Origin of the sequence: Bacteroides reticulotermitis JCM 10512 (assembly GCF_000517545.1) — a bacterium.
In the GTDB taxonomy this organism is placed as follows: domain Bacteria; phylum Bacteroidota; class Bacteroidia; order Bacteroidales; family Bacteroidaceae; genus Bacteroides; species Bacteroides reticulotermitis.
This window is the reverse complement of sequence record NZ_BAIV01000010.1, coordinates 115,343-159,745: the sequence shown is the minus strand read 5'-3', so window position 1 is coordinate 159,745 and position 44,403 is coordinate 115,343. Positions and strand designations below refer to the sequence as shown.

Annotated in this window: 27 protein-coding genes and 4 pseudogenes (1 of these 31 running past the window's edge); 13 read left to right on the top strand and 18 right to left on the bottom strand. The window is 43.0% G+C overall.

Annotated features, from left to right (window positions below; translation table 11 throughout):
* The 9 genes and pseudogenes from bioA to trxA all read left to right on the top strand — a co-directional run.
* The coding region (bioA, locus tag JCM10512_RS08225; RefSeq protein ID WP_044162104.1) for an adenosylmethionine--8-amino-7-oxononanoate transaminase at nucleotides 1-1,972 on the top strand (1,972 nt) is incomplete at its 5' end.
* Nucleotides 1,969-3,123, top strand: a complete 1,155-nt coding sequence (locus tag JCM10512_RS08220; RefSeq protein WP_044162054.1) for an 8-amino-7-oxononanoate synthase — start codon at nucleotides 1,969-1,971, stop codon at nucleotides 3,121-3,123. The genes bioA and JCM10512_RS08220, both read left to right, overlap by 4 nt.
* A gap of 32 nt (nucleotides 3,124-3,155) precedes the next feature.
* On the top strand, nucleotides 3,156-3,857 hold the full coding sequence (locus JCM10512_RS08215) for a DUF452 family protein (RefSeq protein WP_044162052.1): 702 nt from the start codon (nucleotides 3,156-3,158) through the stop codon (nucleotides 3,855-3,857).
* 4 nt (nucleotides 3,858-3,861) lie between these two features.
* Entirely contained in the window at nucleotides 3,862-4,638 is a 777-nt protein-coding gene (gene bioC / locus JCM10512_RS08210) for a malonyl-ACP O-methyltransferase BioC (protein WP_044162102.1), read from the top strand.
* Nucleotides 4,635-5,275: pseudogene (gene bioD, locus JCM10512_RS08205) on the top strand (dethiobiotin synthase). The gene bioC and the pseudogene bioD overlap by 4 nt, the downstream one beginning before the upstream one ends.
* Before the next feature lie 543 nt (nucleotides 5,276-5,818).
* Nucleotides 5,819-7,269: pseudogene (locus JCM10512_RS08195) on the top strand (DUF3868 domain-containing protein).
* Between the two features lie 92 nt (nucleotides 7,270-7,361).
* The gene (locus tag JCM10512_RS08190; protein WP_044162048.1) at nucleotides 7,362-8,861 is read left to right on the top strand and encodes an L-lactate permease; all 1,500 of its coding nucleotides are present in this window, start codon (nucleotides 7,362-7,364) and stop codon (nucleotides 8,859-8,861) included.
* Between the two features lie 41 nt (nucleotides 8,862-8,902).
* Entirely contained in the window at nucleotides 8,903-9,421 is a 519-nt protein-coding gene (locus JCM10512_RS08185) for a GNAT family N-acetyltransferase (RefSeq protein WP_044162046.1), read from the top strand.
* A gap of 91 nt (nucleotides 9,422-9,512) precedes the next feature.
* On the top strand, nucleotides 9,513-9,998 hold the full coding sequence (gene trxA / locus JCM10512_RS08180; RefSeq protein ID WP_044162044.1) for a thioredoxin: 486 nt from the start codon (nucleotides 9,513-9,515) through the stop codon (nucleotides 9,996-9,998).
* Between the two features lie 342 nt (nucleotides 9,999-10,340).
* On the opposite strand, the gene JCM10512_RS08175 is transcribed toward trxA, so the two are convergent.
* The 5 genes from JCM10512_RS08175 to JCM10512_RS08155 form a co-directional block, all read right to left on the bottom strand.
* Entirely contained in the window at nucleotides 10,341-11,060 is a 720-nt protein-coding gene (locus JCM10512_RS08175) for a LytR/AlgR family response regulator transcription factor (RefSeq protein WP_044162042.1), read from the bottom strand.
* Entirely contained in the window at nucleotides 11,057-12,178 is a 1,122-nt protein-coding gene (locus JCM10512_RS08170; RefSeq protein ID WP_081741258.1) for a sensor histidine kinase, read from the bottom strand. The genes JCM10512_RS08175 and JCM10512_RS08170 overlap by 4 nt, the downstream gene beginning before the upstream one ends.
* The gene (locus JCM10512_RS08165) at nucleotides 12,175-13,248 is read right to left on the bottom strand and encodes a sensor histidine kinase (RefSeq protein WP_044162040.1); all 1,074 of its coding nucleotides are present in this window, start codon (nucleotides 13,246-13,248) and stop codon (nucleotides 12,175-12,177) included. Before JCM10512_RS08165 ends, JCM10512_RS08170 begins: the two co-directional genes overlap by 4 nt.
* A gap of 77 nt (nucleotides 13,249-13,325) precedes the next feature.
* A complete protein-coding gene (locus JCM10512_RS08160; protein ID WP_052517148.1) occupies nucleotides 13,326-15,806 on the bottom strand; it encodes a TonB-dependent receptor in 2,481 nt (826 codons plus the stop codon).
* Between the two features lie 101 nt (nucleotides 15,807-15,907).
* Nucleotides 15,908-16,435: a hypothetical protein gene (locus tag JCM10512_RS08155; RefSeq protein WP_044162096.1), complete on the bottom strand. Its 528-nt coding sequence runs from the start codon at nucleotides 16,433-16,435 to the stop codon at nucleotides 15,908-15,910.
* 87 nt (nucleotides 16,436-16,522) lie between these two features.
* Here JCM10512_RS08155 and JCM10512_RS08150 point away from each other — a divergent pair, with 87 nt between their 5' ends.
* A complete protein-coding gene (locus JCM10512_RS08150; protein ID WP_044162038.1) occupies nucleotides 16,523-17,548 on the top strand; it encodes an AI-2E family transporter in 1,026 nt (341 codons plus the stop codon).
* A 56-nt stretch (nucleotides 17,549-17,604) separates the two neighbouring features.
* Complete coding sequence (locus tag JCM10512_RS08145) at nucleotides 17,605-18,777, top strand: glycosyltransferase (protein ID WP_044162036.1); 1,173 nt, start codon at nucleotides 17,605-17,607, stop codon at nucleotides 18,775-18,777.
* 15 nt (nucleotides 18,778-18,792) lie between these two features.
* On the opposite strand, the gene JCM10512_RS08140 is transcribed toward JCM10512_RS08145, so the two are convergent.
* The gene (locus JCM10512_RS08140) at nucleotides 18,793-20,037 is read right to left on the bottom strand and encodes an ABC transporter permease (RefSeq protein WP_044162094.1); all 1,245 of its coding nucleotides are present in this window, start codon (nucleotides 20,035-20,037) and stop codon (nucleotides 18,793-18,795) included.
* 157 nt (nucleotides 20,038-20,194) lie between these two features.
* Nucleotides 20,195-21,394, bottom strand: a complete 1,200-nt coding sequence (locus JCM10512_RS08135; RefSeq protein ID WP_044162034.1) for a pyridoxal phosphate-dependent aminotransferase — start codon at nucleotides 21,392-21,394, stop codon at nucleotides 20,195-20,197.
* A gap of 181 nt (nucleotides 21,395-21,575) precedes the next feature.
* Here JCM10512_RS08135 and JCM10512_RS08130 point away from each other — a divergent pair.
* Nucleotides 21,576-22,810 (top strand): annotated as a pseudogene (locus tag JCM10512_RS08130) (fucose isomerase).
* A gap of 888 nt (nucleotides 22,811-23,698) precedes the next feature.
* Here JCM10512_RS08130 and JCM10512_RS23605 read toward each other — a convergent pair.
* From JCM10512_RS23605 to JCM10512_RS08100, 7 genes and pseudogenes are all read right to left on the bottom strand, one after another.
* Nucleotides 23,699-23,911, bottom strand: coding sequence for a polysaccharide lyase beta-sandwich domain-containing protein (locus JCM10512_RS23605; protein WP_244437017.1), 213 nt, complete (start codon nucleotides 23,909-23,911; stop codon nucleotides 23,699-23,701).
* A 29-nt stretch (nucleotides 23,912-23,940) separates the two neighbouring features.
* The gene (locus tag JCM10512_RS08125) at nucleotides 23,941-26,100 is read right to left on the bottom strand and encodes a polysaccharide lyase family 8 super-sandwich domain-containing protein (RefSeq protein ID WP_244437014.1); all 2,160 of its coding nucleotides are present in this window, start codon (nucleotides 26,098-26,100) and stop codon (nucleotides 23,941-23,943) included.
* Between the two features lie 147 nt (nucleotides 26,101-26,247).
* The gene (locus JCM10512_RS08120; protein ID WP_044162032.1) at nucleotides 26,248-27,918 is read right to left on the bottom strand and encodes a RagB/SusD family nutrient uptake outer membrane protein; all 1,671 of its coding nucleotides are present in this window, start codon (nucleotides 27,916-27,918) and stop codon (nucleotides 26,248-26,250) included.
* 13 nt (nucleotides 27,919-27,931) lie between these two features.
* The gene (locus JCM10512_RS08115; protein WP_044162029.1) at nucleotides 27,932-30,931 is read right to left on the bottom strand and encodes a SusC/RagA family TonB-linked outer membrane protein; all 3,000 of its coding nucleotides are present in this window, start codon (nucleotides 30,929-30,931) and stop codon (nucleotides 27,932-27,934) included.
* A gap of 32 nt (nucleotides 30,932-30,963) precedes the next feature.
* Nucleotides 30,964-32,779: pseudogene (locus JCM10512_RS08110) on the bottom strand (RagB/SusD family nutrient uptake outer membrane protein).
* A 10-nt stretch (nucleotides 32,780-32,789) separates the two neighbouring features.
* The gene (locus JCM10512_RS08105) at nucleotides 32,790-35,936 is read right to left on the bottom strand and encodes a SusC/RagA family TonB-linked outer membrane protein (RefSeq protein WP_044162028.1); all 3,147 of its coding nucleotides are present in this window, start codon (nucleotides 35,934-35,936) and stop codon (nucleotides 32,790-32,792) included.
* A gap of 189 nt (nucleotides 35,937-36,125) precedes the next feature.
* Nucleotides 36,126-36,500 (bottom strand): hypothetical protein, encoded by a 375-nt coding sequence (locus JCM10512_RS08100; protein WP_044162092.1) that lies wholly within the window; start codon nucleotides 36,498-36,500, stop codon nucleotides 36,126-36,128.
* Between the two features lie 283 nt (nucleotides 36,501-36,783).
* Between JCM10512_RS08100 and JCM10512_RS08095 the strand changes: the two genes are divergently transcribed.
* The gene (locus tag JCM10512_RS08095; RefSeq protein ID WP_044162026.1) at nucleotides 36,784-38,355 is read left to right on the top strand and encodes a sulfatase family protein; all 1,572 of its coding nucleotides are present in this window, start codon (nucleotides 36,784-36,786) and stop codon (nucleotides 38,353-38,355) included.
* A 459-nt stretch (nucleotides 38,356-38,814) separates the two neighbouring features.
* On the opposite strand, the gene JCM10512_RS08090 is transcribed toward JCM10512_RS08095, so the two are convergent.
* The 4 genes in view from JCM10512_RS08090 to JCM10512_RS08075 are tightly spaced (at most 30 nt apart) and all read right to left on the bottom strand, a layout consistent with a single transcriptional unit that may run on beyond the window.
* Complete coding sequence (locus JCM10512_RS08090; RefSeq protein ID WP_158332193.1) at nucleotides 38,815-39,621, bottom strand: fimbrillin family protein; 807 nt, start codon at nucleotides 39,619-39,621, stop codon at nucleotides 38,815-38,817.
* 30 nt (nucleotides 39,622-39,651) lie between these two features.
* On the bottom strand, nucleotides 39,652-41,175 hold the full coding sequence (locus JCM10512_RS08085; protein WP_044162023.1) for a fimbrillin family protein: 1,524 nt from the start codon (nucleotides 41,173-41,175) through the stop codon (nucleotides 39,652-39,654).
* A 27-nt stretch (nucleotides 41,176-41,202) separates the two neighbouring features.
* Nucleotides 41,203-43,635, bottom strand: a complete 2,433-nt coding sequence (locus tag JCM10512_RS08080; RefSeq protein ID WP_044162021.1) for a polysaccharide lyase family 8 super-sandwich domain-containing protein — start codon at nucleotides 43,633-43,635, stop codon at nucleotides 41,203-41,205.
* Nucleotides 43,635-44,403: the 3' portion of a DUF5017 domain-containing protein gene (locus JCM10512_RS08075; protein WP_044162019.1), read on the bottom strand. The gene runs 164 nt beyond the window's last position; the window shows 769 of its 933 coding nt (coding positions 165-933); its start codon lies beyond the right edge, outside the window — the gene reads right to left on this strand; its stop codon occupies nucleotides 43,635-43,637. The genes JCM10512_RS08080 and JCM10512_RS08075 overlap by 1 nt, the downstream gene beginning before the upstream one ends.

Sequence of the window (44,403 nt, the reverse complement as noted above, 5' to 3'; positions counted from 1 at the left end):
CCCCGCTGAGGAATGCCTCCGACAAGCCAAGTACAACGAAAGTCAAGACGTCAATCGTTTCTCCCTTGTCACCAGCGGCCGAAAACCTTCTCCCAAACAGATCACCCAGCTTTGCCACACAGTGCGCCATATGAGGCGTCACGCTTCCATTCAACTCTGCGCTTCACTAGGTTTACTCGAAGAAGACGAACTACGAGATTTACACAATGCCGGGGTCACCCGCTACCATTGCAACCTCGAAACGGCTCCCTCCTATTTCTCCCAACTCTGCTCCACCCATACCCAAGAGCAAAAGATAGCGACTCTGCTGGCTGCCCGCAAAGTGGGCATGGATATTTGTAGCGGCGGAATTATCGGCATGGGTGAAACTGTTGAACAACGCATTGAATTTGCTTTCGCACTGGCCGAACTCGAGGTACAATCCATTCCAATCAATCTTTTAAGTCCGATACCCGGCACACCGTTGGAACATGAGAAGCCGTTGAGTGAAGAAGACATCCTGCGATGCATCGCCCTATTCCGGTTTATCAACCCCACCGCCTTCCTACGCTTTGCGGGGGGACGTTCCCAACTCACTCCCCAAGCCATGCGCAAGGCCTTATACATCGGTATAAACTCTGCAATCGTCGGCGACCTGCTGACAACTCTCGGCTCGAAAGTTTCGGACGATAAGAAAATGATTCTGGAAGAAGGCTATCACTTTGCCGATTCACAGTTCGACCGCGAACATCTTTGGCATCCGTACACCTCTACCTCCAACCCACTTCCCGTATACAAAGTAGAACGGGCGGACGGTGCAACGATTACGCTTGAGAGCGGGCAAACCTTAGTCGAAGGGATGTCTTCGTGGTGGTGCGCTATCCACGGTTACAATCACCCGGTGCTCAACTGGGCGGTAAACAAACAGCTCGAAAAGATGTCGCACGTTATGTTCGGAGGATTGACGCACGACCCCGCCATCGAACTGGGTAAACTTCTTCTCCCCCTCGTACCGCCTTCTCTACAGAAGATATTCTACGCCGATTCCGGTTCGGTGGCCGTAGAAGTTGCTTTAAAAATGGCGATACAGTATTGGTATGCAGCCGGAGAAGTGAAGAAGAATAACTTCGTTACGATTCGTTCCGGTTATCACGGAGACACTTGGAACGCGATGTCGGTCTGCGATCCGGTCACAGGCATGCACAGTATCTTTGGGTCAGCACTTCCGGCACGTTACTTTGTTCCCGCTCCTGTTTCACGTTTTGACGGCGAATGGAATCCGGCAGACATTGTCCCCCTACGGGAAACTCTGAAGAAACATGCCGGAGAATTAGCCGCATTAATTCTGGAACCCATCGTACAAGGAGCCGGTGGTATGCGTTTCTACCATCCGCAATACCTGCGTGAAGCCAAACAACTCTGTGAGGAATACGGTTTGCTATTGATTTACGATGAGATAGCTACCGGATTCGGACGCACCGGCAAACTCTTTGCCTGGGAACATGCGGGCGTAGAACCGGATATCATGTGCATAGGTAAAGCCTTAACCGGAGGGTACGTTACACTTTCGGCAACGCTGACAAGCAACCAAGTAGCCGATACGATCTCGAACCACGCTCCCGGCGCATTTATGCACGGGCCTACATTTATGGGCAATCCGCTTGCCTGTGCAGTTGCGTATGCTTCAACCAAGCTCCTACTGGAATCGGGCTGGCAGGCAAACGTGCAACGCATAGAGAATCAATTGCGTATCGAACTGGCACCGGCCCGTACGTTGCCGCAAGTAGCGGATGTCCGCGTACTGGGTGCTATCGGAGTCATTGAAACGAAAGAACCGGTAGACATGGCCTATATGCAGCGTCGCTTTGTCGAAGAAGGAATCTGGGTACGTCCATTTGGCAAGTTGGTGTATCTCATGCCACCGTATATCATCACACCGGAAGAGTTGCACAAGCTTACTACCGGCTTACTTAAAATAGTACGCGAGCTATGAGTAACCTACTGAATGCCATGCAACAAGAGTTGGACGAGTTGAAGGAGCGGAAGAACTATCGTTCGCTCCCTCCACTGGTCCACGAGGGCAAGTATATATCGACAGATACTTGTCACATGCTCAACCTCTCTTCCAACGATTACCTCGGGCTTGCCAACGACCGTTCTTTGCGGGAAGCATTCCTGAACGGACTAACCGCGGATACTTTCTATCCTACCTCCTCTTCTTCCCGACTGCTGACAGGAAACTTTCACGCCTACCGGCAATTGGAGGAACAGTTGGCTGCACTCTTCGCTACGGAGAGTGCGTTAGTGTTCAACAGTGGCTATCACGCCAACACCGGCATACTTCCGGCAATTTGTGACAGCCGGACCTTGATATTAGCCGACAAACTGATTCATGCCAGTCTGATAGACGGCATACGGCTGTCGGCAGCCAAGTGCATTCGGTATCGACACAACGATCTGTCGCAACTCCAACGATTAGTCGCGGCAAACACCTTCCGGTACTCGCAAATCATTCTGGTGACCGAAAGCATATTCAGTATGGATGGCGATGAAAGTAATCTACAAGCCTTAGTCGAACTAAAGAAAGCCTACCCCAATGTGCTGCTTTACGTAGATGAAGCGCATGCCTTCGGTGTTCGCGGAACCCAAGGACTCGGCTGTGCGGAGGAACAAGGCTGTACGCAAGACATCGACTTCCTGGTTGGAACCTTCGGCAAGGCAGCCGCTTCGGCGGGAGCTTACATCGTTTGCCGCCGCGTGATACGGAATTTCCTGATAAACAAGATGCGTACCTTCATCTTCACAACCGCTCTTCCTCCCATCAACGTGGAATGGACTTCGTTTGTCGTGCAACGCCTTCCCGATTTCAGGCAACGAAGAGATACGCTCCGGCTCATTAGTAGCCAACTGACAAAGGCTCTTTTGAGTAAGGGGTATGCTTGTCCGTCGATCAGCCACATCGTCCCGATGCTTATCGGTAGCAGTGAGAAAGCGGTGCTGAAAGCGGAGGAACTGCAACGGAAAGGATTCTATGCACTTCCCGTACGCCCGCCTAGTGTGCCCGAAGGAACCTCCCGGATTCGCTTTTCACTCACGGCTGATGTAACACCTCAAGAGATCGAACAGCTTACGGAAGTATTGTAAGCCGGACGATCAAACAGCAAGTAAACATACTTATGAAACAAACATTTCTTATACACCAAAATTCGCCCCGCCTGCTACTCTTCTTTGCCGGATGGGGAATGGACGAAAGGCCGTTTCGGCACTACCCGCTTGGATGCGACTGGATGATCTGTTACGATTACCGCACCCTCGACTTCTCGGTTGAGGAGCTGAAAGCGTATTCGGAAATTAGGGTCGCCGGATGGTCCATGGGCGTTTGGGTAGCTTCGCAGTTGGCAACAACTCTCGCCACGCTGCCCGTCACTTATCGCATTGCCATTAACGGGACAACTTACCCCGTTGATGAGCAGCGAGGCATTTCTCCTGCAATCTTCGAAGGAACTTTGCACGGGTTGGATGAGGCTAACTTACAGAAGTTCCAACGCCGTATGTGCGGTTCGGCCAATGCGTTCAAACGCTTTCAGGAGATCGTGCCCCAACGCTCGGCAGCGGAATTGAAAGAAGAACTATTTGCCATCCAAGAGGGCTATCGAACTTTGCCACGAGCCACATTGCGTTGGGATTCAGCAATCATCGGTACAAGCGATGCCATCTTTCCTCCCGCCAACCAACAACAAGCCTGGGACGAACAACAAACAACGTTTCGACAAATAAAAGCAGCCCACTATTCGGAGGAACTATTCACAAACTTATTCACCCCGCTCTCTTCGGAAGAAGCGAGCGATGGTTTATTACCACTACTCTATCATGCATAATCAGATACAGAAAGAACGAGTAGCCAAACGGTTTACAAAAGCAATTGGCACGTATACCGACCAAGCTTCTGTGCAAAAAGAGATTGCACGCAAGATGACCGGATTGATTCAACAATACATCCATCTGCCTTGTCCTGAGATTATCGAGTTTGGATGCGGAACGGGCAATTACTCGCGTATGTTACTCCAGACGCTCCATCCGAAACATATTTGGCTCAACGACTTGTGTGGAGAAGTGAAACATTGCTTTTCCGACCTACCGAAGGAACAGCTTACGTTCCTACCGGGGGATGCCGAATCGACCACCTTCCCCGGTGGCAAATCGCTTATCACTTCTTGTTCGACATTGCAATGGTTCGATTCGCCTGCCGACTTCTTTCAGAAGTGCCACAATCTCTTAGCCCCGGAAGGATATCTGGCTTTCAGCTCTTTCGGGAAGGAAAACATGAAAGAGATACGCGAACTCACAGGAAGTGGCCTGCCCTACCTCTCCAAAGGTGAATTGGAAGAGTTACTCTCACCGTATTACGACATACTCTATGCCGGAGAAGAGTTGATTTCACTAAATTTCAACCACCCGTTGGACATCTTGTACCACCTAAAGCAGACGGGAGTAACCGGTGTGTCGGGCAAAGTTCCGAACAGCCAACGAACTTCGGTATGGACACGCAGGGATCTGCAAGAGTTCAGCGAAAAGTACGTCGAGCGTTTCGGCAGTGCTTCGAAAGTACCTCTGACCTATCATCCGATTTATATACTAGCTAAAAAGAAAACAGTATGAAACAGAATGTGTATTTTATAAGCGGCATCGATACGGATGCCGGAAAGAGTTATGCTACGGGCTTTCTGGCACGTGAATGGAATAATGCCGGCAAACGGACAATCACGCAGAAGCTGATCCAAACCGGTAACGTGGGGCATTCCGAGGATATTGACTCCATCGTCGCATCATGGGTGTGCCGTTAACCGAGGAGGATAGGCTCGGGTGGACCATGCCGGAGATATTCTCCTACCCAGCCTCTCCGCATCTGGCCTCACGGATTGACAACCGTCCGATAGACTTCGAACGAATCAAACAAGCAACACAAGCACTCAGCGAACGGTACGATTATGTACTGCTGGAAGGTGCAGGAGGACTGATGGTTCCGTTGACCGATGATCTTCTGACCATCGATTACCTGGCTCGTGAAAAGTATCCGCTTATCTTCGTCACTTCAGGTAAGTTGGGTAGCATCAATCACACGCTACTCAGCTTTGAAGCTATCCAGAAGCGGAACATCCCGTTGGACACGGTACTGTACAATCTCTATCCGGATGTAGAAGACCCTACCATCCGGGAAGACACGCGCCATTATATCGCTACTTATATCCAACGGAATTTCCCGGGTACTAAGTTTATCTCTGTGCCGATACTCTGAGAAGTGCGCCTAAGAAATAGCGACTCTGCCGCTGCCCTGTCGCATGCTTGGCGGATATTCTCTCTCGCCATTTGAGGTAATATATAGTAAGGTAGCGGGAGGCCGTTTTGTTTGCCCTGGGCTTTTTTTTATTTGCCCTGGGCTCGAGAGAGGAAAGCCCAGGGCATTTGGTTCTCTTGCCCAGGCAAACAGACGACTTCCTCCGCAGTATGACTTTACCTGATCTCAGTTTACACGTTTTTTGTTAGCATACGTTTTTCATGATCACTATTATGTTCTTCGTTCTAAGTTGCTTTACAGCTTTTGATTTAGCATACTAACTGATCGGCTTCCCTCCCTTTTCGCTCGAATTGCTGTAATAGATCGATACAATTCCTAAAACAAGCCCCACATAGACCGATGATTTAAAGGGAGGAAGAACGTACGGAATCTTAAAAAAGTTAGGACCTATGCAAAAAGGATGTGCCCCGAACAACAATTCCCCACTTCTTTTGTTGTAAAAGAAATCAATCTCAAAAGGTTTCATCCCAAAAAGGTACAACAATGAATAGGCAACTTACTTTTCTTATGCTGATCGTGCTCATGACAACCGCCCCTATGGCAGGGCAGAATCTAATGAACGGAAGATTGACCCTTTCCGACGTAACACTCTACCAGCAAGGGGACTCTCTCTATATAAACATGGCGATGGATATGCAGAACCTCGCAGTTGGTTCCGAACGAAGCCTCACCTTGACACCCTTGCTTACTGACAACGAACATAGCATAGCTTTGCAGGAAATAACAATAAACGGACATCGTCGTCAGAAAGCGTACCTGCGCAATAGCTCCCTCGGCAGACAGGCCTCGTCGGCAATCGTTATTCCTTATCGTCAACGAGGAGTGGTGACTTACCGGAAAGCCATTCCTTATCAAGCGTGGATGGAAAACGCTTCGCTCAAGCTAGACGAGAATTTATGTGGTTGTGGCGGGCACAAGGAAGTGGTTGCCCAAGAATTGATAACCAATCAGGTTTCGACTGTCAACAAACGTTTGAGCAGCATAACGCCCGCGCCCGCTTTCATACAACCTACAGCCGAAGCGGTGAAAAAGCGTAGCGAACATTATGAAGCACATCTCGACTTCCCGGTCAACCAAACTGTTATCCGGGCAGAATACATGAACAATCAATCCGAGCTGGCTCATATCAACACCTTGTTCGATCAATTGGAAAACGACCCTAACCTGACCGTTACCGAAGTACAGATAGCCGGATTCGCTTCTCCCGAAGGAACCCTAAGCCACAATGAACAACTATCGAAGAAGCGTGCCGAGGCTCTAAAAGAGTATCTGGTCGCGAGAAAGAAAGTCCCTGCCGGACAGTATAAGGTCACGTTCGGCGGAGAGAACTGGGACGGATTAGTGACCGCTCTCCAGGCATCCGCCTTACAGGCAAACAAACCCTGCTCGACATCATCGAGCATACACCGGACCTTGCATTACGCAAGCAGAAGCTGATGCGAGCCGAAGGCGGTGTTTCCTATCGAACCCTACTAAAAGATATTTATCCGGGACTACGCAAAGTGAACTGTCTGATTGAATATACGGTGAACCCATTCAATGTAGAGCAAGCCAAAGCAGCCATAGTGACTAATCCCAAGCACCTGAGCCTAAATGAAATGTATCTGGTTGCCAATAGCTATTCAAAAGGTAGCCGTGAATTCACCGATGTATTTGACGCTGCCGTACGTATGTTCCCCAACGATCCGACTGCCAACCTGAATGCAGCCGCAGCTGAACTCTCTCAAAAGAGAACGGATACTGCCCTAAAATATTTGGAGAAAGCCGATGGGCAGACGCCTGAATACCTCAACAACCTCGGAGTTTATCACTTCCAGAAGGGAGATATTTCGAAAGCGATACCTCTTTTCCAACAGTCGGCACAGTTGGGTAACGAAACTGCCCGGCAGAACTGGCAAGCGTTGACAAACGTATGGGACTATAAAGGAAAATAAATAAAAAATCCGGTTATCCAACCATCCAAACGGAACGTTCGATTGTTATAAGAGTAATAGGCGTATATTTTACCTCTAAAAACCTTACTATCATGACTCTAATGCTTGCTGTAACTCCGGTCGTGTTACTTATCATCCTAATGGCCTTCCTCAAGATGTCCGGTGATAAAAGTAGCGTAATCTCACTCATTGTAACGATGTTGATAGCCGCGTTGGGCTTTCACCTCTCCACCGCGAACCTGCTGTATTCATTTCTCTACGGAGCTTTGAAGGCAGTTTCCCCGATCTTGATTATTATCTGGATGGCTATTTTCAGCTACAATGTATTACTCAAGACCCAAAAGATGGAGGTCATCAAACAACAGTTCTCGTCCATATCGACCGATAAAAGCATTCAGGTATTGTTACTAACGTGGGGATTCGGAGGATTGCTCGAGGCAATGGCAGGATTCGGTACGGCAGTTGCCATTCCGGCAGCTATCCTCATCAGCCTGGGATTCAAACCGATATTCTCGGCTACCGTCAGCCTGATAGCCAATAGTGTGGCAACCGCGTTCGGTGCTATCGGCACTCCGGTACTGGTGCTGGCTAAAGAGACCAATTTGGATGTACTCCAATTGAGTTCGAATGTTGTACTGCAACTCTCGGTCTTGATGTTCCTCATCCCGTTTGTACTTTTGTTTCTGACCGATCGAAAGGTAAAGTCATTACCCAAGAATATATTTCTGGCGTTGCTCGTGGGAGGAGTCTCCTTCGTCAGCCAATACCTTGCAGCCCGCTATATGGGAGCGGAATCTCCGGCCATTATCGGCAGCATTCTCTCCATCATCGTCATTGTGGCCTATGGCAAACTGACTGCGAGCAAAGAAGAACGGGCACAAAAAAGTCCGTTGAGACTGAAAGAAATACTCAATGCCTGGAGTGTGTATCTACTCATTCTGCTGCTTATCATCCTGACAAGCCCGCTATTCCCTAACCTCCGCAGTGTATTGGAAAGCAACTGGATCACTCGAATCAGCCTGCCTATCAATGACTCGACCGTGAATTACACCATCTCGTGGCTAACTCACGCCGGAGTTCTCCTATTTATCGGTACATTTATTGGCGGCTTGATACAAGGTGCGAAGGTAAAAGATATCTTCAACGTGCTCTGGAACACAGCTAAGCAACTCAAGAAGACGTTCGTCACCGTAATCTGCCTGGTCGGACTATCCACTGTAATGGATGCTTCGGGTATGATTGCCGTTATCGCTACCGCATTGGCTGCGGCTACCGGCGGACTCTATCCACTCTTCGCTCCTGTCATCGGATGTCTGGGTACATTTATTACCGGTAGTGACACTTCGTCCAATATCCTCTTCGGAAAATTGCAGGCGAGTGTTGCCGGACAGATCAATGTCAGTCCGGATTGGCTATCGGCAGCTAATACGGTAGGTGCTACGGGCGGGAAAATCATCTCGCCACAAAGTATCGCCATAGCTACTTCGGCAGGAAACCAACAAGGAAAAGAAGGAGAAATATTGAAGGCTGCCATTCCTTATGCGCTGGTTTATGTTGCCATTGCCGGAATAATCGTATTTATCTTCAGTTAATTACCTGAAAGGCCTATCTTTGCTCATTAAACAATTAAATTATGACGAAGTATACAATCAGACAAGAGACACAACAAGACCACGCCGAGGTTTATCAACTCATAAAAACCGCCTTCGAAACAGCTAAGGTAAAGGATGGAGATGAGCAGGACTTTGCTGTTAAGCTACGTGAAGGAAAGAATTTTATTCCCGAACTATCTCTGGTAGCCGAGGATAACGGTAAGCTTATCGGGCATATCATGCTGACGAAGACTCCGGTCGCACAAAGCAATGGGGAACGATACGAAGCCTTACTTGTAGCTCCCCTATCCGTACTCTTGGCATACAGGGATCAAGGTGTGGGCGCTTCGCTGATGAAGGAAGCCTTACGCTTGGCCGCCGACTTGAATTACGAAGCAGCTTTTCTGACCGGTGACCCGACCTATTACCAACGTTTCGGTTTTCAGTCCGCCAGCAAGTTCGGTATTACCTGTCCCGGCATACCGGATCAATTTACGTTAGCTTACGAAATCATACCTCACGCCCTTAATTCTATCCAAGGAACCATCGGCGAATGGTGAAAAAAGGAAGTTTTGCCAACTGTTCCAGTCAAATTGCTATTTCATAGGTTTCAGAAGCCCGCTATCTTTGCAGTATAAATAATTAAGTCGTATGAAGCATTTAAAATACTTTATAGGAGCCATTGCCATAGTGCTTGTCGGTGCTGCCTGCACAGGCAACGGAGGAAATAAAAAGAATAGTAACGTAACTAAGGAGGAAACGAAAATGAATATCGTAGAATTAAATAAGGCGGATTTTCTAAAGAAAGTTTATAATTTCGAAGCCGATCCCAATGTGTGGAAGTTTGAGGGCAAACGCCCTGCAGTTGTAGATTTCTTTGCTACTTGGTGTGGCCCGTGCAAGGCTCTTCACCCAGTATTGGAAGACATCAGTAAAGAATATAGCGGCCTGGTAGATGTTTACCAAATCGATGTAGATAAAGAAGAAGAGTTGGCAAGTGCCTTTGGCATTCGCAGTGTACCGACTCTGTTAGTGATCCCCGTGGACGAAGATCCGAAGATCGTTCAAGGTGCACTACCTAAAGATCAACTGAAGAAGTTAATAGATGAATTCCTACTCAATAAGGAAGTGAAATAATTAAATCGACTTTTTCTGGTTAAAAGTGGTTACCCCTGCCTGTCTATCCGACAAGTAGGGGTTTTTTATGCATTATACGCAACGGCTGAGGAATGGCTATTTCATACATAGCTAGCAGATCGTATAAACAGAAAAAGAATCACCGGCTTTCGTTCATCATCTTTTGAGAGTTTTTCCCAAGCAGGAATTCATTCCAAAACAAATAGAGTTTTGAGCAAGAACAAATAGTGTTTTGAGCGAAAAGTAGTATTCTTTTGAGTCGTATCTTATCTTCTGATCCCCACACAAATACACGGCATGGAATCCCCATCAACGCCATCGAATAAGAAAGTCAGACAGACATTACAGCCGTTGCTTCATGACAAATCCTTCAAAAAAATCATCCCGGTAACTATTCCCTATGGATATCTCATAGGATTTGATAAAGAGGTCGTTATTATCGAACGAATCGATGTGAGTGGTGTTGACGATGTAGGATCGGCTCACCCGCAAGAAAACAGGACTCGGCAAGAGTTCGACAATGGTTTTCAAACTCATGCGGGTAATGATACGTTGCTCGCTCAACTGGAGAATCACGTAATCTTTCAGTCCTTCGACAAACAAAATATCGGCAAAGTTTACCTTAAAGTATCGCCGTTCAGCTTTCACAAAGAAACAATCTCCGGCAATTGTCGGTGAATCAATCACGGCACCATCTTCCTTCAACAGCAAAGTGTGATAAGAAAAGGCTTTGTCCACCGCTTTGCGAAAACGTTCGGGTTCAATGGGTTTAACCAGGTAATCGACCGCATCTACCTCATAACTATCCAACGCATACTCGGTATAGGCCGTAGTGAAGACGACCAAGGTCTTCTTAGGTATCGTACGGGCAAACTCTATTCCGGTAATGCCGGGCATCTGAATATCCAAAAACACCAAATCGATCGGGTGTTCTTCCATATAGCGGGAGGCGGCAAGGGCATTGTTGAAAGTTGCTTCCAAACGCAATCCGGCAATATCGCTGACTAGCAATTCCATCGCTTCCCGGGCTAAAGGTTCGTCGTCTACAATAATACAATTCATAGTGTTATACTTAAAATGACCGTATATTTCTTTGCTGTCTCTTCTTGTTCCAGCTTATAATTGTTGGGGTACAGCAGTTCCAGCCTACGTTTAATGTTTGCCAAGCCGATTCCTCCCACTTTTTCTTCACTGGTCGTAACAACCGGTTTGGTATTCGAACAGCTAAAAACCAACAGTCTATCGTTCACCCTGAAAGAGATATGCACACGCGAAGGGTGCTCGCTGTCGAAACTATGTTTCACCGCATTCTCGACAAAGGGAATAAAGAGCAACGACTGAATCCAGATCGACTCGATCTCTCCCGTTTGCTCCAACTCGAACTGAAAGCCGTCCCGCCGTATCTTTTCCAGGTTCAGGTAGTCATTTAAGAAACGAATATCCGACGCCAGAGAAACCCGTTCACGGACACTGTTCTCTATTTGATACCGCAGTAAGTCTTCCAGTTTAAACAAAACGCTGGATGCTTCCCGGGGATTTCGCTTAATCAGCACGTTGGCATTGTTCAGCATATTGAACAAGAAGTGCGGATTGATCTGATTCTTGAGAAACCGCAGTTCCGATTGCAGCGTAGTAGATTCCAATTCATCAATCCGCTGGTTATAACGAAGCCAATGGATAAAGACAGAGACTGCCGCCGAACCTGCCATCACAAAGCCACAAGTAAGTATCCCCGAAAAACTATTGACGAGAATAGCTATACCTTCTTGCTCTTTCCCCGGAATAATTACGCCAAAAAGTAATCCTTGAACAAATACAAGGGAAACGATCATCACCAGACTGGTAGCAATAGCTGCCAACACATAGCTCCCTAAACGATCTTTCAGTAGAAAACGAGGAACCAATACATACAAACTCGTATAGGTTATGCTATTAATGGTAACAAAATAGGCCAAGAAGCCCCCAAATCGCCGCCAGAAAGATATAGTTCGCAAGGGTTCGTACCAGAAAACATTGATTGTAATCAATAGGATAACGAACTGCAACAGCAAATGTCTATGTACCCGATACCGGGGACTTAACAGAAAAGCCGTAACCTTATCATCATCCACACCCCTACTAGTCAAACGTTCAGGAGCTATTTGGCTACTGTATGCTCCGCGCTCATTCTTCCTACTCATGCCTCGCCTCCTTCCAATTCTAATTGTATACGCTCTGCGGCCAACGTCAATCGATACCGATTGCCGTATAGCAAATTCAACCTCTGACTGATTCTTTCCAACCCTCTATCTACCGAGAGATCAAGCTCGGAACAGGCACAGGTGAATTGTATCTTATCCTTTTCAGCTTTCAGCTTGATTCTCAGTGTAACAGGAAGTACTCGCTGTTGCTCGTTAATCAACTTGATCGCATGCTGCACGAAAGGAATGAAGAGCAGAGGGGGCACCAGCACTCGGTTCACTTCTCCTTCCGAAGTACACGTATAGTCGAACCGGGACTGGGAACTCTGCTCCAAGGTCAGGTAGTTGGTAAGGAAGGTTATTTCGCTACCAAGCAAAACCTTTGTCCGACTGCAATCATACAATTGATAGCGAAGTAACTGACTCAACTTCATTAACATCCGTGAAGCTTCCTCCGGCTCGCTTTGAGTTAACTGTCCCGAACGGTGCAAAGTGTTGAAAAGAAGTTCGGGACTGATCTGCTCTTTCAAGAGTTCGACCTCGGAAAGCATATGGGCCTTCTCCATTTGTGCCACACGCTGATTGTCTATCATCCATTCTTTCAGCACCACAGTCAGCGTCCCTCCCATCATACAAAGGGTTGTCAACAGCAAGGACGAAATATAATCCATCACCATACCTGTCGAAAAGTAAGGCCCCCGCTCCTGAAGTTCTGGCCAGTGAACATAGGCGACATATTCGACGGATAACTGTATCAGCAAGACCACAACCAGAGCCGCAAAGAGTAAAGACAAATAAGTCAGGTAACGCCTTTGGAGTAAATACTTCGGGAAAAGCCAGAAAATATTCAGACAGACAACCGTCGTGTAACAGAGTAAATACAGGCAAGTAAACACACCAAGCCAGCCTCCCAACAAGTCGCGATAATCCACAAAGAGTATAAAGACCTGATTGAATGAGATAACTCCCAAGACCAGAATAAGCGCCAAATACCGCGCCCATCGTAACTTCGAGCTAACGAGAAACCGATATAAGAAGGTAGATTCGGTATTTGCTATTTCAGTTGCCATACACACTATTGAAGAAACTATTATTTCCTAGAACACGAAGATAAATCTTTTTCCGATAAGACCTCTCTACGATATAGCTAAAATTCGAGTTTGTAACTCACATTGGTCAGCGCAGTAGAGCCATCACTAACATCGATCTTACCTGTTCTCACATTATACTCATGCCCGTAATACTCTTTCGCGGATGTAAAATTAAGTCCCTTGACTGCAAACTCGTGCGAGACTTTCCGCTTATTCATGCGATAACTGACAGTATAGTTGCCTATAAACATGGGTGAGTATTGCTTGGAAAACGCTCTCGACTCATCATACTGCACTTCTTTGTCGGGATGCTTCATCGTAGCTTCCAGATCGATGGGTGAATAACGGTCGCCTCCCTGCAAGGTAAGTTTCAGGTTAACACTGAGAATATTCTGTTTGCTTTTCCCAATCATCCACTCCTTGCCGATGAGACCGTTCAGAATATAGTTCCGGTTAAACCGCGTGTTATGCCAAACACCGTCTCCACCCTGATAGCGGGAATCGAATAAAGAACCGGTCACCATGTAATAAAGCCCCTTCTCCAAGAAGCGTTCCAAGGTAATGTCAACTCCCACATTGCGCCCCTTGCCCCGATTCACTAATGGATCTTCTACATAAAAGATGGAACGATTGAGCACTGAATACGAACTATCCGCCATCACTGGTACATCATGAAGCAACTGGATATAAGGCTCTACACGTAGGTTCATGCGGTCGGAGATCCGATAACCGAACGATAGCATGAGGTGTTGCGCTTTGGTGAAATCAAGATCTTTGTTGACAGATTCTTTGCCCGCACTCTTCGTCTTTACAAAATAAACATCCATCTTCTCCATGCGGCTATACATTCCATAGGCCAGTGCGAAGGTTGTTTTCGGGCTGGCTTGCCATTTCAACCCCACACGAGGTTCAACAGACCAGCTATTATTCAAGGTCAGGAACTGTCCGTAGACACCCGCATTGAGAGTCCAACGATCACTCAACCCCACCGACGAACTGTTATAAGCAGAAAGCAAACCGGTATCACCCTTCCCCTGAGAGATGGTTTCGAGCAATTCTCCTTCGTAAGGGGCTATAGAATAGTTCATTTTATAAAACATTTGCGTGTATGTAAACCCCGTCTTATTGGTAAATCGATTGCTGAACTTACGATTGAATATACTTGTAATGATCAGGTTTGTATACTTAGAGTCCAGATCCATGTAAGGCGTACTCTCTAAAGAGTGATTGAAAAGGGTCGCTCCCCCGTCCATATGCGAATAAGTAGCCGCAATGGTGGTCTTCAACGAGGCATCATTATTGAAGTAACAACGGTGAGAGATACCGCCGGAGGCCATGTATTGTTTATCTTTCGATTCACTGCGATCGCTCATATAGTCCCACTTTTCCGTATCTCGTTCCAAGTCGGAAGTGAACTTATCAATCAGACTTGTCCCCCAGACGGAGAATGTACCTGCTTTTCGGGTGGGAAAGTTTAGTTTGAAGTTCAAGTCCTGGTAATCCATCTTGCCGCCTTCGAGATTCAGAAGCCCCGTCGTAGAATATCGATAGTTGAAGATGTACGATGCCTTATGCTTCTTGCTCAAAGGCCCTTCGGAAGCAAAGTCGATTCCCATAATACCTACCTGAAAGGTGTTTTCGTTCTTTTGATTATTACCGTTGCGCAGCTTCATATCAAATACGCCGGATACCGCATTTCCATATTCGGCAGGAAAGGCTCCGGTGAGGAAATCGGAATTACCAAGTACCTGTGAGCTAAGGGAAGACAGGATTCCTCCACCCAACGTAGAAATATCCGCGTAATGATTCGGATTCGGAATTTCTACATCTTCCAATCTCCACTGCAATAGATGAGGTGCATTGCCATGAATAGATATTCCATTGGAAGAAACGCTGGGAGCTACTCCGGCAAAGGCGGAAACCAAACGTGCGGGATCGTCAAATCCACCGGCATAACGACTAGCTTCTTCCACGCTAAGCATACGGGCTCCCGTGGTAGCCATGGGATTCATTGCTTCTCCTTTATTGGTTCGGGCACGAATCACCACTTCATTCAGTTCGTTGACATTCTCCTTTAAAGAGATCGCTATAAAGACTTCCTTGGCAGAGGTTACCAACACTTCTTTATGAATGGAAGGACTATAACCCATAAAGGTAGCTTCCACGGTATGTCTTCCCACAGGAACACGCGGAAGGACAAAACGCCCCAAACTATCAGCTAACACCCTTACTCCTTCTTCTTTTTGCAAACCAACCATGGCATACGGAATGGGGTGTTTCGAGTCTTCATCGATTACAATTCCGCGGATGGTCTGTTTAAAGACCCTTTTATTATCCGGTGCCTGCCCGAACACCGCTACTGATACCAGTAAAGCGATCAGTAACAAAACCCAGCCGCCATAACGACGTATTCTTCGCCCGATTTCTTTTTCCAGTACTTTCTCAAAGCTTTTGAGTACTGTCTTACAAACCTCCGGTTCGATACCGGATCGGATAGATATTTCTTCAAGAAATTCTCTTTTATTCATCTTCGTCATTTTTTATTTCACAACGAAGATAAAGAGCAATTCACTTCCTTTTTCTAAAAAGAGACGAACACATCTGGTTTATAGACAAGAGATGGGATTGGAGAGACTAATTATTTGTCGACAACCACCGGAAACCCAAAGTAGCCTTCACGCAAGCCTATGGTTCGGGTATTGCCTTTCTTACTTCTCTTATAGAGGGCAAACGGCACCTCAAGCATTTTCGTTTCTCCATTATTGAAAACAAGCAGTAGATAATATTCCATGCGAAAGCCTTCCGTTATATAATGTCGCCCTTGCTGGCGAACCTTTTTAATCTTCTTCTGGTATTTGCCCTCTATCAGAACTTTTTCTTGATAATCCGAATGCGAGAACCAATAGTTTCCACCCAAGAAAGCAATATAGCCGATGGAGCCTATACAAATCCAATGACACAAGAGATTGGCTATCTTGTCGGAAGACATAAGCCAACTCCACCTTCGATAAAAAGGGGTTGTAACAAGGGCCAAAGCAAGGGCAACCGCGATCGGAATCCACCACTCAATAAGCGTCTTGTTATAGATAACACCACCCATACCGCACGAACTGATAACTACCAGGATCATAAAAAACCAAAGCACTCCGAATGTTATTTTACTCATCGATACAAATTTATTTGGGGCAAAGATAGACATTCGCAAACTATTCCCTCCCACCGAACGTTTATTAGTGTAAACGAACTGTACAATATGAGCATGAAAGAACAGTACTGGAAATATTCTCTTATCGTCATTATACTGACGATAGGCATTGTCATCTTCCGCCACATCACTCCCTTTCTTGGAGGGATACTCGGAGCACTAACGATCTATATTCTTGTCCGCGGGCAAATGAACTTCCTGACTGAGAAAAAGAAGATACGACGTAGTGTCGGCGCTTTCCTCATCACTGCCGAAACGATTCTGGTTTTCCTCATGCCTGCCGCAATAGTGGTCTGGATATTAGTGACCAACCTCCAAGACATTAACCTGGATCCTCAGACCTTTGTCGAGCCTATCGAGCAGACAGTCAACATAATTAAGTCCAAAACCGGATATGACATACTGGACAAAGACACGCTTTCGTTCATTATTTCTCTCCTTTCGCGCTTCGGACAAGGCGTTATGGAAAGTATCAGCAGCTTGGCGGTGAACTTATTCGTAATGCTCTTTGTGTTGTACTTCATGTTGATCGGCGGTAGAAAAATGGAAGCCTACATCAACGATATTCTTCCTTTTAGCGAAGCAAATACGCAAGAGGTGGTGCATAAGATTAATATGATTGTCCGATCCAATGCGATTGGGATTCCCTTGCTTGCTATCATACAGGGAGGCGTTGCCATGATTGGTTACCTAATATTCGGGGCACCGAATGCATGGGTACTAGGTATTTTAACCTGCTTTGCTACTGTGATTCCAATGGTTGGCACAGCTTTGGTCTGGTTTCCGGTAGTAGGCTATTTCGCACTCAATGGCGACTGGGTCAGTGCAATTGGGCTCTTTGCCTATGGTAGTCTGGTCGTTTCACAATTGGATAACCTGATACGATTCATGCTTCAGAAGAAGATGGCTAACATTCATCCGCTCATTACTATTTTCGGAGTAGTCATAGGTCTACAGTTGTTTGGGTTTATGGGGATCATCTTCGGGCCGTTACTTCTCTCGCTATTCATTCTCTTTGTCGATATGTTTAAGAAAGAATATCTCGACGCACGAAATAACCTCTCCGAGGAGTGATAGAACTACCAAATAAATGTGTACTTTTGCAGATATAAAAACGACATCTTAATTTAATGGAAGCATTTACATTCAATACAACTGAACTGATTCTATTGTCAGCTGCAGGGATTCTTTTAATTATTCAGATAGCCTATTATTACGGTTTGTACAATCGGATACACGCTCGCAACAAAGCTTTACGCAAGGAAGACATACACTTCTCAAAAGAATTGCCACCCATATCCGTCATTCTCTGTGCACGTAACGAAGCCGATAACCTAAGAAAGATATTACCCGCCATTCTCGAACAAGACTATCCACAGTTTGAAGTTATTGTGATCGATGATGCTTCCACGGATGAAACCGAAGATGTATTGGGTATGTTGGAAGAGAAATATTCACATCTGTATCATAGCTTTACACCCGAAAGCGCCCGCTACATCAGCCGCAAAAAGCTTTCCGTAACTTTAGGCATCAAAGCCAGTAAGCACGACTGGTTGGTATTCACAGAGACTAACTGTATGCCCGCAAGTGATCAATGGTTGAGGCTAATGGCACGTAACTTTACCCCTCGCACGGAAGTGGTATTGGGGTATAGCGGTTACGACCGTACCAAAGGATGGGTACATAAGCGAATTGCTTTTGATGCCTTCTTCCAATCTTTGCGCTACTTGGGCTTTGCACTTGCCGGCAAACCTTATATGGGCATGGGACGCAACCTCGCCTACCGCAAAGAGTTGTTTTTCAAACATAAAGGATTCTCTTCTTACTTGAATCTCCAACGCGGAGAAGATGATTTATTTATCAATCAGATAGCCAATAAAGAGAACACACGGGTGGAAACTGATTACAATGCGACCGTACGCATTCAACCCATGTACCGATATAGCGACTGGAAAGAAGAGAAAACAAGCTACATGGCTACTGCCCGTTTCTATAAGGGAATCCAACGGTACCTGGCTGGCTTTGAAACATTTTCCCGGCTACTGTTCCATGCGGCTTGCGTGGCAACTATCGTAATAGGTATTCTCAATGCGCATTGGCTCATTGCCGGTATAGCTCTTCTCATTTGGTTGATTCGCTATGCTGTTCAGGCTACGATAATTAATCAGACTGCTAAAGAGATGGGAGGAGATAGAAAATACTACTTGTCTTTACCGGTATTCGACCTGTTTCAACCGATACAATCGCTACAATTCAAATCGCATCGTTTGTTTCGTCGGAAGGGTGACTTCATGAGGAGATAAGCTCCTCACCCTGAATCACTCATATCGCATCGAACTGGCCGGATTGATCTTAGTTATCAGGAAAGAAGGCCCGATAAGCATCATTACGGATACTAAAAGTGTACCCAAATTGATCAATAAGAAGAGTAACACGTTGAAGGAAACCGGTACGGTATCTACATAATAGGTTTCCGGATCGAGTTTGAAGATACCGAACTGGGTCTGTAGGAAGCAAAAGGCTAGTCCGACAGCATTTCCCCAGATCATCCCTTTACCAATTAAGAATACGGCAAACCAAAGGAATGTTTTACGTATGGTGAAGTTAGTCGCTCCCAAGGCTTTCAGAATACCAATCATATTGGTACGCTCTATAATGATGATCAACAGCCCGGAAATCATAGTAAAACCGGCCACTCCTACCATCAGGAACAATATAACCCAGACATTCAAGTCCAATAGATTCAACCAGGCAAAGATCTGCGGGTTCAGTTGTTCGATGCTACGCACATAATAGGTACCTCCCAGCGAATCTTTCCGATTATCGGTATCTATCGCTATTTCATAGGTGACGTCTTTTAACTTGCTATAATCACGGATTTGTATTTCAACGCCACTCACTTGTTCCGGTTGCCAACCATTCAGCCGATTGACCATGCAGATATCGGTCAACAGGAAAAGATTGTCGTATTCCGAGAAGTTGGTCTGATAGATCCCGACAATGGACAGTCGACGGGCACGAATATCATCCTGAATAAAGTAGGTATAAATCTTATCCCCAAGTTTAAGTTTCAATTTAGTGGCTAAAGCTTTAGAGATAACGACCTTATTGCTAGACGCCGAATCGCTGAAAGCAGGTATTTCTCCTTCCAACAGATGGTCTTTGATAAAACGATTGTCAAACTCCGGGCCTACTCCTTTCAAGACCATTCCCTGAAAAGCATCATCGGTTTTTATCATCCCCGGCTTAGTTGAGTAACGTTCTACATGAGCAACCTCGGGATAGTTGGAAAGAGCGGCAAACACACTGTCGTCTACCACGACCGGATGAGTTTCGTACGAACTGACAGCATCCAGATTCGTGATCTGAATATGTGAACCAAAACCAATAACCTTATTCCGTACTTCGGTCTTAAATCCAATAACAACGGCAACGGTGATAATCATCACAGCCAGTCCGATGGCAATACCTGCCATGGCAATAAGCACTGCCGGACGAGACACCCGTTTTCCACCGTCACTCTCCCGATAGATACGGCGGGCTAGGAAATAAGAAAGCCGGATCTTACCCCTCTCCGACGAAGAGGTGGCAGGATTTTCCGGCTTATTTGATTTTATAAATGACATTCCAAAAATTTATAACTGACAAATTCCTCCATGTTTTCTATTCCCTAATAGATTATCCAGTGGGCCTTTCCTCACAAAAGGTATCAAGCTTATGCTATTGGGTTCTTCCCGGGTATACTTCTAACGCTTTTTGCAAGATGAAAAGCGCGCGGTTCAGGTCTTCTTTCTTCAAGACATAGGCGATACGTACTTCATTAATACCGGAACCGGGCGTTGTATAAAAGCCGGAAGCCGGAGCCATGAATACAGTTTGTCCTTCATATTCAAAATCGGACAGGCACCAAGCGCAAAAGCGATCGGAATCATCTACCGGAAGTTTGGCTACCGTGTAGAAAGCGCCCATCGGAATGGGAGAATACACCCCCGGAATACGATTCAATCCATCGATCAAACATTTCCTACGTTCTACATATTCATCATAGGTCTCGCGATAATATTCTTCGGGAGCGTCTAAAGAAGCCTCAGCAGCGATCTGTCCAATCAAAGGAGGACTCAGCCTAGCCTGACAGAACTTCATTACCGCATCTCGTATTTCTTTATTCTTGGTTATCAATGCGCCAATACGGATTCCACACTCGGAGTACCGTTTGGATACTGAATCAATCAAGACTACATTATTCTGTATTCCTTCCAAATGACAGGCCGAAATATAAGGTGAGCCTGTATAGATAAATTCACGATACACTTCATCGGAGAAGAGGAATAGATCATATTTCTTCACCAAATCGCGTATCTGATTCATCTCACGACGTGTATATAAATATCCCGTAGGATTATTAGGGTTACAAATCAGAATCGCTTTAGTCCGCTCATTAATCAGTTCTTCAAATTTCTCTACTTTGGGCAGCGAGAAACCTTCTTCAATAGTTGTAGCTATCGTGCGGATTTTAGCTCCGGCAGAAATAGCAAACGCCATATAGTTGGCATACGCAGGTTCGGGAACAATAATCTCATCACCCGGATTCAAACAAGACAGAAAGGAAAAAAGTACCGCCTCTGAACCTCCGGAAGTGATGATAATATCATCAGCAGTCAGATTAATATTGAACTTAGCATAATATCCCACCAACTTTTCGCGATAGCTACGATAACCGGCACTGGGACTATATTCCAGCACTTTAAGATCTATATTGCGTATCGCGTCAATCGCGACCTGAGGAGTGGGCAGATCAGGCTGTCCGATATTCAGGTGAAACACATGGACTCCTCGCTGTTTGGCTGCATCAGCCAAAGGAGCCAGCTTTCTAATAGGAGATGCAGGCATCTCGTTTCCGCGATCAGATATAATTGGCATAACTTTAATTACAATTCACTAATTAGTATTTACTTTTTAGACTCGAAGCTGCAAATGTACGCAATAATTTGGATACAGAGATATAAAAACTTTAAAAACCTTATCAAGCTAAATTTGTAGTGGATATGCCAAAAGAAAACTATACATTTGCTATATCAAAGAACCAAAACTCTCAACCAGAATGATCGTACATCTTATCTCTTTCGCCTCTTCTCTGCACAAACCGGCGCAATTGCGCAGTTCTCACGAAGCAGTGCTTAGTGAACTTGAAAAGTATTATACCGTAAAGCTCATTAATTACCAAGACATGGATCAATTAAGTAGCGATGACTTTAAAGTTATCTTCATTGCTACCGGGGGAGTTGAGAGATTAGTTGTACAACATTTTGAACGATTACCTCGCCCGGCTATTATTCTAGCGGATGGTATGCAAAACTCTCTCGCTGCCGCATTGGAAATTTCCGCATGGCTGCGTGGACGGGGTATGAAAAGTGAGATTTTGCATGGCGAATTACCGACTATTATTCAACGGATTCACATATTATACAATAACTTCAAGGCACAACGCTTCTTGTATGGCAAACGTATCGGTGTGATCGGTAGTCCTTCTTCCTGGCTGGTAGCCAGCAATGTGGATTACCTGTTGCTAAACGCCGCTGGGGCATTGAATATCTGGATATTCCCTTGCAACGTGTTTACGATACTTTCGAGCAAATTACCGATGACGAAGTAGGCGCTTCATGCGCAGCAGTAGCCTCGCAAGCCTTGGCGTGCCGTGAAGCAACTCCTAAAGACCTGATAAAAGCCATGCGTTTGTATCGGGCTATCAAGAAAATTAGCATCGAAGAGAATTTGGACGCACTTACACTTAGCTGTTTCAAGCTCATCGAACAACTTGACACAACCGGTTGCTTGGCTTTATCTTTACTGAATGATGAAGGAATAGTAGCCGGATGCGAGGGCGATCTCCAATCGGTATTTACGCTTCTGGCAACTAAGGCTTTGACTGGCAAAGGTTCTTTTATGGCAAACCCGTCTATGATCAACAGTCGCAATAATGAACTCATTCTTTCTCATTGTACCATTGGCTTGAAGCAAGCGGAGAGGTACATCATACGTAATCATTTCGAAACAGAAAGAGGGATTGGAATTCAGGGAATGCTTCCTACCGGAGACGTAACTATCGTCAAATGCGGTGGAGAATGTCTGGATGAGTACTATCTATCGACGGGAACGCTGACTGAAAATACCAATTACATCAATATGTGCCGCACGCAGGTTCGCATTCGGATGAATACCCCAACCGATTACTTCCTAAAGAACCCGCTAGGCAACCACCATATCTTGGTACAGGGTAACTACGAAGATACACTTAATGAGTTCTTCCAATCCAATTCTTGCAAGAGAACCGAATGATAGTACCCTAAGAATCAAGCCTCTTTTTCATACAAAACACCTTACTGTTATCGATAACTGGAAGATGACCTAAGGACCACCTGCGAAAGTATGGGACTATACATAACTCTTCGTTAATCGATCTTAACTGAGATCAATCTAAAACCAAGGGATATAGCCTAATCTATAAACTAATTAACCGATCAAATACGTAATTTAAGCGAGTAACAAAATGTAAAACACATCTCGTCATAGTCACTTTTTGCCGTAAACTCCTGATCAACAATTCGATACAATGCGCCTTCTTTTCTCAGACTGATCTACTCAATAGATTATACTGATTTCCAAAGGCTGTGTACTTGGCTAAAACCTCCCATTAGATAGTAGTAAACAACTAATAAAAAGCATTTTTTGCCCATTACATTTCCTGTTCCACAACTGTGGAACAGCTGACTCACATATTGTGAAGCACGTGTCCCACATAATGTGGAACAGCCGTCGCACATTATGTGAAACAGCTAATAAGAAGATTATCAGCACAATAAAAACTGATTAAATCCACTAATAGTTGCACACGATATGGCTTAAGAAAAGATTTATTTAGTGAATTGAAAACCCTCTTTTGGGAAAAAATAATCAATGGCCATCGCTCATCAAAATCAAGTGATTAAAAAAAAAGAAGGCGCATTGCAATCAACTGATATACTGAACGATATGCAAAAAAGTGACTAAGTCATAAGAGTGTTGTATCATTGTGTAATGTGCTTCTGTCAAGCCCCGAAGATGAAAATATAGATGCAGAATAGCTACACGATTATTGTATGGGGCGCAAAAAGAGTCGAAACTTAAGCAGTACTCAAAAAGGGATATGAGGCACATCGGCCCCCATACTTCTACAAGTGTTCCGTCTTATCGCATAAAAACAACTGTAGATTTACCACCATACCTCCCCTGCGGCATTGCACAACTCACCGATTTACCATTTATCTTCACGCGTATCTCCGTACAATCTTTATTCATCTCCGGGTCTGTAACAGAGATCGTATAGCCACCCTTCTCCTTTTCTATCAGTAAAGCACAGGGAGAAGAAACTTCAATCGTCATGTTTTTCGTTTTTAAAATCTCTTCCGAGGAATAAAAGACGGCTTCTATTATTTGACTTTCTGCAACCTGAATACCTGCACCAACGTATCATTACGTAATACTTCGAATGGATACCTTTCTGCTGGCAGACCTTCGCCGGCATATACCACATAACCATAAGATTCATTAATGGGTTTGGGTCCATGATCAATCCACATACGAAAGATATCTACTTGTCCCGGAAGATCCTTATTGTTTTGATTCGAACTATTCATTTTCATCCAATTTGTCTTTTTCGTTTCACAAGTATAATGAACTTTACGACTATACGCTGGAAATGCAGAATAAGCAAATTTACCTTGTTGAACAATCCATTCAATCCCCTTGCCTTTATTCACATACACTTTGCCCGTTTTCTCGGTTTGTTCAATGGAAGTCCTAATATTTCCGGCAATCTCCGGATGCTTATTAGTAATACCAGCTCCTAAAGCCACCATATAATCTCCAAACATAAAATAAGATTTATAGGCTTTAACACCATAAAGAATTTCATTCTTACCATGATTATCCCCACGATCGTTTACCCCTTCCTTATCGGAAGCATTCATCTTTTCAAAGATGTAACCAGCCACTGCATTCTCTCCTCCCCTAGTAGCCGCAGCCGCAAAATTGTATTTACTACAATACCCTCTCCAATTAGTAACAGGAATTAAACGGTCCATACCTTCACGAGCTGTCACGCCTGGGAAAGCGGTAACATCATAAGCGCCAAGGGCCTTACCATATTCATTCCCGTCTTTCTGAAATAAAGTAATACCATCCGTCGTATAGAAATTATAAGAATCCGCGAATCCGATTGCACTTTCAATACCATCGCAACGGCTAGAGGACATATTTACAATAATATGATATCGATCGTTCTTTTTAATTAAATCATCATTGTTGAAAAACCACCGTGTACCATTATACAAGCTACTATAGTCTTTCATCAAAATCGTTTTTGTTCTAACTTCAGCATATAATTGCTTTATCTCCTGCAACTCACTCTCGCTAAAACAATCTGACCAATTGTCTAATAGTTGCTTTAGCATACCATTATACCGGATAACAGATCCATCGGGCTTGTAGCTCATCGAATTACGATCTAAACAAGGTAAAGTGTATCCCTTATAATAATAATAATTACTACCTCTGAAATAATTAAACAAGGCGTCCACATTCTCTCGAGTTAACTTCCGCTCCCAAGGCGATTTTTTCAGCAGGCTTAACATATTCAAGGCATTCAACGTGCCATCAATTGGATATCCCCAAATCAAACACTGCTTTCCATGCCCCCATCCAGCACCGTCAGCAGTAAAACCTTCATTCCAAAGTGAATCATCATATGTATTTTGAGACGTTACGCTAATTGCCTTTTGACATACCTCGGCGAGCAAATCGACCATTGGGATAGAACGAAACATGAAAGCAACCGGCAACAACGACCGATACCCCAACGCATTACCGCCAACCCACCAAACATGATTACGAAAACGTTCCAATTGCACAACATTCTGATCCGTATCATCATTGCGGAATGGCTGCGTCCAAGCTTGCAAAGCAAGCATTTTTAGCATATCACAAACGGCAGTCAACTGTTCGTCTTTTACACATCCTTGTTCCACATTCTCCATCTGCTTCAAATGACAGAAGTAAATATTCACTGCTGCTGTCGGAATAGCAAAGCAAGAAGCATGAAAACGTACCCATGTATTAGGCCTGCTGATTTCCATATTTCCATAACGAAGAATTGCTTTTTGACACTTATCCCAAAGATCAGAATTTTGCTCTACCGTCAGTTTACCTTCTCGAAAAGCTTCTGAGATAGTCCAAATACGATTCAACGCATCTGTTATTGAACCTCCACTATCAGCCTCATTGCCTTTTAAAGCTTTGCCGGCATTACTATCACTCAGATCCGAAAAAGAACCGTCAGTCCTCAATAATTGTATGTATTTCTCTAATTCAAGTTGCAAATTCTTACTTATTCGTTCAGAATACTCGGAGAAATATTTCCTGAAAAGTTGTATAGATGCTTCTTTCGCAGGATCACTTACTTGTTGGGCAGCAGTTTCATATTGACGATAATTATCATAGGCAATCTTCCGCTCTGCTTCCTGCGCACTTAAATTTAAAGGATAAATTAGTATAAAGACAATCCATCCTAATTTGCGTACTTTACATTTCATATATTTATCATTTATATTGAGTAGGGTTTCTATCATTCATCATCGTGATAGAAACCCTCTCAGTTATATTATTTCAAAACTACCGGATACAATGTTCTTCCGATTAGATTCATATACTCCTCTGAAATCAATTCTTACTAATGCAAGTTATTCATTCCAACCAGGATTTTGAGACAAGTTATCGTTCAAATACATTTCTTTCTGTGGAATAGGATACAAATACATTTTATCTTTCCATATGCGTTTCTGCACTAATTCTTTCTTATAAATGTTATTTTGCATCTTTGCACCATAGATGTTCTCAATCACAGGGCCGGTTTTCCAACGTCGTATATCCCAAAAGCGATGATCTTCAAACGCCAATTCAATGCGACGTTCTTTTCTCACTTTCTTTCTGAACTCATCCAGTCCTACATCCGTAATGTTTGGCATATTAGCAGCCGCACGTACCTGATTCAAAGCTGTTCGAGCTGAGATTGTGCAGTCTCCTTCTACAGCATCGGGACCTTTCCACTCATTCATAGCTTCTGCATAATTTAATAAGATTTCCGCATAACGGTAAGTTGGGAAATGATGTTCTTTCTTCACAGGTTTCACAGGATTAAGTGAAACGGTTTCATTCATCAATTTCTTTAGATAGTAACCAGTCATTGTTGCTCCTTCGATAGGCAATCCATGCTTTCCTCCTTCTAAGGACTCAATAAGAGTTCCCATATAAGTCATTCCGTTACAGATCACATTATAATATAAACGAGGATCCCGACTCTGTTTCTGGTTTTCATCGTAGTATATATTGGCCACATGTGCTGAATTCCCCCAGTCAAAAGCCTCTCCATTCAACATGTCGAAATCATCCACTAAATTCTGAGTAGGAGTATTTCCACCAGTTGCGCCTTCAAAGCCCATTGGTAAATTCTGTGCTTCAAATGTACTATTGGCAGTACCTCTAACTTCGAAAATTAGCTGTTGAGATTCCAAGACCAAATTACCTCCATCTTTTACATACAAGGGGTCATCATCAATATTAGGTAAAGTATAACAACCCAATTGTATAACATCAAATGCTGCTTTAGCTGCCGCCTCCCATTTATCATCTGAATTACCAACACCTGCGAAAAGCGGGCTTGCTGCATAAAGTAAAGCACGCGCTTTAATAGCCAAAGCGGCTCCACGAGTCACACGCCCCGTTTCACCAAAGAAACTGGAATGACTAATGGGTAGTTCGGGAGCCACTGCATCACATTGCTCAACAACAAACTTAATGACATCAGCAAACGATGTTTTTTCGATGTGATTTATCTCCGCTAAACTATACGTTCGAGTGATCAAAGGAATATCCCCAAAACGTTTCGCTAACTCAAAATGATAAAGCGCACGCAATACTTTTACTTCATTTAAATACATCTGAACTTTTTTCAAGTTATCCTTATAGCTTTTATCCCATTTAAAGCGTTCCAGATTTTCTTCCGAATAATTCTCCAATAAGGAATTCGCATCGTGAATCACTTCATAGAAACTTCCCCACTGGTTATCAACTGTATTCAAAGGACTCCATGCGTTTGAATAAATATCATAAACGGCGTTACTGTTCCAAGTAAAAACCGCATTATCTGTGGCAGACTCTCTTAGCGCTCCACTGATCACTCCATAATCCGCTGGTATTTTGCGATAAATAGAAGAAGTCATGCGAGTTATATTATCAAAATAAGCATAAGCTTCCTCTTTCGTTTTCCCCTGTGATTCATCAAAATCCAGATAATTGCAACTAGACAAGCTAACAGAAGCTATTAATATAGTTAAAATGTTTTTTATTTTCATAATGGTTTCTATGTTAGAAATTAATATTCACGCCCACATAAAGTGAGGTCATATCAGGATAGTTTATTGAAAGATCTTCACTGTTCATGTATTTCACATGATCCAAAGAGAATAGGTTATTACCTCTTAAATAAACCTGACACTTATCCATTTTCATTGCATTTGCCCACTTCTGAGGCAAATTATAATAAACATTCAAATTACGTAATTTAAAATAAGCTCCATTTGTCAACCACTGGGTACTATTACGGAAATTGTTAGCATTATCTAGAGTCGTCAAACGAGGAGCATTGGCAATGTCTCTGGTTTCCTCCGTCCAACGAATTTTATCCTTCAAATACCAAGTGGATATATTGCTGTTGTTATTACGTAAGGGCCAATATACACTTTGCACATTCAGCATACGACTGTATTTTCCAACACCCTGAAATACCATATCTATACCGAACCCTTTATACTCAAAACCAAGATTAATGCCATAGTAAATTCCTGGGACTAATGTTGAATGTCCAATTGCAATCTCATCATACTGGTCAATACGGCCATCTCCATTCTGATCTTTATACTTTATATCACCCGGACGGACTTCTGAAAACACCTGCTTGGGGCTGTCTTCAATATCTGACTGATCTCTGAAATATCCGATAGCCTCCAAACCGTAACATTGCCCATAAGGCTTTCCTTTTCTATACAAATAATCATAAGGTTGGTATCCTTCACCGTTCTCCTCAATCGCGGTCTTTAAATACGAGAAAGTACTTCCGACATAGTAGTTGAACTTTTTACGAATATTGTCCTTCCACATCAATGACACATCAAATCCCTTAGAATTCATACGCCCTATATTTTGCTGTGGCACACCTGTACCGATAACCTCAGAATACAAATTACTGCTATTAACCAACATATCCTTCCGTTTATCCCAAAACAAGTCAGCCGTAAGAGAGAGTCTCTTCAAGAACTGTGCATCAATACCGACATTATACTTTTCAGCTCTTTCAATAGTCAAGTTGGAAATAGGCAACGTACCAGGAATCAATCCACCACTATTAGCCGGATTGATAGGAGGATTCTGAATTAGGAACCCCGGAGCGTCAACCCAATACCGTTCATCTAAATCATAATCGATATTATCATTTCCTGAGCGCCCCCAAGATGCACGTATCTTCAGATAATCCAGTAGTGAACTTTGCAGGAACTTCTCATTCGACAAAACCCATGCTGCCGAAACAGCCGGATAAGTGCGATATTTATCACCATTGCTCAAGACACTCGTTCCACTCTGGTTGACAACTACATCTACCAGATATTTATTAGCATAGTTATAGCCACCCGTGAAAACATAAGACTGTCTCTTACGTGTATTATTTCTTCCCATAGGGACATAGGACTCCTGACTATATTGCACAGTTCCATTTATAGCATGCATACCAAATGCACGATCATATATTAACTTGCCATCAAGAACTGTACGAATGAACTGGCTGCTTAAACCATTATTGGATATTGACAAAGCACTATCATCACCAAATGTTTCCTTTGACCCTTCAAACATTCCTGTTTCTAATAAAATAGGAGTATTTACTTCATATGCATAGCTTTTTTCACCTGTTTCTCTAAAAACAGCATCATTATCATAAGCTACGCCCAATTCTACACGCAATCCTTTTGTTATTAACGATAAATCCTGATAAATTTTCAGATTGGACTGAAGTAGTCGTCTATTTGTTTTATAGTAACCAATATCAGCTATTTGAGCTATCGGATTTTTCTGGAACAGATAATTACTTCCCCACATATTAGTACTAGTACGCATGGGGAATGCAGCAGAAGGCACATGATATAAAGCTGAGAACATCTCCGTTTCAGATGTATTCGGACGATTTTCTTCACGCAATAGCCCAAACATTGACACACTTGCTCTCGTATACGGAGTCACATCAACATCTAGGTTCATACGTGCATTTAAATCATATTTCTTCATCTGAGAATTATAGCGTTCTGAAAATTCAGCCAATTCTTTATTTAAGATACCATAATCATTTTTATAGTTAATAGCACTGTAGTAACGTACTTTATTACCTCCTCCTCTAAAAACTATATTAAGTTGGTTATTAATAGAATGTTTTCTCAATGCTTCTTTCTGCCAATCTGTATTGGAGAATAAATCTGTATTAGTTCCATTTCTAAAAGCATCTAACGCCGCTTTATCATATTGCAGAGGCAATCCGTCATTATGTAAAGCCTCATTTTTCATTGTAGCATACGTATAGCCATCAGCAAATTCCGGTTGGTTTATTGGCAAACCAATACCGTATGTGTAATTAATATCAATATCTCGTTGCTGATATTGACCACGCTTAGTTGTAATTATAACAACGCCATTGGCTCCACGAGTACCCCACAAGGCAGTTGCGGCGCCATCTTTCAAAACAGAAACCGTTTCTACTTCTATTAAATTCAAGTAACTCAAATCACGAGGAATACCGTCTACCACAATCAATGGATTCTTACCGGTAAGCGAGCCACCTCCACGCACCATTAATTCTGCATTATCAGTCCAGCCGGTATTTTGCATCACCATTAAACCGGGTATTAATCCATATAGTGAATTACTAAAATTCGGTGTTGAATTCTTTAAGAACTCATCACTCGATATCGTAGAAATAGACTGAGTCTGATTCGAACCCGTGCGATAAACGCCTCGATTATCAACCAATAGATCTAGTTCCGCAAGACTAATATTCATCACTTTATTTGTGATCCATACACGTTTGCTTTTGTCATCGGCATATATTATCTCTATGTAATCTCCTTTTTCAGCTTCAATAGAGAATGCCCCGTTTTCATCAGTTATAACTTTCTTTGCAGGGTCACCAACTACTGAGACTGTTGCTCCGAGGACAGGAACTTCTTGTCGATTTTTGATGGTGCCAGTTATTGTCTGCTGTGCCATTGTCGAGATAGAAAATAATCCCGCAATGCCTAATATCGAAATATATTTTATATTCATCTTATTTCATGTTCTAAATTAACAGTCAATTGTTACCAACCCGGATTTTGGATTAATCCATATTTCTTATTTATTTCAGCCAAAGGAAGTGGACATAAGTAGTAACGGTTATCCCACTGCTCAACCCATGTACGTTTATTTATCATTCCTTCTTTTATCTCATAAGTAAATAGTCTTTTTTCTACCGGGGTAGTAGTGTCACTCGGATCTAAAGGATAGGTTTCCAAACGTCGAAGTGGAACATCTAAAAAATCCTTACGCATCCAACGAACGATATCATAGTAACGTACCTCTTCATAACCAAATTCCAATGCACGCTCTCTCAATATCGCTTCCCGTAAAGATACACCCGGAGTTATTTTATCACGATCCAATCCCGGCATATCCAACCGATCACGAACTAACTGCACATAGTCATACGCATCTCGTCCGAATTCATCTGTGGTTGTCGCCTTTCCCGTTTCATTCATTGCTTCAGCAATATTCAAATAAACTTCCGACAAGCGTAATAAAGGACATTGATAATACTTGCCATTCAATTCATTATTATGATCTTGGGTATGTTTACGCTGTCCCATTCCAGTGTAGCCCATAGATCCCCAACGCCAATTCTGTCCACCGCCCATAAACTGTGGCTGTTCACGACCACCTTTATAAATTTCAGCTTTGCGTCCCCAGAATTTATCTCCTGTTACAATAAGTGTCTCATATAAGCGCGGGTCACGTACCATTTCTCCTTTCTCATTAAAAAACGGACATTTACGGTGTTCGGCATTATTCCAATCGAAGTCTTCTCCATTTTTCATTGGAAACATATCTGCATAATTCAAACTCGGACTACACACCAAATATCGAATCTGCGCAAGGGACTTGGAATTTAGATCCCACTTAATCCAACGATGACTAGCAATCAGAACCTCGTGATTGTATCGGTCAAAATATCCCGAACAAAAGTCTTTACGAGGATCTCCTGTATCAACTAGTTTATATAACTCTCCATTTTGTTTATTTTTACGTAAGAAGTCTAATCCGGCATTCAAAGCATCCTGCCAACGGGAATCTGACTTATTCCCATACCATACAAAACGCAAATTCGCCGCTTCTCCATCTCTATACGGCTTATCATTATTGAAAAGAGGCTCGCCGCAAACAATAATAATCGTGATTTTAAAGCTAAAGCACCTGCAGCAGTCATACGTCCATCATCCGCCGCATTAACTCCCCAAGGTAGCATACCGGCCGCTTCATCAATCAAGCCACATATTTTCTCAACAGTTTCTTCAATAGTCATACGAGACATGCGCACATCATCTTCCGGTTTGTAAGCATGATCTATCCAAGGCATACCACCCAGATTACGAAGCATTTGTACATAATGATAAGCTATGATCATTTTAGCCTCACCTTTGCGTACCTTTTTCTCTTCCGCAGTCATATCAGGCACACGATCTACATTTTCAAGATAAATATAGCTTGCCGAATGCCATAGGTTGCAGAGAATTCGCCATGTGCCTCATTATACAGAAGGCTATAAGCAGAAGTAGTAGACTCATCTGCTGACACAGCACCTTTATGATAAGCTGAACCACCACTTTTAAGCATGTCTGCCAAGTCTGTTATTGACTCTATCACTCCCCAAGATAACCGATTTGCATGAGGTAAAAAATCAGGTAATGAATGATAGGCTTGCGCTAATGCTTGCTCTGCATATACTTTTTTAGAATATACGCTATCGATATTCATTTCATCACTTAAAGGTTTCTCTAAGAAACTATTCCCAAATTTAAAATCGTCACAACCTATAAAAAGTAACGATGATAAAATTATCGTTTTTGTATACTTATTCATAATAGACTTTTTAGAAAGTTAGATTAACACCTAAATTGAAAATTTTCACAACAGGATAAGTATCATTGTATTGATTTGGATTCGACTCAGGGTCCATTATACCAAAATGATCAAATGTCAGTAAGTTGTAAGCAGTAAACTTCAATCCCAACTGACTGATACCTATTTTTTTCAAGGTTGGGTATCCTGTAAAGTTATACCCCAATGTCAAGTTCTTCAATTTCAAATAAGATCCATTCTTTACCCATAGCGTAGATGTCATATAGTTATAACTATCGTTATTAAATGAGAAGCGAGGTTGCGTGGCCGTACCAGCTGTCTCCTCAGTCCAACGATGATCTACATGATACTGCATCAAGCCACGAGATTCTCCATTGAATGGTCTACGAAAAGACTCCGACAACACTAAAGAACGTTGCGCAGCCCCCGTCCAATTCATTGAAAAGAAGAAGCCTTTATAGTTTGCGCCAAAATTCAGTCCAAAGACGTAGTTAGGTCGAGTGGGATATCCTATATTTTTCTGATCATTTTCATTTATTAGACCATCTTCATTCAAATCCTTGTATTTCACATCACCTGGCTGTACAGATATCTTTGGTACCGGAAGCCCATCTTTCAGTTTTTCATCTATGAAATCATCTTTCGCATAGAATCCTTCAGCAACATAACCGAAAATAGAACCTACCGGCTGGCCGGTACGCCACAAATAAGTCTCATTAGGCTCTACTTCATCCTGAAATTTGATCTTATTTTTCGAATAAGACATATTGGCATTTACATAGTAATCAAAATTCCCTCCTACCTTATCATTCCAATTCACTTCAACTTCATATCCTTTATTCTCGACCTTACCCATATTGACTACAGGGAGTAATTTAGATGTCAACGCGGTCAGAAGAGGAATAGTCTGCCGAGCAATCAAGATGTCCTTACGATCTTCACGGAAAAAGTCTAATTTAACCCTCAAACGATTGCTTAAGAAGTTCATATCAACACCATAGTTCTGCTTTAAAGCTGTTTCCCAAGTTACATTAGGATTTCCCAGTCGATTCTCAACAGCTCCTTTCAATGGAGTCGAATTTTGGAATCCAAAATTGTACCCCCAGTGGTAGTTCTTCCATTCACCATCAACACTGCCAAGCTTATCCACATCGTAACTATTCGGCAAGTAGAGATATCGGTTATCATTCATATTATCATTCCCAACTAAACCTACAGAAGCTCGCAATTTCAAGAAATCAAAAACCTGCTGATTTTTCATGAAACTCTCTTCCGATATAATATATCCCAAAGACAAAGCGGGGAAAGTACCAAAGCGTTTATCTGGAGCGAAATTCTCCGAACCGTTATAACCAATATTGAATTCCGCCATATAGCGAGATTTATAATCATACGTTGCACGACCGACTAATCCAACATAAGCTGTAGGTATATATCCGAACTGACTAGGATAATATCTCTTATTTTGATTATAGAGTAATAAACCACCCACATTATGATTTCCAAACTTACGGTTATAGCGTACACTCGTTTCAAAATACCAGTTGCGTCCACGATCTACATCTTCTTCATATCCCAATTTAGAATTTGCTCCTGAAATTTGATAAACAAGTTCTTTATTGAAATTTGGATCCTCAACAGTCAAGCCCAATTCCTCCAACTCCGACTGATAATAAGCTATATAGGATTCTACGCTTCCTTTCCTCTTTTTTATAAAAGAATAGTCAGTATTATAGGCTCCTTTTACTTCTACCGACAAACCTTTAGTAAAGAAATCAAGATTCTGAACTAAATGTAAATCAAGGTTCATCGTATTAGCGATCGTTTTATTATAGCCACAACCATAATAACTGGCAATCGGATCGAGCATCTTAATATCCTGATACCGTGGTTGAGTAATAACAGAGTACCCATCGATGACACCGGCACTGCTAAATGGCTGTGACCAATTTATAGATTTCCAGATATCTTTATTAGTTGGTTCCATTTTATCGCCAACAATTCCACCAATACCCATTTTTAAAACGGTGGATTTTGTTATGTCCAAATCTAAATTTGCGCGATAGTTATAACGATTATACTTATAACCGAGGTTATCCTGTCCGAAATCTTTAAACAAACCATCCTGATAGAGATAGCCTAATGAAATAAAATAACGCACACTCTTGGTACCTCCCGTAATATTCAGGTTATGCTGAGTTTGTATAGCTGCTTTATTAGTCATATAATCACGCCATTTGATATTCGGATACATAATAGGCTCATCCCCAAGCTCAAAACGCTTCAAAGAATATGCGTCAAATGTTTCTTTTCTTCCGTCATTACGTTGCAATTCATTATAGGACGATGCATACGTATAGCTATCTGCCATATCAAGTGTTCGTGTAGACATCTGAACACCAACTGAAGAGTTGATCGAAATGCGTGCTTTTCCTTCTTCACCACGCCGGGTAGTAACCAGAACTACTCCATTGGCACCACGCACCCCAAAAACTGCTGTAGCGGAAGCATCCTTCAGGATGGTAACATTTTCTATTTCATTGGGGTCCATTTGGAAAAAGCTACGTTCAACACCATCAACAAGTATCAAAGGCGAAGCTCCACCTTCTGTCAAAGACCCAACACCGCGAATAAATATCTTAGGATCTTCCGCTCCCGGCTGCCCACTACTTTGAACAGATGAAAGACCCGTTATTTTTCCTGCTAAAGAGTTAGCAATACTCGCATTGGGTGACTGTAGTAAATCCGCTGTTTTCACAGAAGAGATAGCTCCTGTAAGCGTTTCCTTTTTTTGTGTTCCATAAGCTACCACGGTAACTTCCTGTAGCTCATTAAAGGCCTCAACCAAAACGATTGTCACAGAGAGTCTGCCTTTTAAAGAAACTTCCTGTGTTTCGTAGCCCACAAAAGATGTAATAAGTACAGTTGTTTTCACATCTTTCACTACTGTCTTAAAGTTTCCATCTACATCTGTTATAGTCCCAGCAGAGGTTCCTTTCACTTGTACAGTAGCTCCAATAACAGGTAATCCCGACTCATCCATTACTTTTCCAACAATAGTAGTTTGTTGTCCTAAAGCAAAAAGAGTAGAACACAGCATTAGCAAAAGTACTCCCAATTTCCGTTTAGGCCTGTACTTTTTCTTTGGTTCATCCATAATAAATTAGATTTATGTGTCAATCAAAGGACACGATTAATAATAGAAGAAAAGTTATCCTGAAAAGTTATCTATTTACCCAAAATCACGTTTACGGTTTAATGCCTCAGAAAATAATAATCTGCATAATTCAATGGCACATCAATTTCAGCTCCATGCGGAATACTTCATACTGAACACATCAAAATGCTATAAGCTACATCCTGCTATGAAGCCTACATCATAATGCCTGGTAAAGTATTGTACCGATTCAAGAGCCTCGGTGTATTTCACGACCAAAGCTTCCCATGTTTTATCGCTTGTGAGATTTAATAGATACCACATACTACCCGGAAAGAATCCGTTGGTCGAATTATCATAAGAACCATAAACGATGTCTTTACTTTCGTTTAGCGTACGTGAGTTGAGGATTTGACCGTTTTTCTCAATTAGATCTGTCTGCAGCGAATAGTGTTCAACTGCATTCTTGATATTTTCAGAAATAATATCATTGGCAACTTTAGGTGTACACCCAACGAATACTCCCAATGACATTCCTGCCAAAGTTAAACAAAAGTTTTTCATGTATTATTTTGTACTTGTAACATTGCAAAGTTATAAATTTGATAAAAAGAGGGGTGAGATACAAATACACAATGGGTGCATCAAACGTACAACAGCCTCAATAAAGCATCGTGAACGCAAAATACAGTATTTCTGTACACAGAGGGCACATATTCCATCCTTGCCCATAAGAAACAATTCAGACTAAACACGTATATTTGTAATTTTACCTCTTATGTTCCCAACACACATCAATCAACACAGATCCTCCTATTTTTGTAACACATAAATAAGAATTAAACATATGGATACTCACAAAGCTTTTTTATTGATGCTGACTGCCGGCATCTCAGTTAATGGAACTTGTGGCAGTATAAAGGCTCAAACGCAGAAGGAAAAGAAAGAACCCAACTTCTTCTATATCTTTCCCGACCAGTATCGCCTACACGCATTAGGGATCTGGAGCGACCCGGAATATAAAGACGCGATTTCTACGTTAGGTGACCCTGTACATACTCCCAACTTAGACAAACTAGCCAAACAAGGAGTGTTATTTACTCAAGTATGCAGTACGTTTCCATTAAGCAGCCCGCATCGCGGTATGTTATTATCCGGAATGTACGCACAAACAAATGGATTGGATCTTAATTGTAGAATAGGAAGAGAGCAAGAACTAAATCACGACATCGAATGCCTGACAGATGTATTAGCTAAAGCCGGTTACGAAACTGCCTATGTTGGAAAAACTCATTGGCACAAAACGGAGGCAGTATTTGATAAAGAAGGTAATTATATAGGTAAAGAACCCGGAAGACATTCTATATCAGAATTTGACACTTATATTCCCGAAGGTAAAAGTAGGCATAGTAACCAATATTGGTTTCAGCATATACTCGATAACCATTTCAACCCCATTTCATATTCCAACAGACCGGAATTGATTGATGGGAAAAGCGATGGGGAAGCATATCGTACCCATCAATTCTCCGGACAAAAGGAGGCTAATATCGTTATTCAATATTTAGAGAATAAGAATAACCAACGAGATCCCAACAAGCCATTTAGCATAATCTGGTCAATAAACCCGCCTCACCCACCTTATTATAAATTAAGTGATTGCGATACGACAATTTACAACCAATACTATAAAGATTTACCAGCTCATGAACTCTTTGTCCGCGAGAATGTAGATCAATCTGTTAAGTCATCAACTCCCAATGCGAGAAATAAAGAAAAGCAATTGACTGCCCGAATTTACTTCTCTCTGATCGCTGCTATTGACAAAGAGATTGGTCGTGTGCTCCAAGCACTCGAGGAAACCGGAGAAGCTGATAATACGCTGGTTGTTTTTGCTTCCGATCATGGCGAGATGTTGTGCAGTCAGGACACAATGGGTAAATCGGTGATTTATGATGAATCATTCTTAACGCCGTTTATCATCCGTTACCCACAAAAGCTGACACATCGAATGGAAGACCTAATGCTGGGTACAGTCGACATCATGCCCACCATGTTAGGTTTGCTGGGATTAGATAATAAAATTCCCTCTACTGTAATGGGAAGAGATTATTCCGATGGAATACTAACAGAAAAGTTTCAGAAAAACGCTAAACCATCTTCCGCATTCTATTTCCGCAACAATGCCAAAGGGGTACGTACTTATCAATATACATACGAAGTCCAGCAGAATGGAACTTATCAATTATTCGATAATCAAAAAGACCCGTACCAGATGAATACCCTAACTTTAGAAAGTATTCCTTCCAAAGTCGCTTTAAAATTAAAATCAGATCTAGGTCAATGGTTAATGGAAGCTCATGATAATTGGTATGACAAGAAAACAAATAAGAAACTTATTATTTATCCTCAAATATAGTAATAGTATAGCCGCAATATACTTCTCTATTTACTTCTTATTACACCTATTAATGACTTATTTTAAAAAAGAAGAAGATAAAAACACAGGCATTATTCTTTCGTTTTAGTATAAAGTAAATCGATTACTCACTCGGGTGCGCAGGCCTGCTCACTTAGGTTTTCTGATCGACTCACCCGGGTGCGACGATCGAAGCACCTAAGACATCAGGCAAAAAATAGTAGGAGTAATGGTCTCAAAGAATATGAGAGATACCTTCAAATACCATGAGAGATAGCCTGTTTTTACGCTGTTTTACGCAAAAAAGATGAGAGATACCAATATTTGAAGGTATCTCTCATCTTACATATCTCTGTACTACAATGGCTTAAGCTAAAAACAATGAGACTATGAGACTAAAATATTTTTTTTCTTAGTGTGTCGGGGGTAAAGCCATTTAAATACATCGGATATTTGGGTTTAATTGGAGCAATCGATTGTGAAAGTTGTGATTTTATTCTCAACAAGCTCCTCACTGACTGTTGTCTTATACCAGTAGGCTCCGCCATCGGTAGTCAACACACGGAACATCTTTCCACTCTCAACACTTTGCGCAGGCACAACTGCCCGAAACACGTTTTCGGCTTTTGCCATCGTTACGAACTCCGCGTCCGCATCTGCCTTCACAACTGCTGTCTGGTTCAGCAAATCAACCGTAGCGGTACGTTTGGCCCTGAGACTCACACTTTCGATCTCCGCGCCTGCCGGCAGAATCACATTGGCTTCTACCAGAGCTAGTTTATGTACAAATGTCAAAGTGATTGAAGTATCTTCCACATTGGCGGTTTCGTTCTTCGCCAGCAATAAGTCGCTCTGATTATATCCACCGGCTACGGACTGGTCCGCAGCGACTGTGAAATCGAATGTAGTACTTTCTAAGTTGGCTACAAAAGGATAATAGGCATAGAAGTTCAACGTACTACCATCCACCGGGAAGGTGATGGAATATTCCGCTCCCCATTTGCCACCCGCATACTGATAGTTCAGATTCTTATGGATAACGTCTTCCGTACCACGTTTCAAGCCCACAATACCGATCTCATCATTATCTATAAAGACAGTCTTTTTGCCTTCTGTCAACGTACGAGTCTGAGAAATGCCGAAATTGAATACGACCTCTTTGCCGTCTTGTACCAAAGCATCTTCTACCAGTTCCTGGCTACATGAGGCTGCCATTGCAGCAAATACACAAAGTAACCCCATGATTCGTCTATATTGTTTTTTCATGTTCATTATTATTTAGATGTTACGATTCGGTTATTTGTATTCCTGAAAGGAAATATCATCCATGTAGATTTCTACATCTCCACCGCTCTGAGAGTGGAAAGCAATATAGAAGTCCTTTAAATTATCTTCCGTAGTCTCTACAAGCTTCGGATCACCCTCCGGAAAAGCAGTAGACGCAGTGCCCACAATGGCTCTAGCAAAGTTAAAGACCAGTTCATACTCTTTATACTCCCCTGTCAGCCTAAATTGAATGTAACCGATGTATTTATCACCCGTAACCAATGCATTCGATGTGATGTACCGATCTTTATTTCCTTCGATATAGCATCTGATGTCTTTGGAATTCGTACCTTTCGCTTTAAATTTTAACGCGTAAGTCGTCGGTTTGACATTACCCGTCCGGTAAGCGAAGAAGTATTTATACCAAGAGTTGGCCGATACATACTTCGCGTGAATGACATTGCGTCCCAGCGTTTCATCGTATTCCACCTCTGCCGTAAGCGTTTTGCCATCTTCGATTCGTTTATAAAAGCCCCATGTGTGCATCAACATATCAAAGGGTTTGGTGATGGTCGACAAGGTTCCTACGGGCAGAGATTCGATGTCTTGCTGAATTCTGTTTTCTTCCGCAGCTACCTCTTTATTAGCTCCATCCTGCCAATCTTCAATCGGTTTCACTTCTGTTACGACTTCTATTTTCTCCAAGTCGATTCGAGCGGTACAAATATATCTCACGCTTTGTTCCAGAAGCGTGGTGCCTTTTGTTAGCTCCCAATAATAGGTGCGGTTCATATTAGGCAATTTAATTTCAACGATATATCCTTCGGTTGAAGATGCGGGAAGTACCTGTGCAGAAGCTCCGTTTCTTTCGATATTAGTAGCTTCATCTTTCTCGGCAAATGTGACCAAGGCTATGTCTTTCGGCTCTGAGCTCTCTTCGAACTGACCGGATAGTAAATTGAAATCGGCTTTCGTGTTCATTCCCGAAATCTTAATTTCCGACTCTCTCAAATACTCTTCCACCACCCCATCACCCGGTTTGAGATCGAATACTATTTGTGAAAGTACAGGACGAAGTTCCAGAGTCGTTTTCTGATTGCTGCTGCTTAAACCTTTTCCGTTTCCGGCATAAAGAAAGCTGAAGTTGGCCGCAATCTTCTGACTGGATACATCCATGGGATAAAGCTCATCCGCCACTGTCTCTTTCCAAGGATAATAAGCGATTATATCTACTTTGCTACCATCTTGCGGATAGTAGATCACATCTTCCTTAACTGCAGGTGTGAAATAGCCTTCCGGTGTCACCGTTGTCTGATATTTCACGTTGTTATAAGGAGAGACGCACTCTGTCGTATTTCCTTTCAACACATAAACACCGACATTCTTTCCCGATTTCCAATGCGTACCCTCTTCTTCAGGATCGAGCGTATAAATTTTCGCCATCAGTACAGCCGGAGCAGGTACTGGTTGTGTATCCGTAGCATCATCGCTACAGCCTCCTAAAGCTAATGCGACGACAGCAATGATTGTTGCATAAAATAAATTGTTTTTCATATCGTACTTTTATTATTCTCGTTTAATTTATAAGTTCACAGTCGCCGGCTTGCCACAAAAAGCACCTTGCGCCATCTCTACAGAGATACGTTTTCCGTTGTAAGTAACTACAATCTCCTTCAGATCCCGGTTCATTGCCGCATCCGTTACGGTGAGTTTACCATCATCCACCAACACAGCACATGGAGCGGAAACCGAGAGTTCCGTTTTACCGGATACCAGTTTCTCATTGGAGTCGTAGAATACAGCTTCCAACACTTTTTCGTCCTTGCTCTGCGCAGCCTGTATCAAGGTATCATTGCGCAAGACTTGGAATGGTAGTTCAGTGGCTGGTAAGCCTTCTCCCGCATACACCACATATCCGTAAGTGTCATTGACGGGTGTTTGCGAATGATCGATCCACAAACGTAAGATATCCACCTGCTCGGGTAAGTCCTTTTTAGTGCGGTTCGATAAATTTCTTTTCACCCAATCCGTCTTTTGGGTTTCATAGACGAATGAAGCGTTCTTCGTATACTCAGGCAATACCGTATAAGCGAACTTACCTTGTTGAACAGCCCATACCGGTTTACCTCCAACAAAGAAGGACCAAACACCTTTGCCTACCGGAATCTGTTTGCCGTCCTGCATGGCAGTAACTTGACTTTCATGCAACGTTTGGTCGATCGTTGTGCGAATCATACCCGGCATCTCCGGTTGATAATTTGTAATCCCCGCACCAAGTGCCACTAGATAATCGCCCAGCATAAAGTAGGACTTATAGGCTTTTACGCCATAAAGAACTTCGTTTTCCTTCGCCGAGTTACCTTTATCATTAACCCCTTCTTTATCCGAAGCATTCATTTTCTCAAAGATGTATCCGGCAACCGCATTGACGCCTCCATTGGTCGCAGCAGCGGCAAAGTTATGCATGCTACAGTATCCGCGCCAATTCGTTACGGGAGTCAGTTTCTCCATTCCTTCCCGGGCAGTTACTCCCGGAGTAGCCGTAACATCCCAAGCACCTACTACTTTGGCGTATTCATCGCCACGCTTCTGAAAAAGAGTCATACCATCTGTCGGGTAGAAATTATATTCATCAGCCGTATTGGTGGCACTCTCTAAACCATCGCAACGCACCGATGCCATATTTACCATAATATGATACTTGCTGTTCTTCTTTATCAGTTTGTCGTTATTGAAGAACCAACGCGTTCCACTGTATATGCCATCTGTATAGCCATCCATGTTTAACACATAGCGTTCGGCATCCTTCTGAAAACGGCGCAGTTCCGACAGTTGCTCATTCGTAAAGGAGTCTTGCCAATCTTTCAATAACTTACGAACCATTTTCAGTGTTCCGACATCCCTTTTATCCGGTTTGTACGCCATCGTACCCCGATCAAGGAAAGGAAGTATATATCCTTTATAGTAAAACCAACTACTTCCCTGAAAGAAGTTGAATAAGGTTTTCACATTCTGTTCGCTCAGTTTACGATCCCATGGGGTACCTTTGAGCAGCGTCAGCATATCGAGCGCATTAATGTTGCCATCGATCGGATATCCCCAGATAAGGCATTGCATACCATGTCCCCATCCGGCTCCATCGGCGGTACAGCCTTCCGTCCAGAAAGATTCTTTATATATGTTCTGTGCAGTGTAATCAATACCTCGCTGTGCTACTTCACCCAATAAATCAATCATTGGAATCGATTTATACATAATCGCCACCTGAAGCAAGGAGCGATAGGCTAACGCATTACCTCCTACCCACCATACATGATTACGAAAGCGATCCAGTTGAATCACATTCTGATCGGTCGCATCGTGTCGAAGGGGCTGCGTCCATGCTTGAAGTCCGATAACTTTCAGCATATCGCAAGCATCAATCAGTTCCTGATCTTTACTCTTTCCCCTTTCTACAGCATCCATTTGCTTGAGGAAAGAGAAATAGGTGTTAACAGCTGCCGTCGGCATTCCGAAACAAGAAGGATGGAAACGGTGTACCCGGTTGCTCCGGTTCACCTCCAGATTGCCATAATAAAGAATAGCCTTCTGACACTTCTTAAACACGCTCCGATCCAGAGACACGCCCATACGTTCGGCGCGAAACTCTTCGGCTACCGTCCAGACACGGGTGAATGCTTCTTCAAGATAAGGTCCTATCTGACCTTGATCCTTGCTTTCCATAATCTCTTTCTCTTTCAAAGCCATATCTTCAAAGAGACCATCGTCTCTCCAGACTTTCAAGATGCCTTGCAAGTTCAGACTCGGCTTCATGGTATGCTTCCGGTGAGCCTGCTCGGCATAGAAATCACGGTATTTTTTGATTGCTTTCTCTTTCTGAACATTCTGTGTCTGCGCAGCCTCGTTATAATAACGATGGTAGTTATCGAACGCCAACTTTCTTTCGGCACTCTGAGCAGAAACACCGAGTGTTACAAAAAGAGATGCAAGCAAATATAAATAAGCTCTCTTCATTAGTCGATCCTTTCTTTAACAACAACCTTCATCTCCTTCATCACACTTTTTGTATTCCACGCATTGGCGTTCAAAGCAACAAATGTGACCTTGTACTCACCGGGTTCCGTATAGTTATAGGTATACGAAGGCGATTTCATATCCAGTGACTTGACGGGTACGCCCATGTCCGGAGCTACGGCAGCTACATCAATCTGCTGGCTAACCGCCCAAACATCATACGTTCCTTCGTTATCGCTCTTAGGCTGGAATAGAAGTTTTACGTCGTCGGCCCAGAAGTTCCCATCTTTGCTATCCAAGTAAACAAAGTTGAAACCGAATCCCTTGCTCGGGTTAGTCATCGGAACCGTACCTCCGGGAATTACTTTCTCCAGATTCATCGATGTAACATCCACTCGTGGCCAGCCGGAAGCAGGTACCGTTGTTTTATATCGGATACCCAAGTAGAACTTTCTATCTTTATAGATCGAAAAATCGGCGCTTTCCGAAACTTCTTCCTTGCGTTTATTGTCGCAAAGAGGAACTTTCAATTCGCCTTCTCCCGTACCCGATAGCTTGGTCCAGGTGGCTTTATTCATTCCTTCCGACGTATAATCGCCGTTAAAGTCTTCGGAGATATAGATCTGCATCGTTTCTTTATTCTGGAAAATATCATCCGTATATTGCTGTGTGATTGTATAAGAGAAACGCATAGATTCCACGTCCACTCTTAGGCGATCTTTATAAGCATATTCATGTCCGCTTTCACCTGAGTAAAACACGATGTAG

Coding starts and splice junctions, on each gene's coding strand:
- JCM10512_RS08215 (WP_044162052.1), top strand. CDS start 3,156: ATGAAACAAACATTTCTTATACACCAAAATTCGCCCCGCCTGCTACTC.
- JCM10512_RS08095 (WP_044162026.1), top strand. CDS start 36,784: ATGGATACTCACAAAGCTTTTTTATTGATGCTGACTGCCGGCATCTCA.
- JCM10512_RS08080 (WP_044162021.1), bottom strand. CDS start 43,635: ATGAAGAGAGCTTATTTATATTTGCTTGCATCTCTTTTTGTAACACTC.
- JCM10512_RS08165 (WP_044162040.1), bottom strand. CDS start 13,248: ATGGCAACTGAAATAGCAAATACCGAATCTACCTTCTTATATCGGTTT.
- JCM10512_RS08190 (WP_044162048.1), top strand. CDS start 7,362: ATGACTCTAATGCTTGCTGTAACTCCGGTCGTGTTACTTATCATCCTA.
- trxA (WP_044162044.1), top strand. CDS start 9,513: ATGAAGCATTTAAAATACTTTATAGGAGCCATTGCCATAGTGCTTGTC.
- JCM10512_RS08150 (WP_044162038.1), top strand. CDS start 16,523: ATGAGCATGAAAGAACAGTACTGGAAATATTCTCTTATCGTCATTATA.
- JCM10512_RS08185 (WP_044162046.1), top strand. CDS start 8,903: ATGACGAAGTATACAATCAGACAAGAGACACAACAAGACCACGCCGAG.
- JCM10512_RS08105 (WP_044162028.1), bottom strand. CDS start 35,936: ATGGATGAACCAAAGAAAAAGTACAGGCCTAAACGGAAATTGGGAGTA.
- JCM10512_RS08155 (WP_044162096.1), bottom strand. CDS start 16,435: ATGAGTAAAATAACATTCGGAGTGCTTTGGTTTTTTATGATCCTGGTA.
- JCM10512_RS08085 (WP_044162023.1), bottom strand. CDS start 41,175: ATGAAAAACAATTTATTTTATGCAACAATCATTGCTGTCGTCGCATTA.
- JCM10512_RS08220 (WP_044162054.1), top strand. CDS start 1,969: ATGAGTAACCTACTGAATGCCATGCAACAAGAGTTGGACGAGTTGAAG.
- JCM10512_RS08120 (WP_044162032.1), bottom strand. CDS start 27,918: ATGAAAATAAAAAACATTTTAACTATATTAATAGCTTCTGTTAGCTTG.
- JCM10512_RS08135 (WP_044162034.1), bottom strand. CDS start 21,394: ATGCCAATTATATCTGATCGCGGAAACGAGATGCCTGCATCTCCTATT.
- JCM10512_RS08115 (WP_044162029.1), bottom strand. CDS start 30,931: ATGAATATAAAATATATTTCGATATTAGGCATTGCGGGATTATTTTCT.
- JCM10512_RS08175 (WP_044162042.1), bottom strand. CDS start 11,060: ATGAATTGTATTATTGTAGACGACGAACCTTTAGCCCGGGAAGCGATG.
- JCM10512_RS08100 (WP_044162092.1), bottom strand. CDS start 36,500: ATGAAAAACTTTTGTTTAACTTTGGCAGGAATGTCATTGGGAGTATTC.
- JCM10512_RS08160 (WP_052517148.1), bottom strand. CDS start 15,806: ATGACGAAGATGAATAAAAGAGAATTTCTTGAAGAAATATCTATCCGA.
- JCM10512_RS08090 (WP_158332193.1), bottom strand. CDS start 39,621: ATGAAAAAACAATATAGACGAATCATGGGGTTACTTTGTGTATTTGCT.
- JCM10512_RS08170 (WP_081741258.1), bottom strand. CDS start 12,178: ATGAGTAGGAAGAATGAGCGCGGAGCATACAGTAGCCAAATAGCTCCT.
- JCM10512_RS08145 (WP_044162036.1), top strand. CDS start 17,605: ATGGAAGCATTTACATTCAATACAACTGAACTGATTCTATTGTCAGCT.
- JCM10512_RS08125 (WP_244437014.1), bottom strand. CDS start 26,100: ATGAAATGTAAAGTACGCAAATTAGGATGGATTGTCTTTATACTAATT.